The 49,651-nt window shown below is 58.0% G+C and carries 45 protein-coding genes and 1 pseudogene (1 of these 46 cut by a window edge); 28 read left to right on the top strand and 18 right to left on the bottom strand.

What is annotated here, in order from left to right; genetic code table 11:
* Positions 1 to 271 precede the first annotated feature (271 nt).
* Positions 272 to 1,237: an aldo/keto reductase gene (locus tag ACR0K4_RS13545; protein WP_480854390.1), complete on the top strand. Its 966-nt coding sequence runs from the start codon at positions 272 to 274 to the stop codon at positions 1,235 to 1,237.
* Positions 1,238 to 1,348: 111 nt separating this feature from the next.
* A complete protein-coding gene (locus ACR0K4_RS13540; protein WP_480854389.1) occupies positions 1,349 to 1,627 on the top strand; it encodes a hypothetical protein in 279 nt (92 codons plus the stop codon).
* 114 nt (positions 1,628 to 1,741) lie between these two features.
* Here the strand turns inward: ACR0K4_RS13540 and ACR0K4_RS13535 are convergent, their stop codons facing one another.
* From ACR0K4_RS13535 to ACR0K4_RS13515, 5 genes and pseudogenes are all read right to left on the bottom strand, one after another.
* Positions 1,742 to 2,122 carry a hypothetical protein gene (locus tag ACR0K4_RS13535; protein WP_480854388.1) on the bottom strand — a complete coding sequence of 127 codons (381 nt, stop codon included), beginning with the start codon at positions 2,120 to 2,122 and terminating at the stop codon, positions 1,742 to 1,744.
* An 8-nt stretch (positions 2,123 to 2,130) separates the two neighbouring features.
* A complete protein-coding gene (locus ACR0K4_RS13530) occupies positions 2,131 to 3,396 on the bottom strand; it encodes a class II D-tagatose-bisphosphate aldolase non-catalytic subunit (RefSeq protein WP_480854386.1) in 1,266 nt (421 codons plus the stop codon).
* Between the two features lie 15 nt (positions 3,397 to 3,411).
* A pseudogene (locus ACR0K4_RS13525) lies at positions 3,412 to 4,335 on the bottom strand (ROK family protein).
* On the bottom strand, positions 4,328 to 5,326 hold the full coding sequence (locus tag ACR0K4_RS13520; RefSeq protein WP_480854385.1) for an AgaS family sugar isomerase: 999 nt from the start codon (positions 5,324 to 5,326) through the stop codon (positions 4,328 to 4,330). The pseudogene ACR0K4_RS13525 and the gene ACR0K4_RS13520 overlap by 8 nt, the downstream one beginning before the upstream one ends.
* Positions 5,327 to 5,329: 3 nt before the next feature.
* Positions 5,330 to 6,208, bottom strand: coding sequence for a DeoR/GlpR family DNA-binding transcription regulator (locus ACR0K4_RS13515; protein WP_480854384.1), 879 nt, complete (start codon positions 6,206 to 6,208; stop codon positions 5,330 to 5,332).
* A 271-nt stretch (positions 6,209 to 6,479) separates the two neighbouring features.
* Between ACR0K4_RS13515 and ACR0K4_RS13510 the strand changes: the two genes are divergently transcribed.
* The 12 genes from ACR0K4_RS13510 (at position 6,480) to ACR0K4_RS13455 (ending at position 16,365) form a co-directional block, all read left to right on the top strand.
* Complete coding sequence (locus ACR0K4_RS13510) at positions 6,480 to 6,890, top strand: hypothetical protein (protein WP_480854383.1); 411 nt, start codon at positions 6,480 to 6,482, stop codon at positions 6,888 to 6,890.
* A gap of 9 nt (positions 6,891 to 6,899) precedes the next feature.
* Positions 6,900 to 7,448 (top strand): extracellular solute-binding protein, encoded by a 549-nt coding sequence (locus ACR0K4_RS13505; RefSeq protein WP_480854395.1) that lies wholly within the window; start codon positions 6,900 to 6,902, stop codon positions 7,446 to 7,448.
* Positions 7,449 to 7,508: 60 nt separating this feature from the next.
* Positions 7,509 to 8,042 carry a carbohydrate ABC transporter permease gene (locus ACR0K4_RS13500; RefSeq protein WP_480854382.1) on the top strand — a complete coding sequence of 178 codons (534 nt, stop codon included), beginning with the start codon at positions 7,509 to 7,511 and terminating at the stop codon, positions 8,040 to 8,042.
* Between the two features lie 81 nt (positions 8,043 to 8,123).
* A complete protein-coding gene (locus tag ACR0K4_RS13495; protein WP_480854381.1) occupies positions 8,124 to 8,372 on the top strand; it encodes a hypothetical protein in 249 nt (82 codons plus the stop codon).
* Between the two features lie 391 nt (positions 8,373 to 8,763).
* Entirely contained in the window at positions 8,764 to 9,453 is a 690-nt protein-coding gene (locus ACR0K4_RS13490) for a FadR/GntR family transcriptional regulator (protein WP_480854380.1), read from the top strand.
* A complete protein-coding gene (locus ACR0K4_RS13485; RefSeq protein ID WP_480854379.1) occupies positions 9,446 to 10,597 on the top strand; it encodes an aminotransferase class I/II-fold pyridoxal phosphate-dependent enzyme in 1,152 nt (383 codons plus the stop codon). The genes ACR0K4_RS13490 and ACR0K4_RS13485 overlap by 8 nt, the downstream gene beginning before the upstream one ends.
* 41 nt (positions 10,598 to 10,638) lie before the next feature.
* On the top strand, positions 10,639 to 11,898 hold the full coding sequence (locus tag ACR0K4_RS13480; protein WP_480854377.1) for an ABC transporter substrate-binding protein: 1,260 nt from the start codon (positions 10,639 to 10,641) through the stop codon (positions 11,896 to 11,898).
* Positions 11,895 to 12,830 carry a carbohydrate ABC transporter permease gene (locus ACR0K4_RS13475; protein ID WP_480534408.1) on the top strand — a complete coding sequence of 312 codons (936 nt, stop codon included), beginning with the start codon at positions 11,895 to 11,897 and terminating at the stop codon, positions 12,828 to 12,830. The genes ACR0K4_RS13480 and ACR0K4_RS13475 overlap by 4 nt, the downstream gene beginning before the upstream one ends.
* A complete protein-coding gene (locus ACR0K4_RS13470) occupies positions 12,830 to 13,669 on the top strand; it encodes a carbohydrate ABC transporter permease (protein WP_480534405.1) in 840 nt (279 codons plus the stop codon). Before ACR0K4_RS13475 ends, ACR0K4_RS13470 begins: the two co-directional genes overlap by 1 nt.
* Positions 13,670 to 13,678: 9 nt before the next feature.
* Positions 13,679 to 14,761: an ABC transporter ATP-binding protein gene (locus ACR0K4_RS13465; RefSeq protein WP_480519066.1), complete on the top strand. Its 1,083-nt coding sequence runs from the start codon at positions 13,679 to 13,681 to the stop codon at positions 14,759 to 14,761.
* Positions 14,762 to 15,060: 299 nt separating this feature from the next.
* Positions 15,061 to 15,285, top strand: coding sequence for a hypothetical protein (locus tag ACR0K4_RS13460; protein ID WP_480854376.1), 225 nt, complete (start codon positions 15,061 to 15,063; stop codon positions 15,283 to 15,285).
* Between the two features lie 747 nt (positions 15,286 to 16,032).
* A complete protein-coding gene (locus ACR0K4_RS13455) occupies positions 16,033 to 16,365 on the top strand; it encodes a hypothetical protein (RefSeq protein ID WP_480854375.1) in 333 nt (110 codons plus the stop codon).
* Positions 16,366 to 16,843: 478 nt separating this feature from the next.
* Here ACR0K4_RS13455 and pbfA read toward each other — a convergent pair whose 3' ends face one another.
* From pbfA to ACR0K4_RS13435, 4 genes are all read right to left on the bottom strand, one after another.
* Positions 16,844 to 18,199: a (R)-1-hydroxy-2-aminoethylphosphonate ammonia-lyase gene (pbfA, locus tag ACR0K4_RS13450; protein WP_480854374.1), complete on the bottom strand. Its 1,356-nt coding sequence runs from the start codon at positions 18,197 to 18,199 to the stop codon at positions 16,844 to 16,846.
* Positions 18,200 to 18,298: 99 nt separating this feature from the next.
* Positions 18,299 to 19,756, bottom strand: coding sequence for a phosphonoacetaldehyde dehydrogenase (phnY, locus tag ACR0K4_RS13445; RefSeq protein ID WP_480854373.1), 1,458 nt, complete (start codon positions 19,754 to 19,756; stop codon positions 18,299 to 18,301).
* A gap of 3 nt (positions 19,757 to 19,759) precedes the next feature.
* Positions 19,760 to 21,007 (bottom strand): phosphonoacetate hydrolase, encoded by a 1,248-nt coding sequence (gene phnA, locus ACR0K4_RS13440; protein WP_480854371.1) that lies wholly within the window; start codon positions 21,005 to 21,007, stop codon positions 19,760 to 19,762.
* A 15-nt stretch (positions 21,008 to 21,022) separates the two neighbouring features.
* Positions 21,023 to 22,210 (bottom strand): 2-aminoethylphosphonate--pyruvate transaminase, encoded by a 1,188-nt coding sequence (locus ACR0K4_RS13435; protein WP_480854370.1) that lies wholly within the window; start codon positions 22,208 to 22,210, stop codon positions 21,023 to 21,025.
* 117 nt (positions 22,211 to 22,327) lie between these two features.
* Between ACR0K4_RS13435 and ACR0K4_RS13430 the strand changes: the two genes are divergently transcribed.
* Entirely contained in the window at positions 22,328 to 23,218 is an 891-nt protein-coding gene (locus ACR0K4_RS13430; protein WP_480854369.1) for a LysR substrate-binding domain-containing protein, read from the top strand.
* A 24-nt stretch (positions 23,219 to 23,242) separates the two neighbouring features.
* Here ACR0K4_RS13430 and ACR0K4_RS13425 read toward each other — a convergent pair whose 3' ends face one another.
* The 6 genes from ACR0K4_RS13425 to ACR0K4_RS13400 form a co-directional block, all read right to left on the bottom strand.
* Complete coding sequence (locus tag ACR0K4_RS13425) at positions 23,243 to 25,252, bottom strand: putative 2-aminoethylphosphonate ABC transporter permease subunit (protein WP_480519048.1); 2,010 nt, start codon at positions 25,250 to 25,252, stop codon at positions 23,243 to 23,245.
* A complete protein-coding gene (locus ACR0K4_RS13420; RefSeq protein ID WP_480519046.1) occupies positions 25,252 to 26,382 on the bottom strand; it encodes a putative 2-aminoethylphosphonate ABC transporter ATP-binding protein in 1,131 nt (376 codons plus the stop codon). The genes ACR0K4_RS13425 and ACR0K4_RS13420 overlap by 1 nt, the downstream gene beginning before the upstream one ends.
* A gap of 136 nt (positions 26,383 to 26,518) precedes the next feature.
* On the bottom strand, positions 26,519 to 27,541 hold the full coding sequence (locus ACR0K4_RS13415) for a putative 2-aminoethylphosphonate ABC transporter substrate-binding protein (protein WP_480519044.1): 1,023 nt from the start codon (positions 27,539 to 27,541) through the stop codon (positions 26,519 to 26,521).
* Positions 27,542 to 27,903: 362 nt separating this feature from the next.
* On the bottom strand, positions 27,904 to 29,592 hold the full coding sequence (locus tag ACR0K4_RS13410; RefSeq protein ID WP_480519042.1) for a Na/Pi cotransporter family protein: 1,689 nt from the start codon (positions 29,590 to 29,592) through the stop codon (positions 27,904 to 27,906).
* 82 nt (positions 29,593 to 29,674) lie between these two features.
* Positions 29,675 to 30,454, bottom strand: coding sequence for a DeoR/GlpR family DNA-binding transcription regulator (locus ACR0K4_RS13405; protein WP_480519040.1), 780 nt, complete (start codon positions 30,452 to 30,454; stop codon positions 29,675 to 29,677).
* A gap of 353 nt (positions 30,455 to 30,807) precedes the next feature.
* Positions 30,808 to 31,836 (bottom strand): LacI family DNA-binding transcriptional regulator, encoded by a 1,029-nt coding sequence (locus tag ACR0K4_RS13400; RefSeq protein WP_480519038.1) that lies wholly within the window; start codon positions 31,834 to 31,836, stop codon positions 30,808 to 30,810.
* Positions 31,837 to 32,078: 242 nt separating this feature from the next.
* Here ACR0K4_RS13400 and ACR0K4_RS13395 point away from each other — a divergent pair, with 242 nt between their 5' ends.
* The 12 genes from ACR0K4_RS13395 (at position 32,079) to ACR0K4_RS13340 (ending at position 47,110) form a co-directional block, all read left to right on the top strand.
* On the top strand, positions 32,079 to 33,326 hold the full coding sequence (locus tag ACR0K4_RS13395) for an ABC transporter substrate-binding protein (RefSeq protein ID WP_480519036.1): 1,248 nt from the start codon (positions 32,079 to 32,081) through the stop codon (positions 33,324 to 33,326).
* A 77-nt stretch (positions 33,327 to 33,403) separates the two neighbouring features.
* Entirely contained in the window at positions 33,404 to 34,297 is an 894-nt protein-coding gene (locus ACR0K4_RS13390) for a carbohydrate ABC transporter permease (protein ID WP_480519034.1), read from the top strand.
* Positions 34,297 to 35,178: a carbohydrate ABC transporter permease gene (locus ACR0K4_RS13385; protein ID WP_480519032.1), complete on the top strand. Its 882-nt coding sequence runs from the start codon at positions 34,297 to 34,299 to the stop codon at positions 35,176 to 35,178. Before ACR0K4_RS13390 ends, ACR0K4_RS13385 begins: the two co-directional genes overlap by 1 nt.
* Before the next feature lie 4 nt (positions 35,179 to 35,182).
* Entirely contained in the window at positions 35,183 to 36,298 is a 1,116-nt protein-coding gene (locus ACR0K4_RS13380) for an ABC transporter ATP-binding protein (RefSeq protein WP_480854367.1), read from the top strand.
* A 181-nt stretch (positions 36,299 to 36,479) separates the two neighbouring features.
* Entirely contained in the window at positions 36,480 to 37,442 is a 963-nt protein-coding gene (locus ACR0K4_RS13375; protein ID WP_480854366.1) for a sugar kinase, read from the top strand.
* Between the two features lie 145 nt (positions 37,443 to 37,587).
* Positions 37,588 to 39,093: a class I adenylate-forming enzyme family protein gene (locus ACR0K4_RS13370; protein WP_480854365.1), complete on the top strand. Its 1,506-nt coding sequence runs from the start codon at positions 37,588 to 37,590 to the stop codon at positions 39,091 to 39,093.
* Positions 39,086 to 40,276, top strand: a complete 1,191-nt coding sequence (locus ACR0K4_RS13365; RefSeq protein ID WP_480854364.1) for an acetyl-CoA C-acyltransferase — start codon at positions 39,086 to 39,088, stop codon at positions 40,274 to 40,276. Before ACR0K4_RS13370 ends, ACR0K4_RS13365 begins: the two co-directional genes overlap by 8 nt.
* A gap of 17 nt (positions 40,277 to 40,293) precedes the next feature.
* Positions 40,294 to 41,019: an IclR family transcriptional regulator gene (locus ACR0K4_RS13360; RefSeq protein ID WP_480854363.1), complete on the top strand. Its 726-nt coding sequence runs from the start codon at positions 40,294 to 40,296 to the stop codon at positions 41,017 to 41,019.
* A 19-nt stretch (positions 41,020 to 41,038) separates the two neighbouring features.
* A complete protein-coding gene (locus ACR0K4_RS13355; RefSeq protein WP_480854362.1) occupies positions 41,039 to 43,099 on the top strand; it encodes a 3-hydroxyacyl-CoA dehydrogenase NAD-binding domain-containing protein in 2,061 nt (686 codons plus the stop codon).
* 2 nt (positions 43,100 to 43,101) lie between these two features.
* Positions 43,102 to 44,289 (top strand): acyl-CoA dehydrogenase family protein, encoded by a 1,188-nt coding sequence (locus ACR0K4_RS13350; protein ID WP_480519018.1) that lies wholly within the window; start codon positions 43,102 to 43,104, stop codon positions 44,287 to 44,289.
* A 3-nt stretch (positions 44,290 to 44,292) separates the two neighbouring features.
* Entirely contained in the window at positions 44,293 to 45,351 is a 1,059-nt protein-coding gene (locus ACR0K4_RS13345) for an acyl-CoA dehydrogenase family protein (protein ID WP_480519016.1), read from the top strand.
* Positions 45,352 to 45,496: 145 nt separating this feature from the next.
* Positions 45,497 to 47,110, top strand: coding sequence for a GMC family oxidoreductase (locus ACR0K4_RS13340; protein WP_480519014.1), 1,614 nt, complete (start codon positions 45,497 to 45,499; stop codon positions 47,108 to 47,110).
* Positions 47,111 to 47,148: 38 nt separating this feature from the next.
* Here ACR0K4_RS13340 and ACR0K4_RS13335 read toward each other — a convergent pair whose 3' ends face one another.
* The 3 genes from ACR0K4_RS13335 to ACR0K4_RS13325 are packed head-to-tail and all read right to left on the bottom strand — an operon-like array spanning position 47,149 to position 49,201.
* Positions 47,149 to 47,946 (bottom strand): iron chelate uptake ABC transporter family permease subunit, encoded by a 798-nt coding sequence (locus ACR0K4_RS13335; protein WP_480854361.1) that lies wholly within the window; start codon positions 47,944 to 47,946, stop codon positions 47,149 to 47,151.
* Positions 47,946 to 48,686: an ATP-binding cassette domain-containing protein gene (locus ACR0K4_RS13330; protein ID WP_480854360.1), complete on the bottom strand. Its 741-nt coding sequence runs from the start codon at positions 48,684 to 48,686 to the stop codon at positions 47,946 to 47,948. The genes ACR0K4_RS13335 and ACR0K4_RS13330 overlap by 1 nt, the downstream gene beginning before the upstream one ends.
* Positions 48,683 to 49,201, bottom strand: coding sequence for a transcriptional repressor (locus tag ACR0K4_RS13325; protein WP_480519009.1), 519 nt, complete (start codon positions 49,199 to 49,201; stop codon positions 48,683 to 48,685). Before ACR0K4_RS13325 ends, ACR0K4_RS13330 begins: the two co-directional genes overlap by 4 nt.
* Positions 49,202 to 49,257: 56 nt before the next feature.
* On the opposite strand from ACR0K4_RS13325, the gene ACR0K4_RS13320 reads away from it, so the two are divergent.
* Positions 49,258 to 49,651 carry the 5' end (the start) of a zinc ABC transporter substrate-binding protein gene (locus tag ACR0K4_RS13320; RefSeq protein ID WP_480854359.1) on the top strand. It continues 716 nt past the right edge of the window, so the window shows 394 of its 1,110 coding nt (coding positions 1-394); its start codon is at positions 49,258 to 49,260; the stop codon falls past the right edge of the window.

Genomic DNA, 49,651 nt, shown 5'->3' with positions numbered 1-49,651 from the left:
CCGGATTCTCAATCGAGATGAAACCCGAAAGTATCAGAGATTTCCGTTTCCTGTCGAAACTGGCAGCGGAATAAACCCAGCCGCCTGAGCAAAAAAACAGTTGGGTGGTCAAATCACTATCTGGTCGGCGCGGGAGTTGACCTGGCGCATGTCGTTCCAGCGGATGGCCTCGCGCTCCTCATCGAAATCCTGCCTGCTGAGGTCACTTACCCTGCGTTCGCCCAACCTTCCTTACCGGTTTTGACAGCCCACCAACTTTGTGGAGTTCATGATGAAAACCAACCCAGTCGGACAAACTGACCTGCATGTCACCGAGTTGTCATTTGGCTGCGCGAGCATCGGCAATCTGTACCGCGAGGTTGCCGACGCCGAGGCGCAGGATGTTCTGGCCGCCGCATGGGATGCCGGCATTCGCTACTTTGACACCGCCCCTCACTATGGCCGGGGCCTGTCCGAACAGCGGCTGGGTCAGTTTTTGTCCTCCAAACCCCGGTCGAACTATGTGATCTCGACCAAGGTGGGGCGGGTGCTGTCGCCGGGTCTGCCCATGGCCGAGGCGGATGGGTTCATCAATCCGCTACCGAACGCTGTGCGCTATGACTATTCGGGGGATGGAATCGAAGCGTCGCTGGAAGGCAGTCTGGAACGGTTGCAAACAACGTTTTCCGACATTGTTTTTGTCCACGACATCGGCACCTATACCCACAATGAAAACAACGTAGCCCAGATGGAAGCTTTTCTGGGCAGTGGGTATGAGCGGTTGGTGAAGCTGAAAGAACAAGGGCGCATCAGGGCCTTTGGTCTGGGTGTGAACGAGAATGAAATCTGTCTCGATATTATGCGTCACGGCCCGATTGATGTCATTCTGCTTGCCGGTCGTCTGACTCTTCTGGACCGCTCGGCTGAAGCAGAGCTGACGGCACAATGCCGCGCGCAAGGCACAAGCCTCGTGCTGGGCGGAGTCTTGAATTCCGGCATTCTTGCCACTGGTCCGGTCGATGGGGCGACCTATGACTATCTGCCCGCGTCGCCCGAGATATTGGACCGTGTCAGAGTGTTGCAAGACAAAGCGAACGGCATGGGTTTGTCCCTTGCAACCGCAGCGTTAATGTTCGCGAAATCCCACCCACTTGCATCGTCGGTTTTGATCGGAACGGCAAAACCATCCAGCCTGAGGCGGAATCTTCAAGCGATGGCCGAACCGGTTCCCGACGCCTTCCATGGCTCGTTCGGATAACGGCAGACGGGCCTTGCAGCCTCTGTTGGGTACAGGCTAGCACACAGGATGCGCCGGTCTTCGAATGGCAAACGCTGGCACAAAACTCTGGAATTTAATTATTGTAGACACATGCTGAAATATGCCCTGTTATTCTCTGCTTTGAGCGGGGCTGCCGCTTGTGCGGACAATCCCGATCAGGCCACGGAGACTCTGCCGTGGCCCGAAGCTGTCGATCTGATCGATAGCGGTGAGGTGACTGCGGACTTGCAGGCACATAGCCGTCTGGTGACCCTCAGGCTAAAGGACGGGTCAACCCGAACCACGATCGAACCCGAGATCGACGACCTTTTTCGTGTGATCCGGGCATGTGGCAGCCCCTGCGAGACTATTGCGCTGGCATCCGAGTAGCTGATCGAAGCGGGCTCTTTTGCATTGAAGAAGTTTGTGCTGCATGGGAACGAAGCTGTGCCCGCGCTTCCCCATTCTAAAGAAAGTCAATTAAAGCCATTTGATCCCGATGCTTTATCTGGAACGGGCGCAGACAACATGCATGGGAATGTATCCCAAGCTGTTCAAACGGTGGCCCACGATGCCAGGACAGGTCAGGCGCATCATGTCTAATGCGTTTGCCGTGGCCATGCGCGCGGCTTCTGCGATGTCTGTTCCGACGTGATTGATCATCCGAGCAACCGGGTCTGACAGGGTGATATGCGCTCCGGCCGGAGATCCCTGCACGTCGAACAGGCCCGGCGTGACCACCGCATCTATCTGTGCGACCGGCACATCCGAAGGGATCGCACCAAGCGCCAAGATGTCCACCACAACATCGCCCTCGCAGGCCAATGCGGTATTGCTCAGCAGGTTTTGTCCGTCGAACAGAGCTTTTGGAAGGACGTAGCGCATTCGAAGTCTCAGAAGAAATAGGGGCGCAGGGCCTGCTGAATTTGCGCAAGGACCAGCGCGTCGGCCCAGCCCTCTTCCTCGTTTTGCAGCGAGCGTGCCGTGGCAATGACCTGAGGCGAAAAACATTGTTTCAGCGCCGGATCAGGGGGGCAGTCCGGGCCGAGCGCCAAGAACAAAGCGGACACGGCCTTCTGCGCCTTTGGATCGGGCCAGTAATATCGGATGCGGTCAGCATAACCGAAATGCCGCTGCAGGCGCAGATCGGATGCGGTCCCGACATAGTGCTTCTGCCAATGCCCGGGCTGGTCCAGCATGATCTGCTCCATCTGGGTCATCAAGTCCGAGACGTCCTGTCCCAGCAACCCGCGCAGATGATCCAGTGCATAGAGGGCCTGACGATAAGCAAAAGTCAGGGCGGGCCCAACTTTCAGAACGCTGAAATTCCGGTTGGCGAGGTCCGGATAGACCTCGGGATGCTGATAATCCGTTGAATGAGCTTCGAAACAGATATGCGGTGTATCCGAGAGCGCCTGTGACAAGTGATCCGGCGCGTTGCGGTCAAAATGGTCGATATGGGTCGGGGCGAATTCCAGACCCGGCTGCACCACCAGCCCGATGACGCGTGGCCATGCCTGCGCCACGCCCACGGCATCAAATGCTGTCTGATGGATTTGCAGCGTTTTACGGGCGTGCGCCGGATCGGTGGGGGTGATGCTTTGGCCTTCTTCATCCGCCCGGGCCCCGCCGGGCGGCGGCACTTCGGTGCCGATCACATAACTGAGTTGGTCAGGGTCGGGCGCTACGGTCTCACAAATCGCGGCCAAATGGGCGGCACGTTGCGCCGAAGTCTGATCATCAACCTGCGCGGGTTCGCCTGCGCAACCTTCGGAACAATCGAGGTGGATTTTGGTAAACCCGGCTTGCACGTAAGCGCGCATCAGGTCTTTGGCTTTGGCCATGGCACTATCCGCAGGCTCATCGCGCCAGGCTTGCGGACCGAGATGGTCGCCGCCGAAATGGATCAGACCAAGATCTGTGCCGAGCTTGTCGGCGAGCCCGGTCACAAAGGAGATGAAATCGGCGGGTTTCATTCCGGTATAGCCACCGAACTGATTGACCTGATTGCTGGTTGCCTCGATCAGAACCGGGCGTTGCATCTCTTGTGCCATCATCAATGACGCGTGCAGAACGTCCGGTTGGGCCGAGCAGACCGATGGGATAGCGATAGGCTCACCCGCCCGGTTGCGCGCGTTCAAATCGGCAAAGAAACTCATGATTTCAGTCCTGTGTCAGGCTTCGGGGCGGACAAGCAGCGCTGCGCCGCGCGTTCCGCTGCTGTCGCCGAATTTCGGTTTGAGGATATTGGGTGCGCGCAGGCCCGGCAGGGCAGCACTGGACAACGCGTGGGCCAGGTCAAGCTCCAGCCCCTCAACCTTGCTGAGGCCGCCACCCAGCACGATGCAATCCGGGTCGATATGCAGTTGCAGACTGTGCAGAAGCTCTCCGGCGAAGCGGAGCCAAACTTCGAATACATGGCTGGCGCCCGTATCGCCTTGCGCCGTGGCCGCCAGAATTTCGGGTGCGGTCAGGCTTATGCCGGTGAGTTCAGCAGCCAGTCGCGCCAACCCGGTGCCCGACAAGTAGGTCTCATAGCAGCCTTGGCGGCCGCACCCACAGGGCAAAATCGGCAGGTTATACTGCGCCACAAGTGGGGCGGGAAGGGCGATGTGACCGACTTCACCCGCCAGCACATTCGGCCCCGGCAGCAATGCGCCGTCGACAACAACACCGCCGCCAAGACCGGTGCCGATGATCAGGCCGAATACCGTGTGTTGCCCTTCCCCCGCGCCACCAACCGCCTCGGACAAGGCAAAGCACTTGCAATCATTGGCCAGACGGATGATCCCACGACTCCGCGTCTGCAAATCTGCCCCTAACGGTTTTCCGTTAGCTGGCAGGTTGGCAGTGATCGAATGCCCCGTCATCGGATCGATCAGGCGCGGAATCCCGATGCCAACGGGCAGGGCAGGTTACCCGGATTCAGCCCTCAGCCACGTGATTTCGTTGGTCAGCGCCTCCAGCAGATCGACATAGCGTTGCTGCGGCGTGGATATGCGGCGCGAGGCGAGGGGCACAAGGTTGCCGTCGAACAGGGTCGCTTCGATCTTGGTGCCGCCCAGATCAATGCCACCGCAGGCAGCAGCATCAGACATAGAGGCGGACATGGCTGACCACGCGGCTGAGATTGCCGCCTTCGAATGGGTTATCCACGTTTAGACCGAGCGACTTCGACCATGCGACGGCCAACATCTGCGCGACCATCACATAGAGCGCGGTGTTCCAGACATCGGGCAGGCCCGTCGATAGGCTTAGATCGGGCGTTTCGCCGTGAGTGGGATCGCCAATGCTGATGGTGGTGGTGGCGTCATCGGTGATGGCCTTGGGGCCATGGCGAAACCCAAGCGTGCTGTCCCACGTGGTCACCACTTGACCGGCGGCAAGCTCCAACACTTTCAGGGCAGATTCACGGGCCGTGCCCAGATACGGCCCCGAGCCGAGAAAAACCGCACGCTTCGGGCGCGGCAAGTCGGGGGCGTTCTGCAACAGGTCGCGGGCTGCGCAAGACAGTTTGCCAATATTGTCGGAAATGTCCGCCCCCGAGGTCCCGGACAGGCAGGCCAGCGCTGTCAGCAGCATGGTGGTATAGCTGGAGGTCATCGCGAAACCCTGATCGTGGCAGTCATCGGGCAGTACGATTGCCTTTTGCTGTCCAGATCTGGGATGGGTGCGCGTGGCCAGCGCGCTGGTGGCGTTGCAGGTGATGTTCAGCCGGTCCGCCGCCGGGCAAATCCGATCGAGCAAGTCCAGCGTACCCAGCGTCTCGGAACTGTTGCCGGATCGGCCAAATGACATCACCAGCGGACGCAGCCCGGGTTTCAGATAATCCGCCGGGCGCGCGACAAGATCAGTCGACGGGACATTGCGCACTGATATATTGTGCAACAACCCATCAAGTTGAACGGCCAGCGCATCAGCAATAAAGGCCGAGGTCCCGGCTCCGGTCAGCCATATCACATCCGGTCTGCGCGTCGCGATCCAGTCCGAGATCTCCACAGCAATTTCGGGCAAAACGTCGGCCCAGTTCTCCCAGATACTCGGTTGTGCGGCGATTTCCGTTTCCGTCGCCCAGGTCGTGATGGTCATAAATTAGGTCCGTTCGATCAGGGGTGGCCAGGTGGTTTCAGGCAATTCGGCAAGATGGAGTTCGACATTCATGCTTCGCAGTTTCTGTTGCATCTGAACGGGCATCGTCGCGTCTGAGACGATGACATCCACCTTGGACAGGTCGCAAATGCGATGGAGTTGGGTTGTGCCGAACTTGCTGGCGTCGGCCAACACGATAGCCCGGCGGCTGGCACGGATCATGGCGCGGTTCAGGTGCGCTTCTTCCTCGCTGAAGGTGGACAGGCCAAGGGCCGGATCCACCCGGTCCGCGCCCAAAAGAACGGTGTCAAACGACATGGCTTCTAGAGTGGTTTCGACCAGACGGCCGCTTAGCGACATGGCGTTCTGGCGCAACATGCCGCCGGTCAGCATCAACTGATGTTGGGGGCAATTGTGCAGCGCAAGCATCAGATTTACGCCCGTTGTCATCAACACCTTTGGCGCAGCGTGCCGCAGATGTTCGCCGATAAATTGCACTGTCGACCCGGAATCAAGCAATATCGAGTGATCTTTGGAGATCAAATCGGCGGCAAGCGCGGCAACGGCGCGTTTGGCTCGTTTGTTGACAACTTCCTTGTCCTGAATGGTCGGTTCAAGTTCAGCGCTGTTGCTTCGTTCCTGAGTGGCCAGAGCCATCGCAATTGCAATGCGCAGGTCGGGCAGACCCTTGAAGCCGTAGCGGCGGCCGAATCGGATCAGGCTGGGTTCACTGACGCCAATGGTCGCGGACAATTCACGCAGGGGTCGGCGGATGAACTGGGTCGGGTTGGCCAGAAGAAACTCGGCCACGTTTCGCAAGGCTCGCGACAGTTCCGGCAGGTCACTTTCGATCTGCTTCAGGAAGTCTGCATTCTCAGTCAAATGGAAACCCGTTCCTTACGTTGTTATATAAGTAAAGCTACAATAATGGAAGTCACAAGGAAACCATCTTCCTAATTAGTTAAAATATGGATGCGCAAAACTCTAGAAATGATGTAAAACTACATTAGAGATCCTAAAGTCCGATTCGATAACGCCGCCTGTGATGATGCCTTGAGGGGCGAATTCTTGTGTCTCACATCAAACTTTCTGGTTTGTGCCTGCTCGCCAGTCTGACTGCCAGCGCGGCTTTTGCCAAAACCGACATCACCTATTGGTCGGTCTGGTCGCGGCTGAATCCCCCGATGGAGGCACCGTGGGTGCCGCGATCTACCCAGCGTTGCTGGCCAATATCGAACTGAACGGCTCGGTCGGGCAGATGCCTTATGCCTTCTATACGTACCAGATATTCTACACCGCAGCCCAACTGCGTGATGCCGGTGTGGCCGGGACCCCCTCCACCTGGGCGCAATATGTGGACGCGATGAAGGCGGTTCAGGCCAACGGTGTGAACGCGATCGCGGTGGAAAGCGATATCGCATTCTACAACATCAACTGGTTCAACTATCTGCTGGCGCGTATCGCGGCCCCCGATTTCGTGCTGAAAGCGGACGAAGACAAGACCGGCGAGACATGGCGCGACCCCGCCGTGCGTCAGGCGCTGGAGCTTGAGGCCGCCTTGTGAGGCGATGGCCTGATTCCCGAGGAAAGCGAGTGTTATCAGTGGCCTGCCGGTCAGCAGACTCTGGCGTTCGGCGACACCGCGACCGAACTGGTCGGCTCGTGGCTGCCCATCGAACTGGCCGATCAGGTGGAAGAGGGCTTTGAATGGGGTGCGATGAACTTCCCCATGGTCGAAGGCGGCAAGGGTGACGTGAACGACACCATCATCTATGCGGTCAGCTTTGCCATCCCCGAAGGCGCCGAAGATGCCGAGGCTGCGCAGGACTTCATCAAATTCGCACTCAGCAAATCGGCGCAGCAGAAGATGGCGGATGACGCGCTGATCGGTGTGGCCAATGCCTCGGTCGAATGGGCTGACGTGATCGCGGACAGCCGCGAGGCGGTGGCCAATGCGACCAGCCTGCTGTCCGAGAATCTGGGTCTCAAGGTTGCCTATGCGGATTATTCCAGCAACATCTATGAGGCGATGCACAACAAGGTGTTCCTGGGTCAGATCACCGTTGATGAGTTCATTGACGGCATGGTCGAGCAGACCAAAGGCTATTGGGAAAACCGCTGATTTCAGCATCTGACCGGCCCTGACACCGGGGCCGGTCGATCAAAGGACAGGGTGGAGCACATGATCGGCAAGAGACTTATCGGGTTCTTCGTAGCGCCCGCTCTGATCGTTTATCTTTGCTTTTTCCTGATCCCTACCGGCTTTACTTTCTATTTCAGCTTGTTCGAATGGTCGGGTTTCGGGACCGAGGCCAAGTTCATCGGCCTTGGCAACTATCGCCGCCTCTGGAACGATCCGACATTCTGGCTGAGTTTCCGCAACTCGCTGGCCTTGCTGTTTGTCGGCGGGTTCTTCGTCTTCTTTCTTGCGTTCCTCTACACCATCCTGATCAGTTCGGGCATCTGGGGCAAAAAGCTGTTCCGACTGGAGCTCTTCCTGCCCAACGTCGTCTCGGTTGTCGCTCTGTCGGCCATGCGGGCCCATATCGACAACCCGCGCTATGGGCTGCTGAATTCATCGCTCAAGGCCGTTGGTCTGGATGAAATGGGCCGCACGCTCTGCACGTCGCCCGACAATATCTTCTGGGCGATGCTGGCCGCTGGTCTGGGTGTTCACCGGGTTCTTCCTGATCCTGCTGCTGGCGGGCGTCGATAAAATCCCGCCCGATATGTAAGAGGCCGCCGATTTGGAAGACGCAAGTTCTGGTACATCCCCTTGCCGATGATTTGGGGCGTGATGACCATTTCCCTTGTCGTCTGGATCATCAATGGGGTGAAGATGTTCAAGTTTCTCTTGACCTTCCCCTTCGGCTTTCTGCAAGTGCCTGAGCAGCTTTATACTCTGGGGATCTACCTTTGCATCATGGGCTTTGGTCAGCGCGACCCGATCTATCAGCTGGGTTATGCGACAGCGATCTGCAGTGTAATGTTGGTGCTTGCCTTCTCGCTGATCCTTCTTGTGCGCCGCGACCACCTGGAGATCTGAGCCATGACCGTCCTGCGCCGCCTGCCTGCTTACACCGCCATTTGGCTTGGCTCGCCTTCACCGTCGCCGCCGTCCTTTGGGTGGTGATGAGCGCATTCAAATCCAAGCCTGAGGTGCCGCGATCCGGCCTCAAACCCCTGCGGAACTGCGCTGGTCTTCGATGAGGATGGCCTGACTCTCTACGCTTGATACGACGCATGGAGGTCTGGTAATGCGTTGAAAAAAATACTATTTTAAAATGAAAATAATGTCCGACAAAATACTTGTTTTTGTCGGACATTATATGCAACGCTGAACATACCCTCGGAATCGGAGCGTACGATCAGTGTCTCAGGCCCCCGGTCTTTCTCAATCTCGGACATCGAAACCGCTTGGTGCGTGGTTGCAGAAATTGCCCCCAAAAAGCACCAGTAAGGATGTGATTGACGCGCTCTCGCGCATGATCGAGGCGAACGGGCTGACGGTAGGAGACAAACTGCCGACCGAGGTTGAGATTGCACAACAACTTGGCATCAGCCGCGCCAAGGTGCGTGAGGCGCTGACCTCGTGGCAGAATATGGGCATCGTGGTGCGCAACAAGAAGGCAGGCACCCGTCTGGCCGCCGAAGTTGCATCGAACTCAATCCACCTACCCGTTTCAGTCAAACTCGAAGCCGAAAGCCTGCTGCGGACCCATGCTGTGCGCCGCCCTCTTGAAATCGAAACCGTCCGGCTGGCCGCGTGTCTTGCAAGCGAACAGCAAAAACGCATCATCATGGCGCGGGTAATGGAGTTGATGGCCACATACGAGGCCGCGGAAGATTGGCGCGGCGCGGATCGCAGGTTTCATGACACGCTGCACGAAGCATCCGGCAATCCTCTGTTCGGCCAATTGATCCACCAGATTCAGCAGGGGTTTAATGAGGTTTATGAGGCACCGTTTGGGCAGCCTCATCTTGGTCAGGCCAGCATCCCGCTGCACCTGCCGCTGGCCGAAGCCGTCATCGCAGGCAACGCTGAAGGCGCGGGGCAGTTGATGGACGAGATTCTTTCGCTGGTCGAAGCGGAAATACGCCAGGTGATGGAGCATCACGATGTCTGACGCCCGAGATCTCGCCACGCTTTTGGCCGCAGTATCGGATGACGGGCAGGGGGCCGTAACTCCGCCCATCGTTCAGACATCGCTGTTCACTTTCGACAACTACAAAGCCTTCGAGGACAGGATGGCCGGTTTGTCGGACACCGCGCTTTATACCCGCGTACAGAACCCGACCGTTGCTGCCTTTGAACAGCTGATGGCGCAGGCCGAGGGCGGAGAGGCCGCCGTTGGCTTTGCTTCGGGCATGGCCGCGATTTCTTCATCCCTGCTGGCCTTTATCAAACCCGGCGACCGGATCGCCTGTGTCGAACATGTCTACCCGGACACCTATCGGTTCATGGAGCGCATGCTGCGACCCATGGGGGTTCAGATCGACTACTACCCCGTGGATCGGTTCGAGAATGACGCCGACCTGCTGAAGGGTGTCACGCTGGCCTATCTGGAAAGCCCCAGCTCGGTCATCTTTACCCCGATGGATCTACGCCGCGTCAGCGAACATGCCGGGCGGCATGGGGTGCTGACCATGATCGACAATTCCTGGGCCAGCCCGGTGTTTCAAAACCCGATCTCTCTGGGGATCGGTATCGTTATCCACTCAGCCTCGAAATATATCTCGGGGCACTCGGACACGGTTGCGGGCGTTGTTGTGTCCTCCCTGGACAACATCGCCCGCATCCGTGATCTGACCCTGCCGCTGCTCGGGGCCAAGCTGGCCCCGTTCGAGGCGTTTCTGCTGACCCGGGGCTTGCGGACCCTGACCGCCCGGATGCGCCAGCACGAGGCGACCGCGAATACCTTTGTCGACCGGCTGTCAGCCTTGCCGCAGGTCACTGCCATTCACTCACCCGGGGCCAACACCGTACCGGGTCTGAAAGGTCGCTCGGGCCTGATGTCACTGGAGTTTGACGACAGCGTCGACATCCCCGCCTTTTCCGATGCGCTGTCGATCTTCCGGCTTGGTGTCAGTTGGGGCGGCTATGAAAGCCTGATCCTGCCTGCCCGTGTCGGGCTGGCGCAGGCGGGGGAACAAAATTCAATGCAGAAATTCGGGGTTTCACCAAACCTCGTGCGCCTCAGCCTTGGGCTGGAGGACGTTGACGATCTTTGGGCAGATTTCGAGCGGGCGCTCGCAATAAGCACCGTCTAAGCGGGCATTCACAACAGTTCTTTCATGGAGGGAAACAGAAAATGAAACGCATACTGACAGGGCTGACCCTGGCGGCCACTCTGATGGGATCGGCGGCCTTTGCCGAGACCAAGCTGAAGCTGGTCGAGGTGATCACCAGCCCGGAACGGACCGAGGTTCTGCAGGGCCTCGTGGACAATTTCGAAGCCGCAAACGAAGGCGTCACCGTTGAGATAGTGTCTCTGCCATGGGGCAGCGCGTTTGAAAAGCTGGCCACGATGGTTGCCGGTGGCGACATTCCGGACGTGGTCGAAATGCCCGACACATGGCAGGCGCTTTATGCCGGGTCGGACCAGTTGGTCAGCCTCAAGGACTATGTGGCCGATTGGGAACATGGCGGCACGCTGACCGACAAGACCGTGGCGATGGGGTCGCAGGCCGGGGACCTCTATATGATCCCTTACGGCTTCTACCTGCGGGCCATGTTCTACAACAAGAAACTGTTGGCTGAGGCTGGTGTCGACAGCCCTCCGGGCACGATGGAAGAGTTCATGGCGGCTTCAGCTGCGGTGTCCGAGCTTGATGGCAAATATGGTTACTGCCTGCGCGGTGGTCCCGGCGGCACGAACGGCTGGATCATGTTCAGCGCGGTCATGAACGGAACCAACGAGTTCTTCACCGAAGACGGCAAAAGCCGCATCAATGAACCGGGCTCGGTCGAAGGTCTTCAATTCATGATCGACCTGTACCAAAAGGGCTATGCCCCCAAGGACAGCGTCAGCTGGGGCTTTAACGAGATCGTGGCCGGTTTCTATTCGGGCACTTGCGCCTTCCTCGATCAGGACCCGGACGCGTTGATCGCCATCGCCGAACGGATGCCAGCCGAGGATTTTGCGGTGATCCCGATGCCCGTCGGCCCATCGGGCAAGGCCTTCCCGACCATCGGGTTCGCAGGCTGGTCTGTGTTCAAGGCCACCGAGCATGAGAAAGAAGCGTTTGATCTGGTCGCGGCCCTGTCCTCACCCGATGCCAACGCCACATGGGCAAAGCGCGTCGGTGTGATTCCGATCCACAAAGGCGCGGATCAGGATCCCCACTTCAAAACCGAGCAGTTCAAAGGCTGGTTCGAGGAATTGAACGGCGCGCAGTACGAGCCCACCACCATGCCCACCTATCTGGAGCAATGGGGTTACTTCGCCAGCACCGTTCTGCTGGAATCCTCTCAGGAAGCCTTGCTGGGTCAACGCGCCGCACAGGACGTCGCGGATGAGTGGGCCGAGATGCTGACCGACGAGTATGCGAAGTGGAAAGCCGGTCAATGACCGCGCGTCTGCAAAAAACTGTTGTGCCCGGGAAAGCCCGGGCGCGACGCTCGCTCTACCTGCAATATCTGGTCGAGCCGTTTTTCTACCTATCCCCGGCGCTGATCCTGATCGGAGCCGTTATGATGGTGCCGCTGATCATCGGCATTTCCTATTCGTTTCAATCCATCGAACTGTTGAACCCCTTCAAGACCGGCTGGGTCGGGTTCGAGAACTATCTTGACCTCTGGGGGGATCGTAAGTTCTGGATTGCCCTCGAAAACACGTTTTTCTGGACGTTCTGGTCCATCACCTTTCAGTTCCTTCTGGGCCTGGGTCTGGCCCTGCTGCTGAACACAGACTTCTTCGGCAAACGCCTGTTTCAGGCTTTGGTCTTTCTGCCCTGGGCTGTACCTACCTTCCTGTCGGCGCTGACATGGGCCTGGTTGTTCAACCCGGTGATCGGCCCGTTGCCGCACTGGCTGGCCGCATTGGGTGTATTGTCAGAGCCGTTCAACATCCTCGGCGATCCGAACCTCGCCATGTGGGGCCCGATTACCGCGAATATCTGGTTCGGAGTGCCCTTCTTCGCCATCACCCTGCTGGCCGCGCTGCAATCTATCCCCTCCGAACTCTATGAGGCGGCCGAGATCGACGGCGCGTCGCCATGGCAGATTTTCACCAAAATCACCCTTCCATTTCTGGCCCCGATGATCGCCATCACCGTGATGCTGCGCACGATCTGGATCGCCAACTTTGCCGATCTCATCTTTGTCATGACCGGCGGAGGCCCCGCCAATTCGACGCAAATCCTGTCGACCTACATCTTCACCACCGCCTTCCGAAAGCTGGATTTCGGTTACGCCTCGACCATCGCCGTGGCACTGTTGTTCATCCTGCTGATCTATGCCGTGATCCTGCTCTGGCTGCGCAAAAAGCTGGTTAAGATCTGATGTCCGCCATACGTCGCAACCCGGCCCTGATCGTCGGAAAATACGCTGCCCTTGCGTTCTACCTGCTCTTTGCATTGTTCCCGCTCTATTGGCTGGTCAAGATCGCGATCACACCGGATGCGCTGATCTTCTCCGAAGGCACACGCATGTTCCCAAGTGCGGCGACCTTCGAGAACTTTACGACCGTTCTGTTCCAGACCGATTTCTTGGCCTATTTCCGCAATTCTCTGATCGTCTCGCTGGGTACGGCCTTTGTCACTACACTGATCGCCGCAGGCGCAGGCTACGCGTTCTCGCGCTTTGTGTTTGCGGGCAAACGGATCATCATCGCGGTGATGCTGATCACCCAGATGTTCCCGCTGCTGATGATCATCGCACCGATCTACAAGATCGTCGCTGATCTGGGCCTGCTCAATTCGCTGACCAGCCTGATCATCGTCTACACCGCCTTCAACATCCCCTTCGCAACCTTCCTGATGCAATCCTTTTTTGACGGCATCCCGACCGATCTTGAGGATGCCGCGATGATGGACGGTTGTTCGCGGTTTCAGGCACTGCGGCTGGTAGTGTTTCCCCTGACCCTCCCCGGGCTGGGCGCGACATTGGGCTTTGTCTTCACCGCGGCATGGTCAGAACTGCTGTTCGCGCTCATGCTGATCTCGAAGAACGACGCAATGACCTTCCCAGTGGGGCTGCTGACCTTCGTGTCCAAGTTCTCGGTCGATTGGGGGCAGATGATGGCGGCGGGCGTTCTCGCGCTGATCCCTAGCTGTTTGTTCTTCATCTTCATTCAACGCTATCTCGTGCAGGGGCTCACCTCTGGCGCGGTAAAAGGATAGGAGGCCGCAATGGCACGGATCGAACTGCGCGACGTCAGCAAGAGTTACGGCTCGGTCCAGGTTCTGCGCGACGTCAATCTCGACATTCAAGATGGAGAGTTCGTGGTACTGGTTGGCCCATCGGGCTGCGGCAAGTCCACACTGTTGCGAATGATTGCGGGGCTGGAGCCGATCACACGTGGCGATTTCCTGATCGACGGGGAACGCATGAACGACCGGCGCCCACGCGAGCGGGATATCGCGATGGTGTTCCAGTCCTATGCGCTTTACCCGCATATGGATGTGGAACGGAACATGGGGTTTTCGATGGAAATCCGCCGAGATCCGAAAGAGGAACGAAGGTCCAAAGTGGCGCAGGCTGCCGAGACCCTCGGTTTGAAACATCTGACCGATCGTTTGCCCAAAGCCTTGTCCGGCGGACAGCGGCAGCGCGTCGCCATGGGCCGGGCCATCGTGCGCCAGCCGCGTGCGTTCCTGTTCGACGAACCGCTTTCAAATCTTGACGCGGCGCTCAGGGTTGAGATGCGGCTGGAAATCGCCCGTCTGCATCAACGCCTTGGGGCGACGATGATCTATGTCACCCATGATCAGGTCGAGGCACTGACACTGGCGGATCGGATTGTCGTGTTGAACGCCGGTCTGGTCCAACAGGTCGGCAGTCCGCTGGAGCTGTATGAACGCCCCGCAAACAAATTCGTCGCGCAATTCATCGGCTCGCCGACGATGAATGTGATCCCGATTTCCGGATCAGAGGCAGGTGTTGTCATGGCCGACGGTACCGAGCTGGACATCGTCTTTCGGGCTGATGTGCCAGATGTGGCAGAGCTCGGTATTCGCCCAGAACATCTGGATGTGGTGGCACCGGGCGCTGGCGATGTGGATGCGGTGGCTGACGTGGTCGAGCACTTGGGTTCTGACACGAACATCTACGTAAAAACGGAGGCGCTTGGCCCGTTGATGGTGCGAAAACATGGGAATATTCCGGCGAAATCAGGCGATGCGCTGGGGTTACGTCTTATGCGAGAGAATATTCACGTGTTTGACGCCGGCGGGATGTCGCTAGAATTCAGGGGTGGGACACGTTCTGTATGAGGCGGATCAGTCGCGCCGTGCAGAATGCATTATCTGGAGAGCAGTGTTCCGACCTGCCGGGTGGTGTTAGTGTTAAGATATCAATGAACGGTTTGAGCGCTTGGCCACGAGCGCGCTACACCTGTGATGAATAGCGTAAGGCAATAAGAACCTGGCAGCTGTCGGTCTGTCTGACCCTGCTGGGTGGATCGCCTTGCGTCTTTTTGTGGATGATCCTCGACACGGTCCGGGCACCACAACAGCGCAGGTCGGGGTGGGGTGTGCGCGATATAGTCATGCAGCCCGAACGATGAATCAGAATGCCGCCTGATCTTGATGGCACGACTTTCGAACATGATGGCGTGCGCTATGAGTTCTCGACAGATGAAGGCCGATATCACGTGCGCCTACACGAAGCGGATGGATCTATTAATGATTACACGGTGCATTCAGCGGTAGGGGTCGCGCCGCTTCAACAATGTCTGATCGAAACCGAACCGGGTCGGCTGCAGAGCTTTGACGTTGTCTGGGATGTCGCCGAGTAACGATGGTGCTACCTGTATCCAGATCAAACCCTTCCGCCAGAGGACGGGCTGCATTGGACCGGCCCGTACAAGAACTGGAACGGGCTCTGCGCCGAACGCCATGCAACGGGGTACGAAAAGCGAATTTATGCCACCCGCCAGGCGTATTCATCCACGCAGGCGGAATCGGCGTCGGATGCGAGGCGCGTCACGGCCCCGGTTTGCGCCACGTGCAATGGGCGGAGACATCTGGTGCATCGCCCCAGAACGCGTCCAAAGATTATGGGTTTTCTTTTGATCTGTCGCGCGCCGGAACCGAAGCCGCGATTCAGCAATGCGCAATTTGTCATGCCCGCCGGGAACCATTGGGCGGTGGAAACTCTGTCCCGGGCACCGGTTTTCATGACGCTTACAGACTGTCTCTTCTCCGTCCCGGTCTGTACCACGCTGACGGCCAATTTCCGGACGAAGTCTATGTGTACGGTTCGTTTCTGCAGTCGAAGATGTATAACAAATGCGTCGGCTGCCTGACCTGACAACACTTGCCCTTGACCCGGGCCAACCCGACCTCATTCGGGCAACCGCTTTGTGGTTGCTATCGCAGGGCGCTGACGAGCATGCCGCCGATCAGGCGGCCCCTCTGCTTGAGGATGCCAACCCGGTGGTGCGGGCAGCCGCAATCACGGTTCAACGTGCGGCGCTGGCGCAGACTCAGGTTGAACGGCTTATCGGGTTCTCACGGATCCTAGCAAAATGGTTTAGATCGAGATGGCAAAAGCCCTTTTGGGCACTCCGATCGCCCATCCCCCGGCCCAGCTCGGGATGCAGATGCGCGTGGCGATGTCCGCGTGGCAACAGTCCTTGCAAGCGCGGATCGAATTTCCGGAAACGCATATGGTTCTGGGTGGAATGGCGTTGACCTTGCGCAATTTTCCAGCCGCCAAAAGCGCGTTCCGCCAAGTGGTAACAAAGGACCCGCAGCGCGAAGAAGCATGGGTTATCCTGATCCGCATAACGGCAGCAAGGGACGGGCGCGACAGCCACCCTGAGGGTACTGGACGAGGCATTGCAGCGCCTGCCCGGCAGCCCTGCCTTGAATGAATTGCGGACGTCGGTTGCGGCACAATGAACAGAAAGGAGGCAGGTTCGGTGGTCTTATGAATTCCGGGTCTGAACCTTTGACACGCGTAAAAGACTAAGAAATGTGACCAGTATATTTGGCTATTGGATGACTCATGTTGACGGCGTTGTGCACCATACCGCTGGCGGCGCAAGCACAGGAATAACTGCGCTTAGGTCTTTAGATTATCGTGGGCCATCTGCCTGCGGATTTGGCTCTGCGGCCATTCGGTCAGTTCGGTGCAGGCGGGTTGAGGGATCTGATGGAGAACCGCGTTCACTACAAAAACGCCACCACACGCATGCGAAGACCGCAACCACCTTCTGTCACCCGACATTGACCACTGGCGCCAACCTGACGACGCATCGATGGTGGGGCGCTTCTTGGTATGTTTCAAGATTAGCCTCGGCTCGCGGAACAGATGACCGTGAAACGAAAGTTTGACCGAGAGCGTTCGCGTCAACTCTGATCCCGGATCGCCGCGATGACCATATCAAGCGCGCGATCCAGATCGTCCCGGCTGATGGTCAGCGGAGGAGACAGCGTCAGCACGCAACCCTGGCTGATCTTGAAGCTCAGCCCGCCATTCAGGCAGTCATAGTAGATACGCTCGGCACAGGCATTGTCGGCCTCGCGTGTGCTGCGGCTTTTGACGATTTCAACGCCGAACATCAGGCCGCGCCCGCGGATATCTCCCGCGATATCGACATGAGCCAGTTCCGTTTGCAGGCGCGCTATCGCGTGCGCCCCCAATTCGGCGGATCGGTAGACCAGACCTTCATCTTCGATGATCTGGATCGTGGTCAGCGCTGCGCGCGCGGTCACAGGGTTCTTTTCGTGCGTATAGTGCCCGATTGCAAAATCTCCGCAGACGTCCAGATCGCGACGGGCGACGCAAGCCGCGATGGGCAAGATGCCCCCGCCCAAGGCTTTGCCCAATGTCACGATGTCGGGCACGATCTCATCATGCTCAAAAGCGAACATCTTGCCGGTCTTGCCCAGACCGGTGGGAATCTCATCCATGATCAGCAGCGCGCCATGGCGGTTACAGGCCTCACGCACCGATTTCCAGAACCCAGCCGGCGGCACATAAGGCACGGCTCGCATGGGTTCCGCGATCACGGCGGCCACATCCCCCTCGCGCTCCAAAGCGAATTCAACCATCTTGGCGCAGGCCAGACCACAGGTTTCAGGCCCGGCGTGGTTGTAGGGGCAGCGATAGCAGGCGAAGGGCGCGACATGTTCGGCCCCTGGCATCAGAGGGCCTGCGATATGGCTGCGGAACGTCGCCTCGCCACCGACCGAGGCCGCTCCGAAGCCTGCCCCGTGGAACGCGTCCCAGAAACTGACGGTCTTGAACCGGCCCGTCGCGGCGCGCGCGATTTTTAGCGCTACCTCATTGGCGTCTGACCCGCCGGTGGTGAACAGCGTCTTGCCCAGATCACCGGGCGCAATCTCGGCCAGCTTCTCGGCCAGCTCCACCGCCGGGTCATTGGTGAACCGGCGCGGTGCAAAGGGCAGATCATCCAACTGGGCCTTGATCGCCTCGACCAGACGCGGATGGCCATAGCCGATGTGGTGGACCGAATTGCCATGGAAATCCATGTAGCGGCGGCCATCCATATCCTCGATCCAGATGCCATCAGCCTTGGCGATCGTGCTGACGCAGGGGCTGGACAGGCTTTGATGCAAAAACGCGTCTGAATCCCGTTTCAGCAGCGGCGCAGAACGTGGGCCAATCGACGACTTCAACCACGATTTGCGCGCATCCGAGGTGTTGGACTCGCCTTCGGTGTGGGTGATGCTGACTGACATATGATCCTCGATTCTGGCTTGCATCCGCTGAAATCAAAAGCGCGAGGCCCCTTTGTGGGCCCCGCGAGTTGGGGAGAAATTCAAGTTTCTCTTATGTCCTCACCTTGGCCATGGTAGGGAGTATGTTTTGACGTTGGTGAAGAACTTGATGGCTTCGATGACGCCTTCTTTGACGCCGTTTCCAGAGTCCTTGATACCGCCGAAGGGGGACATCTCGATGCGGTAGCCGGGTTGTTCCCAGATGTTGCAGGTGCCCACGTTGAGCCCGTTGATATAGGCGATGGCGCGGTTCAGGTCGTTGGTGCAGACGCCCGACGACAGGCCGAACTCGGTGGAGTTCGAGATCGCCATGACCTCTTCATCATTGTCCGGCACACGGACGATGGGGATGATGGGGCCGAAGGTTTCTTCCATCACCAGCTCGCTGTCATGAGGGACCTTGTCCACCACGATGGGGGGCAGCAGCGCACCCTGGCGGCCGGGGTGGTAAAGGATCTCGGCCCCTTCCTTCTCGGCCTGATAGACGCGGTTCTCGAACACTTCCGCCGCCTTGTCGTGGATCACGCAGCCCAGTTCGGTCTCGGGGTCCTGCGGGTCGCCGAACTTGATCTTCTTGGCCTTCTCCAGCACCAGCGGCACGAAGGTGTCGGCCACGCTGTCCTGCACCAGAATGCGCTTGATCGCGGTGCAGCGCTGGCCCGAGTTGCCGGTGGCTCCGGCCACGGCGATGGTCGCGGCCTTGTCCAGATCGGCATCGGAAAGGTCGTTCAGAACGATCAGCGGGTCATTGCCCCCCAGTTCCAGCGCCTGACGTTTATAGACCGCCTTGGCCGCAATCATCTTGCCCACCGGAACACCGCCGGTGAAGGTGATGATGTCGATCTTGTCATTGACGATCATCTCTTCGCCAATATCCTGCGGCCAGCCGGTGACCACCTGGAACATCTCGGGCGGCAGGCCCGCTTCGTACAGGATATCCGCCAGCGTCAGGGCCGTCAGCGGCGTCAGCTCGGTCGGTTTGCACACCATGCAATTGTTCGATGCAATCGAAGGCGCGATCTTGTGGCTGACCATGTTCAGCGGGTGGTTGAAGGGGGTGATCGCGCTGATCGCGCCCACCGGTTCGCGGGTGGTGAAGATCTTGCGATCCTTGCCGTTGTGGGTCAGGTCGCAGGAAAAGATCTCGCCATCATCGTTCAGCGCCTCGGCGGCAGCGAATTGATAGACATCCTGCGCGCGCTTGGTTTCGTAGATCGCGTGCTGGTGGCAGATGCCCAGCTCCAGCACCAGCCATTTGGCCAGATATTCGCGGCGCTCGCCGATCAGTTCTCCGGCGCGTTGCAGGATCTGGCTGCGCTCGTAGCGCGTCAGCTTGGGCTTATACGCCGCTGCAATCTCGAACGCCTTGCGGGCGTGCTCGGCCTTGCCCGCGGGGACATGGCCAATCACTTCGTTGGTGTAGGGGTAGAGAACCGGCACCGTCTCGTCGGTAAAGACGATCTCGCCGCCAATGCGCATCCCTTCGTTTCTGATCTCAGACACGGTCTGGTCCTTCATGGCTTACTGCGCCGCCGCTGTTGTGGCGTAGAAAAACGCATCAAAGTTGCGCAGATCGGGCGCGTTGCCCAGATCGATCACGCGGTTGACGATGAAGGGCACCTCCTGCTCGGTCAAGCCGCCATGGCTGCGCAGCGGCTCACCCAAGGCGGCCAGATCATGGCGATCCTCAGAGGTGCCGATGGTCAGCTCACCGATACAGACCATGGTCAGGTCACCGATGCGGTCGGCGGGCAGTTCGTATTTGGCAACCGCCTCTTCCTTGGTCAGCACTTCCAGCATCTCGGGCAGGGCTGCAACCTTGGCCTTGACCTCATCGCGGTCGGCGCCTTCGGGCAGGTAAACCGTGGCGAACGACCCCAGCGCGCCGTGGTGAACCACGTACGGGTCGGTGATCGGCAGGATCACGCGGGCCTTGCCCTCACCCAGCCACTCGTCGAACACGTCCTGCATGTAGATGACTGACGGCTCTTTCGAGACCAGCTCGTGCTTGGCTTTCATGCCATGGTCGGCGGTGACGACGATGGCGGCACCCATTTCATCCAGCTGTGCCAAGTACTTGTCGAACATGGCGTAGAAATCCAGCGCGCCCTGCTCTTCGGGGGCGAACTTGTGCTGCACATAGTCGGTGGTCGACAGGTACATCACATCCGGGCGCATCTCTTTCAGCAGCTTCACACCAGCGGCAAAGACAAATTCCGACAGTTCGGCGGAATACACTTCAGGAACCGGCATGCCCAGCCAGGCGCTGGCATTGTCGATGCCGTGCTCGGCCTTGGTGGTCTCGCCCGAGCGCTCTGCCGAGAAGGCAACAGCGCGGTCGTCGTCGAACTTCAGCCCAGCACCCAGCAGGGCCCGCAGCTTGTCCTTGGCGGTGACCATGGCGACGCGATAGCCGGCCTCGTAGAATTGCGAGAAGATGGTCGGCGCGCGCAGGAACCGCACATCGTTCATCATCACCTCTTCACCGGTTTCCGGGTCATAGAGGAAGTTGCCGCAAATCCCATGCACGATCGGCGGGCGACCGGTGGCGATGGACAGGTTATTGGGGTTGGTAAAGCTGGGGATCACCGAATGCGCCAGTCGGTCGGTGCCGGTCTCGCGGATGCGCTTGAGCGTCGGCATCAGGCCCTTGGCGATGGCGACCTCAAGGTATTCCGGCTCGCAGCCGTCCAGACAGATGGCAATGGCAGGCACTTTGGGGGCCGGATAGACACGCTCATTCGCGGTCACGGGGGTGTGGATGGTCATTTGAGAGTGTCCTTCTTATGCGGCCAGTTTGGCGCGTTCTTCCAGCGCAAGAGCCGGAGGCGCCGCGCTGGCGACCCCCATCTCGGCCAGGGTTTCCTTGGCGGCAGATACAACCTGCCGCATCACATGCTCATCCATCTGCCCGATGCAGCCGACGCGGAAACTGTCCACAACCGTCAGCTTGCCCGGATAGATGATAAAGCCTTTGTCCTTCATCAGATCGTAAAAGCGGTCGAACACGAACTTCTCGTCCGCAGGGCAGAAAAACGTCACGATGATCGGGCTCAGCCAGCGGTTCTGCAGCAGCGTCTCGAAGCCCAGCTCGCGCATGCCTGCGACCATCACGTCGCGATTGCGGGTATAGCGCGCGCCGCGCCCCGCCACACCGCCCTCGGCCTCATGCGCGCGCAGCGCTTCCAAAAAGGCTGCAACCACATGGGTCGGCGGCGTGAACCGCCACTGGCCGGTCTTTTCCATATGCGCCCATTGCGCATGCACATCGAGGCTCAGCGAGTGGCTGTTGCCCTTCGCCGCCTCAAGCTCATCCTTGCGGGCGATGATAAAGCCAAAGCCCGGCACGCCCTCGATGCATTTATTGGCCGAGGACACCATCGCCTCATACCGGATGTCCGAGGGTTTGAGTTCAATCGCACCAAAAGCCGACATCGAGTCGATCAGCAGCTTGCGGCCCGCCGCATAAACCGCCTCGGAAATCTCCTCGACCGGGTTCAGAATGCCCGAGGACGTCTCGCAATGGATCGCAACCACATGGGTGATCGCAGGGTCCTTGGCCAGGATCTCGGCCACTTCCGAACCGCGCGGCGGCAGGTAATCGCCCTTGTCCAGCACCAGATGATCGCGGCCCAGATACTGCAACGTCTGCGCCGAGCGTTGCCCATAGGCCCCGTTCGCCAGCACCAGCGCCTTGCCGTCCTCCGGGATGAACGAGGCCAGCATCGCCTCAACCGCAAAACTGCCCGAACCCTGCATCGGAACACAGTCAAACGCTTCGGCCCCTTCACCCAGCAGCGCCAGCAGCCGCGACCGCATATCCCGCGTCATCGCCCGGAAATCATCATCCCAGCTGCCCCAGTCCCGCAACATCGCCTGCTTCACCGCATAAGACGTCGTTAAAGGTCCAGGCGTCAGAAGGTAAGGTTCACCCAGGCGAGGGGCATCGATTGCGGGATCAGGTTGTGTCATCTCGAGGCTCCGATTACGCATTTCGAAAACAGATGTGCATTACCCAGACCCATATGTAAAATTGCAAAAATCAATCTTATTATAAGATCACCCTATGATTCATAAACAGGATGAGAAATGCGCCACAGCCAGTTGAAGGCCTTCCACCACGTTGCACTGCATGGCGGGTTTTCCCGTGCGGCCGAAGCGCTGTTTCTGACCCAGCCTGCGGTTTCTGAACAGGTGCGAAAACTTGAGCAAGATCATGATCTTCTGCTATTTCAACGTGAACGCAAGCGTGTCTTTCTGACCCCTCAGGGCGAGCAATTGTTCCGCTTTACCAAGCAGTATTTCGAGCTTGAAAGCCAGATCGAGGACTTTCTGTCCGAATCCAAAGCCGCGATTGAGGGCGAGTTACGCATCATCGCGGACTCAGCGCATCATCTGACCGACTTCCTGGGCCCGTTCCGGGCGGCTTTTCCCAGCATCACCGTGGTTGTCAGATCGGGAAATACAAACGAAATTCTTGAAGAGCTACGGGCCTATAATGCCGAGATCGGTATTGTGGGCAGCCCGTCCCCGGGCAAGGATATGACCATGCTGAATTTGGGCGAAACCAGTATCGTGGCCTTTGCCGGCCGTGAATTGCTGCCCAAAACGATGACTTCGCTGACGGTTCATGATCTGAAAGACCTGCCCTTGATTTTTCGCGAGCGCGGGTCAAAAACCCGGCAGAAACTTGAAGAAGAGGCCAGTCGCAGGGGGGTCGTTCTCAAGCCAGCGATCGTTGCCGAGGGGCGCGAGGCCGTCCGCGAGCTGGTTGCGTCAGGGGCAGGGATCGGATTTGTGTCGCGCGCAGAATTTGGTCGCGATGATCGGTTACGTGAGATCGAATTGAAGGATGCCGACCTGCGCATGGGCGAAAGCATGATCTACATGACCCAACGGCGTGATGTGAAAGTGATCCGCGCTTTCATGGATTTTGTAAATGAGATTCAAGCCAAGAAAGGCGCCCCCGCAGATGGATAGCTGCAGGGACGTCCATCGCAATCGTTACTGGCTGCGCCAGGCTTGTGTGCGTCGCAGGATGCCCTTCGACGCGATCAGGTGCAGGATGCGGGCCCCGGCATTGGTATAGAAGATCATCATACCCATCGCGGCAGCTGGCGCGATATCACCTGCATCATCCATGTTCAGCACCGCAATCGAGGCCAGTGTTGTCTTGGGTGAATACAGGAACACGACCGCAGAGACAGTCGTCATCGCGTTGACGAACAGGTAGATCGAGATATCAAGCACCGCAGGCAAACAGACCGGCACCGTCACCCGGGCGAACAGCTTCATCGTCGGCTGTTTGAGTGAGGCAGAGACAGATTCAAACTCTCGGTCCATCTGCTTGAGCGCGGTTACTGCGGTCAGGTGTGACACGGTATAGAAATGTGTCACCGAGCAGATCACAAGAATGGCCATTGTGCCATAGATCGCGTTCAACGGGTTGGCCGGGTTGTTGAAGAAAAAGATATAGGCCAAGCCCAAAACCATTCCCGGGATCGCCATGGGCAGCATAGCAAACATCTGGAACAACGCGCGTCCGGTTTTGAACCCGTTTGATTTTTCAACAAGATAGGCGCCGAAAAACACGACCGAAGTGCCGATCACTGCAGTCAGCAATGCCATCCTGATCGAGTTGAAATACGATGCCCAACCACCGCCATCCATGCGGTTGAAGTCATAGTTGCGCAGGCTCAGGCTCAGATCGTAAGGCCAGAATTTGATCAATGCAGCGAACTGACAGACCGCCAGAATGCCCACAATGAACAGGGCGACAAGGCTGCAATAGGCCAGCATGATACGATCAGTTTTTGGGTTCGGGTTCGGCTGATATGGCACGGAACGCGCCGACAGCAGTGCCACCTGTTTCGACTGCACCAACCGGTCTATCGCAAAGGCCAGGATCGCCGGCACCACCAGAACAACGGACACAACAGCGCCCATTTCAAAGTTCTGCTGACCGATCACCTGCTTGAAGATATCGACTGCCAGAACGTTGAACTGTCCACCAATAACCTTAGGAAGACCAAAATCCGTGATCACCAGGTTGAACACCACAAAAGCAGCTGAGATCAAACCATAGCGCACGCCGGGGATGGTCACGGTCCAGAAGGTCCGCCATGGCGTCGAGCGCAGACTGGCGGCCGCCTCGTACAGCCGGGCGTCGGAAATGGCCAAAGCTGTCGAAATGATGATGAACGCATGCGGAAAGGTAAAAAAGACCGAACCTATGATGATCCCGATAGGCCCATAGATACTGGCGCCAAACAGCAGTTCCTTGATCATACCCTGATTGCCGAAGAGATACACCAAGGCGATCCCCGGCAAGAGGGACGGCACAAGAATTGGGGCCATCGCAACCAGACGGAACAGACCTTTGAAGCGCATACAGCTGCGGTTCAGCGCATAGGCAAACCAGAAGGCCAGCGTTACGGTTATGATCGTAACGACGACAGATATCCAAAGTGAGTTCTTGATCGAGTTGAACAGTGCCGGGGTCGAGAAGTAGCTGACGAAGTTGTCCACGCCCGTCGATTTGACCGGCCGCAACTGAACCCTGCGGAACGTGTTCGAATCCAGTTCGACCCAATCGGTGCCAGTTTGCAGATTGGACCCGATCAGGAACCGCCCATCTGGTACGGTATTGCGGATCTGGTACATCACCGGGCTGCGGAAACTGAAATCCGGGAAAAACGGAGTGACAGACAGCCGTCCGTCCGAGCCGGTCGACAAGTCTTGTTCGCTATATGCTCCGGTTTCGGCATTCAGCTGAGCTCCATTCAGTACGGTGCCGCTGAATACGCCATTGTCGTCGCTGACCTGAAACTCGTATTGCGACAATTCCATGCGAAAGGTCGAAAACGATTTGGACAGCATCGCCCAAAGCGGAAACGCCAGTGTCACGACCAGATACAGGGCGATGATGATCATGCCGCCGCGCATAATGATATCGTCGCGGCTCAGCTTGCCCTTGATGATCGGACCAGCCGGTAGAGAGGTGGTGTCGGTCATCAACCTTCCTCCGCCGGGGTGAAGGCCATCAGGCGGTTTCGGGGCAATTCGATCGTCATCCGGGCACCGTCTTCAAGGCGAAGGCGGCGGACCGCGTTGATCGAAAAATCCGCTATCAGTTCTTCGTCACCAAAAATCTGATGAGACAGGCGGCACCGCCAGAATGAGCCGAGGAACTCCATCTCAGCAATCGTGACTTCAAAGGCGTTTTCCGGCGTCGTAATAATGTCCGGCGCACCCGGTGAACGTGCGCCTTCACCATGCGGGATGATATCCTCGGGGCGGACGGCAGCGACGATGCGGTTGCCTTTCTGAAGGTCATGCGGCTCGCATTTCAGGGTCGAACCGCCCAATTCCAATGTCTCGGCATCGCCAGCTACGGCGGGCAGTTGGTTCATTTCTCCGATGAAGTCTGCCACGAACAGGTTGGCCGGATGGCGATAGATTTGGGTCGGGGTGCCGACCTGTTCGATCACGCCATGGTTCATGACCACGATCCGGTCAGCCATGGCCAGCGCTTCTTCCTGATCGTGGGTCACCATGACAGTGGTCACGCCAAGCTTGCGCTGCAGCTCTTTGATTTCATGACGCAAATGCACACGAACCTTGGCGTCCAGCGCTGAAAGCGGTTCGTCCAGCAGCAAGAGACCTGGATTGGTGGCGATGGCACGCGCCAGCGCGATGCGCTGTTGCTGCCCCCCAGAGAGTTGGGCGGGGTATTTGCGCCCCTGATCTGGCAGGCCCACCAATTTTAACAACTCGGCCACACGTACAGCGATCTCGGATTTGCTCCGGCCCGTGTTTTCCAGGCCAAAGGCGATGTTCTTTTCAATCGTCAGATTCGGGAACAGCGCATAAGATTGGAATACGATTCCGAAATCACGTTCGGAGGGGGGCAAGTTCGACACATCCTTGCCATCCTGCATAACCGTGCCTTTGGTTTGCAAATCCAGCCCCGCAATGGCGCGCAGCAAGGTGGTCTTCCCGCAGCCCGAGGGTCCCAGAAAACAGATGAATTCGCCCTCGTTAATGTCCAGAGAAATATCCCGGAGAGCCAGAAAATCGCCAAAAGCCTTCCAGAGGTCTTGGATACTCAGATAGAGATCACCGGGAGAGGTTTTCTTAAGCACGGGGAGTGGTCCTTGAGCTTTGCACAGCGGCCATGACGAGAGAGTGGCCAGAAATTCGCTGTGCCGTTCATTTGAGTTGTAGGGGGGAGTTTATCCAAAGGCCGGAGGGGCGTTAAGCCCCTCCGACGTGAGTGGTTTATTCTTTGGGTTCGGACTTGCCGTCGTAACGCCCTTGCCATTCCTTCAGGATGGCGGCGCGGTTGTTGGCGGCGAATTCGAAATCATTGTCGATCATCGCGTCCAGCAGACCTTCGGGGAAGTGCTCAACCGGCTTTGCGATACCGGGGTAAGCAACAACCGCGTAGCCAACGTTATACATCTCGTTGGCCTCAGGCGTCACCGAGAAGTCCACCAGTTTCTGAGCGGCTTCCAGCTTGTCGGTGCCCGCGACAATCGCGGTTGCTTCCATGTCCCAGCCAACACCTTCGCTGGGAACGATGATGTCCAGCGGGGCACCGTCGGCCTTGGATTTTGCGCCGCGGAATGCAAATGAAATACCGATCGGAATCTCACCAGCGGCAGCCAGCTTACAAGGCTTGGAACCAGAGTGGGTATAGCGTGCGATGTTTTCATGCAGCGCGTCCATGTATTCCCAGCCGCCTTCTTCACCGAACATCTGCAGCCAGCTGGACACGTCCAGGAAGCCGGTGCCCGACGAATTCGGGTTCGGCATGATCACGTGACCCTGATACTGTTCGTCCGTGAGGTCCTTCCATGAGGTTGGCGGCGTCAGCCCGGCTTTTTCGGCTTCGACGGTGTTGTAGCAAACCGAAGCAACCCAAGCGTCCATGCCGACCCAGCTTGGTACATCGCCGCTGTCGACGAATTTCGCATCCAGCTTTTCGACACCAACCGGCGCATAGGGCTCAAGCATATCTTCGGACTTCAGCAGCAGCAGCGAGGTTGCCGCCAGACCCCAGATCACATCGGCCTGCGGGTTGTCGCGCTCGGCTAGCAGTTTGGCGGTGATGATGCCGGTGGAATCACGAACCCAGTTGATCTTGATATCTGGATGCACCGCGTTGAACTGTTCAGCGTAACGCGCCAGATCTTCTGCTTCGACAGCCGTGTAAACGGTCAGCTCGGTTTCCGCGGCGGCGGCCGTGGCCATGATGGCACCGGCTACGATCGCGGCGAACTTGGATGTTGTTTTTTTCATGTGTTCCTCTGTTGTGTTGATTATGACAGATGCGCCATTCTTGTGCGGCACTTCGATTAATTTGCTTCCATGACAGTAATTTGACAAAAACTGAAAACTAAAATCGATAATACCTACTATATGATAAGTTTTTTTTATATATTTCAGACTGACAAAAAATGTTGCATCCAGCAGGTGATACGCCGAATTTTCGTGCGGTTCCCGGGTCATGGCCTCTGCGGCCTGGACGCACCCTCGGTTGTGCTATTGAATTTTCGGGCGAACGGTAGGGCTTGTCGGGTGCCAGGCAACACTGATTTTACGGGAACCGCGTCGATTCCCGCAGGGTCTGAATGCAACAAACGGAACGAATCGACCTGTGTTCAGGTCTCGTTCGCGTGTTCACGATGGGGCATGTCTTCGATTAGGCGCGTTTCCAGAAGTTGACCATTGGAATATAGGATCGGTGTCGAAATGGCTGCGATATGGCTGTTGAATTCACGCAGCGCGCGTAAGGTTTCCAAATGCACATCGCTTGTTTCAAAGCTGTCGATCCTGCCCTTCTGCAGCCGGCGAAAGTGACGTTTGCGACTGTCGCGCTCGGCGCGTTTGATTTCCGTCTTTTCAAGGTTCAAAAGTCGCGCACTTTCGAGATCTTCCGAGATGATGACATTTGTTGCCAGCTTCAGGTTGGCGAGGATCTTCTCGTGCATTTCCTGAACCTCGGACCAGCCCTCCCGAGAGAATTGTTTTCCGCTTTTACCGAGCTCAGAGGCCAGTACCGTCAGTCGTTTGGCGACAACGTCGCCTGCTGTTTCAAGGCGTACGGCGTATTCCAGAACATCCCGGGCAATCTCGGCGTGTCTGGTATCCATCGTATCGTCGGGCAGGGACGCAACAAAAGCGCGAATATCGGTCAGGCACTGGTTCACATCCAAATCCATGGTCTGAACTGCTTCGATCTGTTTGGCGTCTGCGGTCTGGTACAGTTCAAGCAAAGGGCTGAACATTGTCTGTACCAGCTCCGCCATGCGCAATAGCTCGCGTTTAAGGGCCGAGACGGCAAGCGCGGGTGTTGCCGCGGATTCTGGGTCCAAAGCACTGACCGGACGGGCCAACGGGTCGGCCTCGGCCATAGGTTTGCCTATCGGGAACATACGTTCGATCCCCGACCCAAGCTTGCCGCAAAATGGCAGTGATAACAGCAACAAAGAGGCGTTGAAGGCGAGATGGACGTTGACCAGCATCTGACCGTTGTAGTCTCCGCTGATGACGCCCGCACGCAGGGTCAGATTGGCAGCAAACAGGCAAAACACTGCCCATGCGCCACGCAGCGCCAGATTGGCAAACGGAATATGTCGTGCCCGGATTTCCATTCCGCGCGTCAGCCAGACCGGTATCAGGGCGCTGCCCAGATTGGCGCCCAAAACCAGTGACAGCCCGGCCGAGAACGGCAGCGCACCGATCTGAACCAGCGTGACACACATCAGGATCGCGGCCACGGAGCTGTGCATGACAAAGGCCAGAGCAGCACCAACCAGAAAGGCGGTCACATAATCGCGGACCAGATAATCTGCAATTGCCGGCAGAAAAGCACTGTCGCGGATCGGGTCCATGGCTTCGCGCAAAAAGCGCAAAGAAATCAGGATGAACGCCACACCCATCAAAATGCGCCCGATCTGGCGTGGTTTCTTTCGATCAGACTTGACGAACAGCCAGCCTCCGATCGCCAGAAGCAAGGGAACCAGCCAGTCCAGCTCGAACGACAGAATCTGAATCACCAGGGCCGATCCAAGGTCGCCGCCCAAAACAATCGCAAGCCCCGCGGGAAAGGCAAGATAGCCGCCAGCGGCAAAGCCCGAAGCCAGCAAGGCAACTGCGGCCGAACTTTGCAGGACGACAGCCATCAACAGCCCCGTCACGCTGGAGCGAACCACGCCGCTGTTGCGTGTGAGCAGTCGCTGGAAAGAAGAACCATAGCTGCGTTCGATCCCGGTGCGCACCATGCGGACCGCAAACAGCAACAGCATTGTCGCACCTGCCAGTTGCGTTAAAAAAACCAATATTGCCATTATCCGTTGCCTTCAGATTCCGGCCGGTCTTCTGCCTGCCTGGGGATGCGGGAAAGGTGCGTTTGGATCAAGGAATGTTCTTTCATTCTTCGGGCGTCCAAGTTTTGATCTGCCATCGCGCCAGCTTTGCAGTCGTTTTCTTGCCAGGGGATGTGTCCGTAATCAGGTGATCCACCACATGTGGCTCAAAGCCTTGATGTGGCCCGGTCAAGTCGAATTTTTGGTGGACCATTGCGACGGTAACCTGGCTGGTCCGCTCGACAACGACGGATGCAAGATCGGCCTCGTTCGGGCTTTGGAACAGGAAGCCGAATTTCACATCCAGCGCGTCGGGGCTCAGGATGGCCATGTCATATGTGTAACGCCGGGCCTGGGTCTCGGCCATCAGGCCAAAAGCGCCCAATTCCTCTTTGCGCAGTTCGCCGCCCAGCAAGAATACGCGGTTTTCGTTATGCTCCAGTAACTTATGCGCCACATTCGTCGAATTGGTGACAACTGTCAGAGAATTTCTGGCCCGCAGTGCCTCAGCCACGAAAGCGGTTGTGCTTCCCACATCCAGAAACAGCGTCGCGCCGTCCGGAACGATTTCGGCTGTTAACTTTGCGATTTGTCTTTTTTCGTCCGTATGTTCGCCCAGCCGTTGGAAGAAACTGAATTCGTGCTGGGCTTCCAGCGATCGTACGCCGCCATGCGCACGTTCGACGATGCCCAGCTTGGACAGCGACTTTATCGTACGCCTTATTGTCTCGTCAGATACGCTCAACAACTCGGCCATATCTGCGTTACGGGCGTGACCGCCGAATTGACGCAAACCTTCAAGGAACTGCATCTCTCGCGGCGAAAGCGAATTCTTGCCCTTCATGAGGGTCTACCTTTTTAAGTTGTACAATTCTTGCACCGCTCAACAAGATAGTCCACAGTTTTGTTGTTTTTGGCTATAAAAACCACAAAAATGGGGTTGCTTGGGTGACTTGTGGGCGCGAGTTGTTTTGCTCATCCAGTCCAGATTCTGCGCAAGGGCGCGGAGTTATGCAGATTTGTGCGCATAGCGGTACCTTTGTTGTCGCGACCTGGTTCCGGCGCTTGGGCGGTGCGAAATCTTATGTTTTCCGAAGCCTTGCGGAGGTGCTGCTAGAAGAGGTCGCAGGCAATCGCACCCCCTTGGGGCGTGCGTCGGCTTGTTTAAACCGTTGTCCGTCACGTACGAGACGTGACCTAAAGTCTGAATTGTCCGTCAGGCTGCAACAAGACCTGCAAGTCGCTGACCTGTTTACCCTCGATTCGACCAAGCAGCACCCGCGCCATGGCGCGACCGGTCTCCGAAAGATCTTCGGTCACCGTTTCGATTCTGGGTCTCAGGTAATTGGCGATGGGCGAGGCGCGTTTGGCCACCACATCCGCCTCGACGCCCGGTGTCCACCCTGCATCTGTCAACGCTGCAAGCGTCATCAGCGCCATCGCTTCTCCAACGCAAATATGTCCGTCCGGCGGATCGTCGCTGCGGGTCAGTTTCAGCAGTGTGTCTGATATTTGATCCGGAGGGCTGTCGAGGCTCACATTTTCGGGAATGGTGAATCGCACACCCAGCGAGCGAATGGCCTGCATCGCGCCGTATTGTAGATGTTGGCGGAAAGTGAAGCGCTCTTCCGGCATTACCATGCAGATGTGCTGACGTCCTTTTGCCACCAGCCGTTCGACCCCCAGTCGCGCGAACATGGCGTTATCGAAATCCACATAAGGGTGCTGCCGCGTGAAGTCGGTGCGCCCATGGCTGACAAACGGAAAATCGTGTTCCAGAAGATACCTGGCACGTACATCAAAGGACTCCGTGCGGGTGAAGACCACCGCATCGGCCAGTGCATTCCGCCGGATGTTGCGCACAACTTCAAGTCGGTCCGCCGCAATATGATCGGGCATAATGTTGATCGCGTATCCAGTGCCGGTCAGCCCCTGGGTAAAGCCGCGAATGAACTCGGATGTGAAGCCCAGAAACTCGTGATCAGGGTTCAGCAGTAGGCTGATGACCTTGGTGCGCCCCGTGCGCAGACGCTGCGCTGCGCGATTGGGAACATAGCCAACCTGATCTGCAATCCGATGCACTTTTTCCCGCGTTGCCTTGGCGATACGCGGGTCATCCGCCAAGGCCCGCGAGACCGTCGTTATCGCAAAGCCTGCCAGATCAGCGACCGTGCGCAGGGTCGGGCGCGCGGCTTCTTCCGGTTGATCTGCGGTGTGTTCCTGCATGGGGCCTGCGAACGGTTGAGTCGTGTTTTGACACTGTAACAACAACATTTAAAACGTTGCAACACCGAAATTTAAAATCGTACATTCCGATAAATATCCTCGAATAGCTAATGAAAACAATTTACTAAATGATTTGCGTTCGACGAAAACAAACTATTGACAGATACCGTATTTGCAACGTTACATTAGCGAGTATATTCGACTCGGGAAAACCCGGTCTTCATCCACAGGGAGGTTATCGGATGAACATCACCAAGAAACTCAAGTTGAGCGCCGCCGCGCTGGCATTGACAGCGGGCGTGGCATCAGCTGGCGAGGTTGAGGTCCTGCATTGGTGGACGTCGGGCGGCGAAGCGGCAGCTCTGAACGTTCTGAAAGGCGATCTCGAAGGGCAGGGCATCGGTTGGCAGGACATGCCGGTTGCAGGTGGCGGCGGTGAAAGCGCCATGACCGTACTGCGTGCCCGGGTCACGGCAGGCAATGCGCCGACCGCCGTGCAGATGCTGGGTTTTGACATTCAGGACTGGGCCGCCGAGGGCGCGCTGGCAAATCTGAACGACGTTGCCGCTCAGGAAGGCTGGGACGAGGTTGTGCCCGATGCGCTGAAGGCGTTTGCCAAGCATGACGGCAAGTGGATTTCGGCACCAGTGAACGTGCACTCGACCAACTGGGTGTGGGCGAACAAGGCCGTTTTGGATGCGAACGGTATTGCGCCTCCGACCAACTGGGACGAGTTCGTTGCCGCTGTAAACACTCTGAAAGAGGCTGGCATCACCCCGATCGCGCATGGGGGTCAGGCCTGGCAGGACGCGACTGTATTTGATGCGGTTGTTATGTCGACCATGGGCCCGGATGGCTACAAGGCTGCATTCATCGATCTGGATGAGGAAGCACTGGGTTCCGATGGGATGAAAGAGTCGTTCGAACGTATGGCTTTCATCCGCGACAACGTGGACGAGAACTTCTCGGGACGTGACTGGAACCTGGCAACAGCCATGGTCATCAACGGCGAGGCCGGTTTCCAGATGATGGGCGATTGGGCCAAAGGCGAATTCCTGAATGCGGGCAAAGTCCCGGGCGAGGATTTCCTGTGCTTCCGTTTCCCCGGCACCGCCGATCAGGTGACATTCAACGCCGACCAGTTTGCGATGTTCGATCAGGGCGGCACGGTGTCGTCCGAGCAGGCCGCTCTGGCCAGCGCGATTCTGTCGCCAAACTTCCAGTCAGCCTTCAACGTGGTCAAAGGCTCGGTGCCGGCGCGGACAGATGTGTCCGATGCGGATTTTGACGCCTGCGGCAAGCAGGGCATGAAGGATCTGGCAGCGGCAGCTTCTTCGGGTAACCTTTACGGTTCGATGGCGCATGGCCACTCGGCTCCGGCCTCGGTCAAGAATGCGATCTATGACGTTGTGACCGCTCATTTCAACGGCGAGTATGACAGCGAAACCGCTGTCGGCGAACTGGTCGACGCTGTGTCGATCGCCAAGTAACGCCTCCCGGACGGGGCGGCCGGTTCGCCGGTGGCCCTGTCCATACGTTCCCCCAACTCACATCCAAGAGGCAGCCCATGTCGAACATGGCCGAGGCGGATTTCAAAACCCGTCTGCAAAACTGGATACCCAAACTGGTCCTGTCTCCGTCGCTGGCGATGGTGCTGCTGTTTGTCTATGGGTTCATCCTGTTCACCGTCTATCTTTCCTTTACCGACAGCCGGATTTTGCCCAGTTACGGTATGGTTGGGTTCGAGAACTATGACAAACTGTTCCGCCTGAGCCATTGGAACATCGCGATCACCAATCTGGGCATCTTTGCATCGCTCTATATCGTGATCTGCTGTGCCATCGGTCTGGGTCTTGCGATTTTTCTGGACCAGAAAATTCGTGTCGAAGGCGGTTTGCGCACAATTTACCTGTACCCGATGGCGCTTAGCTTCATCGTGACAGGGACTGCTTGGAAATGGATGCTGGACCCTGGTATCGGCATCGAGAACACCATGCATTTGTGGGGTTTTGAGAACTTTGAGTTTGACTGGATCAAAGACCGGGATTTCGCCATCTACACAGTAGTCCTGGCCGCCGTCTGGCAGACCAGCGGCTTTGTCATGGCAATGTTTCTGGCCGGGTTGCGCGGCATTGATAACGAAATTCTGAAAGCTGCCCAAATGGATGGCGCGTCGAATTGGAATCTGTATCGCCGTATCATCATCCCGCAGTTGCGACCCGCTTTTTTGTCGGCCTTCGTGATCCTCAGCCACCTTGCAATCAAAAGCTATGACCTTGTTATCGCGCTGACCGGCGGTGGCCCGGGTCGGGCGACTGAACTGCCTGCAACATTCATGTATTCCTACACATTTACGCGGAATCAGATGGGGATTGGTGCAGCCTCGGCGGTGATCATGCTGATGACCATTGCCGCGATCATGATCCCATATCTTTACGCCGAATTGCGGGAGAAGAAATAATGTCTGTCGCAACACAAGATACCGCAATCCGCACCGGTCGCGTCACGCGAACCCTGATTTACGTCACCTTGCTGGTCTTTGCGCTGTTCTACCTTCTGCCGCTCTTTGTTATGGTGATCAACTCGCTCAAGCCGCTTGAGGAAATCACCGGAGGCAACATCATTGCCTTGCCCGAGGTCTGGACGCTCGATGCCTGGAAAAAGGCGTGGTCCGAGGCGCAGGTGGGCGTGAACCAGACCGGGTTGAAGCCGTATTTCTGGAACTCGATCAAGATGGTGGTGCCGGCGGTGATCGTCTCGACCATGCTTGGCGCGCTCAATGGATATGTGTTGACCAAATGGCGGTTCCGGGGCGATACGATCCTGTTTGGCCTGATGCTGTTTGCCTGCTTCATCCCCTTTCAAATCGTTCTGATCCCGATGGCCCGCGTGCTGGGCCTGTTGGGTCTGGCCGGGTCAACCTGGGGTCTGGTGCTGGTGCATCTGGTTTACGGTGTCGGCTTTACCACACTGTATTTCCGCAATTACTATGCCGCATTCCCGACCGAGCTGGTGCGGGCAGCGCAGATCGACGGCGCCGGGTTCTTTCAGATTTTCTGGCGCATCCTTCTGCCGTCGTCGGGTCCGATCATCGTGGTCAGCGTCATATGGCAGTTCACCAATATCTGGAACGACTTCCTGTTCGGGGCGTCCTTTGCAGATTTCGACAGCCAGCCGATGACTGTCGCGCTGAACAACCTCGTGCAATCTTCAACGGGTGTTAAGGAGTACAATGTGCACTTTGCAGGTGCCATCCTTGCTGCCCTTCCCACTCTTCTCGTCTATGTCGTCGCCGGTCGCTATTTTGTGCGCGGTCTGATGGCAGGCTCTGTCAAAGGCTGATCCAATGGGTTTTCTTGATATCGACAACGCAACCAAATCCTACGGCTCGGTCGAGGTCCTGCACAAAGTGGACATCGCCGTGGAAGAGGGCGAGTTTCTTGTCCTTGTTGGTCCGTCCGGCTGTGGCAAATCCACCTTGCTTAACATGATCGCGGGGCTGGAAGAGATCACCAGCGGCGAGATCCGGATCAAGGATCAGGTGATGAACGGGGTGCACCCGTCGAACCGCAATATCGCGATGGTGTTCCAGTCCTACGCTCTCTATCCAAACATGACCGTGGGGCAGAACATCACCTTTGGCCTTGAGATGCACGGTGTGCCCAAGGAGGATCGTGAAAAGGCCATGGCGGACGTTGCCAAATTGCTGCAGATCGAACAGTTGCTGGATCGCAAGCCGGGCCAGCTGTCCGGCGGGCAGCGTCAGCGGGTGGCCATGGGCCGGGCGCTGGTGCGCGACCCGGACGTGTTCCTGTTTGACGAGCCGCTGTCGAACCTTGATGCCAAGTTGCGCGTCGATATGCGGACCGAGATCAAGAAGCTGCACCAGAAGCTGGGCACCACCATCGTCTACGTGACCCATGACCAGATCGAGGCTTTGACCCTGTCGACCCGCATCGCGGTGATGAATGGAGGCTATGTTCAGCAGTTGGGCACGCCCAAGGAAATCTATGACACACCGGCCAACCTGTTCGTGGCGACCTTTATGGGTTCGCCGTCGATGAACCTTATCGCGGTTGCCTTGCGGTCTGAAAGCAACGCGCTTTATGCGGATACGGTAAATTCGGACGGTGACAAGATCAGCCTGGCTATTTCTGACCCAACGCCAAACCAGATGGGATATGCGGGCCAGTCTGTTCTGCTGGGCGTGCGCCCTGAGGCGTTGACCGATATCGAAGGCGCTGATCAGACGTCGCGCCATGTTGAACAGGTTCAGTCCAATGTTGATGTGATCGAACCCGCCGGGTCTGACACTTTTGTCGCGACCACGATCGGGGGTGCTGAATGCGTCGCCCGCATGCGCGCCGACACAAGCGTCTCGGTCGGACAGAGCACGACATTTGCTGTCAACATGGAGAAAGTTGTCCTGTTCGACAAGAAAACCGAAAACAGGATCGCTTGATCGGCGTGGAGTGGTGTTTCGAGATTAATCTCGGGGCCTTGTAGCAATTTGTGTTTCGGGGTCCGCTCATCGTTCTGGACAGATCGGGTTGGATCGGCATGATGCAATTCATGCCCTTACAGATCTTTGAAATTTCGGATGCCTCCCACCATGTTCCGCTCTGGTTGACGTCTGGGGATCGATGCCGGTCCACTTCCGAACAAGCTGTGTGCGCATGCTGAGTTTCCGGTCACAGAGGGTCATCGCGATTGGCGAAGCGATGATTGAATTGGCTGATATCGGTGATGGGACCTATCGCCGAGGGTTTGCCGGTGACACGTTCAATACGGTCTGGCACATGGCGCAGATACCCGAGCATGCGGGTCAGGTTGGCTTTGTGACCAAGGTTGGAACGGACACTGTATCGAATGCGTTCGTGGCACAGGTGCGCGAGGATGGGCTGGACGCCGGGTGCATCGGACACGAGACTGCGCGCACCATGGGGCTTTACATGATCGAGCTGAACGGGGTGGAGCGCAGCTTTCAGTATTGGCGCGACTCATCGGCAGCGCGTCATGTGGCGGATGACCCGGACTGGCTGACCCGCGCGATCAATGGAGCTGGGCTTGTGCATCTGTCTGGCATTACGTTGGCTATACTCTCGCCCGCCGCGCGGCACACCTTGTTGACGGTCCTGGCCGAAGCACGCTCCCAGGGGGTTGTGGTGTCCTTTGACCCGAACGTGCGGCCTCGCCTCTGGTCGTCCAGTGATGAGACACGCGAGGTTTTGGCGATGTTCAATGCAATTACCGACATCGCGCTACCCAGTTTTGACGATGAAAACGCGCTTTGGGGGGATGCCACGCCTGTCGATACGCTGGACCGCCTGCGGCAGGCAGGGGTTGCCGAAATCGTCGTCAAGAACGGAAAAGATGCGGTCGCGGCCTGGACTGATGGAAATGCAACCCGGGTCGAAACCCCATCGGTCGAGGGCATTCGCGATACTTCCGGTGCCGGAGATGCCTTTAACGCAGGCTATCTGTCAGCCCGTTTGCAGGGCCATGCGCAGGGCACGGCCGTACAGTGGGGTCAAACCGTCTCGGGCGAAGTGATCCGACATTTTGGCGCACGGATCCCTAAAGATCACATGCCCCAACTGGGTTAGTGACTCAGATCTGGCCGAAAACCTCTCTCGCTGAAACGACGTGAGTGATAACTGGAATTGTGCCGCATTGCGGTACACTATACCGCATATTTACATCTTTCCCCATAGACGATAAACCGACGATGCAGCCTGCAAGGAGAGTACATTGCATCGAATCCACCAGCTGATCGAAGACAAGGACCCGGCGGGGCTGGCCATTATCGATCATGATGGTGCGGTTTCTTCTTATGGAGATCTCAGGGACGCGGTGGAGGTCGCGGCAACGATGCTTCAATCCTGCGGCGTTCGGCCGGGGGATCGAGTTGTTGTGCTGGCAGAGAATTGCGGGACTTATGCGGCCGTCATTCTGGCGCTAAGCCAGCTCAGTGCCTGGATCGTTCCCCTCAATGCGCGCGCGACTGAACGTGAGGTTGATACTGTTCTTGCCCATTCCGGCGCGCGCTGCGTGGTCTGCACAGTGGGCGTTTCAGAGGCAGCAAGGGCGCATGCGGAACGGCTTGGTGCCGTGACCAGAGGCCAGATACTGTGTGGGCCACTGGCTATTTCCGCGCCGAGGGAAACGCAGGTGGAACCAATTGAGGACGGAGCCGGGCAAGTTGCCACGATCCTTTACACGTCGGGAACAAGCGGCGCGCCTAAAGGTGTGATGCTGACCCATGACAATCTGCTGTTTGCAGCGCAGTCCTCGATGCGCCGTCGGCAGGCAACTGCTGCGGATCAATCTCTGGCTGTCTTGCCCGGCACTCATATATTTGGATTTACATCGATTATCCTGACCATGTTCCTGGCGGGAGGCAGTCTACGGTTCCAACCCCGGTTCGACCCGGCGCTCGTGATCGAGGGATTGCAAAGCGGTGCCACGATGCTGTCGGGCGTGCCGCAGATGTTCGCGTTGCTACTCAGGCACTGCAAGGATAACGGTATCGATAGGGTCGAAACCGGGTTGCGTTATTTGTCATCCGGGGGCTCGCCGCTTGATCCCAGTTGGAAACGCCGGGTCGAGCGGATTTTCGGTCAGCCCATCCACAACGGCTATGGCCTGACCGAAGGATCACCGGGTATTGCTACCACGCAGATCGAGACTCCGCCGCAGGACGATTGCGTTGGTCCAGCATTGCCGGGGGTCGAGGTTCGGCTGGACAATCCCGGTGCTGACGGGGTCGGCGAGTTGCTGGCGCGCGGGCGCAACATCATGTTGGGTTATTACCGCAATCCTGAGGATACGGCCAAAGCTTTCACCGCTGATGGGTTCTTGCGCACCGGCGATCTGGCGCGGATCGAACCGGACGGACGTATATACATCGTTGGTCGTTGCAAAGAGGTCATCATTCACTCGGGCTTCAACGTTTACCCGCCCGAGATCGAAGCGGCGCTGAACGCGCATCCATCGGTTATACAAGCCGCAGTGGCAGGTCGTTCGCGGGACGGGAACGAGGATGTCCTGGCTTTTGTGACCTTGCGCGCAGCGGTCACCGCGTCCGAGTTAAAGGCATATCTCCGAGAAGATTTGGTTCGATACAAAATCCCGCATCACATCGTAATCGCAGACACGTTGCCCGAGGCGGCGACGGGGAAGATACTGAAACACAAGCTGGTTGAGACCTTTGCGTCCGAACTGGCACAACTGGATGAAGAGGCCCAACATGCTTGACGCTTATATCTACGACGGGCTGCGCAGCCCATTTGGTCGCCACGGTGGCGCGCTCGCCTCGGTCCGGCCCGATGATCTGGCGGCGCAGGTCCTTGAGGCACTGGTAAAGCGAAGTGCGTTCGATGCCGCCGAAATTGAAGACGTGATTCTGGGAAATGTGTGTCAGTCCGGCGAGGACAGCCGCAACGTCGCCCGCTATTGCACGCTGTTGGCCGGGTTGCCGATCGGGGTCGGCGGTCTCACCGTCAACCGCCTCTGTGGATCCGGCATGTCGGCGGCGCTGGACGCCGCGCGCTCGGTCACTGTGGGTGAGGCGGACCTGTATGTTGCAGGCGGGGTCGAAAGCATGACCCGAGCGCCTTTTGTCATCGCCAAGTCGGAAACGGCCTTTGCCCGCCAGTCGCAGATTTTTGACAGCGCCATTGGGGCGCGGTTCTCGAACCCCAAAATGACCGAAAGCCACGGCGAATTTCCGATGCCAAAAACCGCTGACAATCTGGCCGAAGACTACCAGATTACCCGCGAGGCGTCGGATCAGTTCGCCCATGCCTCGCAGGTGCGGTTCGAAGCGGCCCGGGCACGCGGTTTCTTTGAAGCCGAAATCACCCCGGTCACCGTGACGGGCCGTAAGGGGGCAACGCACGAGGTGGTACAAGACGAACATCCCCGCCCGGATGTGCAGTTGGAGAAAATGGCTGCGCTGCGGACGATTTTCCCGGGTGGCGTGACGACGGCGGCGAATGCGTCGGGCGTGAATGATGGCGCGGCGATGTTGATGATCGGCGCCAGAAGCGACCGTGCGGCCCCGCGCGCCCGTATCGTGGCGGGTGCCATTGCTGGTGTGCCGCCCCGGATTATGGGTATCGGCCCTGCTTTTGCAGTGCCCAAGGCGTTGGAACGCGCGGGACTGACACTGGACAATATGGACCTGATTGAGGTCAATGAAGCCTTTGCCGCGCAAGTCCTGGCCTGTTGCAAGCATCTTGATCTGGACCCTGCCGACAGTCGCCTGAACCCCAATGGCGGTGCGATTGCGGTCGGACATCCACTGGGAGCGTCCGGCGCACGGATCATCCTGTCCGCGATGCGCCATCTTGAAGAGACCGGTGGGCGGTACGCGTGCCTGTCCATGTGTATCGGAGTAGGGCAGGGGATTGCTCTGGTCCTTGAGCGTGTTGAATAGGGCGTCCGGGGTCCCGCATGTCCGACGCTGACAGAGACCGCCGGTTTGCTTCTACTCTCGCCAAGGGGTTGCGCATCATGCAGGCCTTCAAGCCGGATGACGCGTCGCTGGGCAACCGTGAACTGGCCCGGCGGACGGGTATGCCACCGTCAACGGTGACGCGAATGACGTTTACGCTGGCTTCGATGGGATTTCTGGAACAGCTTCACCCTTCGGAAACCTATCGGCTTGGCCCGTCGGTTATGGCCTTGGGGTATACTGCGCGCGCCGGTTTGTCGTTCCTGCCGATGGCCGAGAATGTGATGCAACAACTGGCCGACGACACTGGTGTTTTGGTCGCTCTGACGATGCGTCATGGTGATGCGGCGATGCTGACGCGCTGTTGGCGACCGCGCGATGCATCTTCGCTTTGGCTTAGTGAAGGGCACCGTATACCGATGGAACAAAGCGCGGCCGGCCGGGTCATGCTGGCGGCAGATGCAACACACAATGGCATGACCGACCAGCTTTGCGCAGACCGGGCGCAATTGGAAAGCCGGGGATATGTAACCTCATTCGGGGGCTGGAATAACGGCGTCAATGCCTGCGCGGTGCCGTTTTGCAGCACCCCGGGCGCGCAACCTCTGGCGTTTTTATGCGGGGCCAATGCGACAGATCTGGACGCTGACCGGCTGGAGCAGAGCGTAGCCCCCAAACTGCGCGACACGGTACAAACACTCAGGCTGAGCCTCGGGCTCGCATGACAGAAAACAGGAGATAACCATGGCTGCAGTCGACATTCGCAAGGACGGTGAAATTGCCCTCGTCAAGATCGACAACCCGCCGGTAAACGCGGCCGGTTACGACGTACGTGCCGGGCTGGTGCAAGCTGTGCAACAACTGGCTACGGATGATGCTATAAAGGTCATCGCACTCTATGCCGCAGGCCGGACCTTTGTTGCAGGGGCTGATATCCGAGAGTTCGGCCAGCCGCCAAAACCACCACTTCTGCCCGAAGTCTGTGAAATACTCGAAGCAAGCGCCAAGCCGATTGTCTGTGTTCTTCACGGCACCACGCTGGGGGGCGGTCTGGAGATTGCGCTAAGTTGTCAGGCACGTGTAGGGATCAAGGGTCTCAAACTCGGCTTGCCAGAGGTCAATCTTGGTCTGTTACCCGGGGCGGGGGGTACCCAGCGTCTGCCGCGTCTGGTTGATGGGCAAACCGCGCTGACAATGATCACGTCCGGCAAGCCGATCTCGGCAGAAGCCGCCCTGAAGGCCGGGTTGCTGGATGATCTGCAAGAAGGTGACCCCGAAACCGTGGCAACGAACAGCGCGCGTCAGGTGCTGGACGGCACGCTGCAAACCCGTGTGACTGCGGAACAGGTCAACCGCATTACAGTTGAACAACTTGATACGTTCCGTGCGCAAGCCAGGGGTGAAGTCACCTTGCGCGCCTTGAAAGCGGCGGAAGCCAGCAGTTTGCCCCTCGAGGACGGGCTACAGGCTGAACGCGCGCTGTTTGTCGAAGCTTTGGGAAGCGACGCGCATAAAGGTCTGAAACACGCCTTCTTTGCCGAACGCGCCGTGGCGCATATCCCTGAAGCCGACGCCGAAGCACGCGATGTCAAATCCGGCGGCGTCGTCGGCGGCGGTACGATGGGTTCCGGTATCGCGACAGCGATGCTGTTGGCGGGGCTTCCCGTGTGCCTGATCGAAATGGAAGAAGATCGTGTCGCTTTCGCGCGTACAACCATCGGTAAGAATCTTGAGGGGGCAGTCAAACGCGGGAAGTTGACCGAGGCCCAACGCGATGCGGCGCTTTCCGCTCTGACTTGTACCACAGATATGAATGCGTTGGCGGACGCGGATGTGGTGATCGAGGCCGTATTCGAATCCATGGACATCAAGCGGGAGGTGTTCGGAAAGCTGGACAGGATTTGCAAGTCGGACGCTATCCTGGCAACCAACACCTCATATCTGGATGTGAACGAAATCGCAGCCACGACCGGGCGGCCTCAGAATGTGATCGGGCTACATTTCTTTTCACCGGCGCATGTGATGCGTCTGCTTGAAGTGGTGGTGGGCCGCGAAACCGCGCCCGAAATTGTTGCGACCAGTTTCAAACTGGCAAAGGCGCTGCGCAAGATCGCCGTGCGGTCCGAAGTGTGCGACGGGTTTATCGGCAACCGCGTTCTGGCGCATTACCGCAAATCCACAGCCTATATGCAGCTTGATGGCGCGCCATTTGACCAGATCGACAGGGCTTTGGAAGATTTCGGGTTTGCCATGGGGCCCTTCGCGGTCTCAGATCTGGCAGGGCAGGATATCGGTTGGGCCACGCGCAAACGGCAAGCCGAGTTCCGCCCGACCGAAGAGCGGTATGTCGAGATCGCGGATCGTATCTGTGAGCAGGGTTGGTTCGGGCGCAAGACCGGCAAAGGATTTTATATCTATGACGGCCAGACCCGCAGCGTGAACCCCGCCGTGGGTGAATTTGCCGAGGCAGAGCGGGCCGCCAAGGGCATCACGGCCAGAACGTTTACGGATCAAGAAATTGTGGATCGCTACATGACTGCAATGGTGTCCGAGGCCGCGCGGGTGGTCGAAGACAAGATCGCTTTGCGTCCCATCGACGTGGATGCGGTTTTTCTGTTTGGCTATGGTTTTCCGCGCCATTGGGGTGGTCCGTTGCAATATGCCGATATCACCGGCTTGGACGTTTTGGTCTCGCGCATCGAGCAATATGCTCGTGAAGACTCCCATTACTGGCAGGTGCCCGCGCTTCTGCGCGACCTGGCGGGTTCCGGGCGGAGCTTTGATGATCTGAACAAGGCGTCCTGAACATGGATATGCGTTTCACCCCAAAGGAAGACGCGTTTCGCACCGAGGTCCAAGCGTTTCTTGACCAGAACCTGTCCGAAGATCTGATCCGCAAAGGCCGGAACGCCGAGCCGCTGACCAAAGAGGATATGGAGGGCTGGCATGCGAAATTGAACGCGCGCGGGTGGCTAGCCGCGACCTGGCCCGTTGAATACGGCGGGACGGGTTGGACCGCGGTTGAGCGGCATATCTTCGAAGAAGAGTGCGCTCTTGCCAACGCGCCCCGAACGGTTCCGTTTGGATTGAATATGCTGGGTCCGGTGCTGATCAAATTTGGCACCGAACAGCAGAAGGCCGAGATTTTGCCGCGCATATTGGATGGTTCGGACTGGTGGTGTCAGGGCTATTCCGAACCGGGCGCGGGGTCTGATCTGGCCAGTCTGAAAACCCGGGCCATTCGCGACGGGGACGCATATGTGATCAACGGCCAGAAAACCTGGACCACGCTCGGACAATACGCAAACAGGATTTTCTGCCTTGTGCGCACCTCGACCGAGGGCAAGCCGCAGGAAGGCATAAGTTTTGTGCTTGTGGATATCAGCACCCCGGGGATCGAAACGCGCCCGATCAAACTGCTGGATGGCGGGCACGAAGTGAACGAAGTGTTCTTTACAGACGTGCGCGTGCCCATTTCCAATCTGGTGGGTGTGGAAAACAAAGGCTGGACCATCGCCAAATATCTGCTGACCCACGAGCGGACGAACATTGCCGGGGTCGGGTTTTCGACTCGCGATCTGGAAAAGCTCAAGAATTTGTCCAACCGGATCGTCAGAGCGGGAAAGCCACTGGCACAAGACCCACTTTTTGCAGCCGAGATGGCCGAGGTCGAAATTGATCTAGAGGCGCTGCGGGTCATGAACCTGCGCATGTTGTCAGCCGCGAAAGAAGGCGCTGCGTCGGGCCCTCAAAGCTCGATGCTCAAGATCAAGGGAACGGTGATCCGACAGAGAATCCTGGCGCTGACCCGTATCGCACTTGGGTCGGCCGCCTGTCCGTTTCCAGCCAGCGCGCTACCCGAAAACGCGATGTCGGTGCCGGAAGAAGCCGCAGGGGCCGCCGCCACCTATTTCAACAACAGAAAGCTCTCGATCTTCGGGGGATCGAACGAAATTCAGCGCAACATCATTGCCAAAGACCTGTTTGGAGGCTGACCGATGGATTTTACCCTGACCGAAGACCGCCAGATGTTGTCGGACAGCCTGCGGCGATATCTGACACAGCAATATGATTTCGATACGCGCGCAACTGTCGTCGAAACAGCTCCGTATCATTCACCTGCCAAATGGGCGGAACTGTCCGCGTTAGGTGTGGTTGGGGCATTTGTTTCTGAAGAGTGTGGCGGCTTTGGCGGTGAGGGGTTTGACATCACCACTGTGTTCGAAGAATTGGGGCGCGGGCTTTGCCCTGAGCCCATGTTGGCCGCTTTGATGAGTGTTCGCGCCTGTGCCAACTGCGGGTCCCTCGATCTCGTTCAGCAGATGATTGCCGGCGAAAAGCGCCTGTGTCTGGCGGTGTTCGAACCGGACGCGGATTCACTGCCCTTGATACGCGCCAGCGCGGACCGTTCGGGCGATGGCTGGGTCCTTAATGGGCGCAAAACAGTGGTGTATGGTCTGCCGGGTGCTGATGGCGCTCTGGTTGCCGCGCGTATGGGGGCAAGTGTTGGCCTGTTTCTGGTCGAAGCGTCTGAGACAATCGACTATGCGATGATCGATGGCGGCGGCGCAGGAGAACTGATCCTCGATACGACCCCAGCCATCTGCCTGCACGAAACGGCCGGTGACATGATCGAGGCCACGTTGGATGCCGGGCGTCTGGCCCTGTGCGCCGAGGCGGTCGGAGTCATGGGGGTACTGTTCGACATGACGGTGGACTATCTCAAACAGCGCAATCAGTTTGGACGCCCGATTGCACGTTTCCAGGCTTTGCAACATCGCGCCGTCGATATGGCGATTGAAATCGAGCAATGCCGGTCGATCACCATTCTGGCGGCGAGCAAGCTGGACAGTGCCGAGGCCGGAAAATTCATCGCAATGGCCAAACAACTGATCGGGCGCGCTGGGGCGATGATCTCGGAAGAATGCATTCAGTTGCATGGTGGGATTGGCATGACATGGGAATATCCCGGATCGCACTATGCCAAGCGGCTCGCGATGATTGATCATCAACTTGGCGACCGCTACGCGCAGTTGAACCGCGTAATGGCGGGTTGAGACCCCGAGATCAAAGACAGGCGGATTGCCAATAAGTCAACGCCCCTGTTGCCGCGACGGCATGGTTGCGCCAACCTATTGAACCCTCATTTTATGGCCATCACTGCACACCGCCGGTTCATGGTGCCAGGAAGGGGAAAGTCGCTTGGTCTTTGATTATGTAATTGTCGGGGGCGGGTCGGCGGGCTGCGTGCTGGCGAGCCGGTTGACCGAAGATCCTGAAGTTACTGTCTGCCTGCTTGAGGCGGGCGGGGCTGGAAACAGCCTGCTGGTCCGCATGATGCTGGGCGGTGCCATTATGATCCAAAACAAGCCTGTTCAGATCAACAACTGGTGCATGGAGTCGGTTCCGCAGCCCGGTCTGAACGGGCGAACAACTTACCAACCACGCGGCAAAGCGCTTGGCGGCTCGAGCGCAATCAATGCGGCGCTGTATGTGCGCGGGCAGAGGCAGGATTATGACGACTGGGCCAATCTTGGCAATGACGGCTGGGATTGGGACAGTATGCTTCCCTACTTTAAGAGAGCAGAAAACAATCAACGGGGCGCCGACGCTGAACACGGTGCGGATGGTCCCTTGCAGGTGTCGAACCAGCAGGCTCCGCGCGACATCTCTTATGCCTTTGTCGAGTCCGCCGCTCGGCTGCAGCATCGTCGGGTGGACGACTTCAATCGGGGAGATCAGGAAGGGGTCGGCCTCTATCAGGTGACTCAATTCCACAACGCGGACAAGAATGGCGAACGTTGCTCGGCAGCTGCGGGTTATCTGTTTCCGATCATGAATCGTCCGAACCTGACGGTCGTTACTCAAGCCTCGGTCCAGCGAGTGATACTGGATGGCAAACGTGCAACCGGAGTCTTGTACCGCCACAAAGGAAAGGATGTTGAGGTCACGTCCCGCCGCGAGGTTCTGGTCTGCGCCGGAGCCCTGAAATCACCTCAGATTCTACAACTTTCCGGCATCGGAAATGGGGATGACCTGGCAGGTCTTGGCATCAATGTTGCGAATGATTTACCGGGCGTGGGTCAGAACCTTCAGGATCATCTTGATTTTTCTTTATCCTTCCGAAGTACGTATAAGGACAATCTGGGCATCAGTCCAAAAGGCGGGCTGAACCTTCTGCGCCATGTCCTGCAATGGAAAAAGGACGGCAAGTCCATGGCTGCGTCACCGGTGGCCGAAGGCGGTGCCTTCCTGAAAACCTCACCCGATCTGGATCGCCCGGATATTCAGCTGCATTTCATGATGACCATCGTGGATGATCACCTGCGCAAACTGTATTGGGGGCATGGTTACAGTTGCCATATGTGCAAGCTGCGCCCTGAAAGCCGTGGCCGCGTGTTTTTGCAAAGCACTGATCCTTTCGCGATGCCCGGGATTGATCCGGCATTCCTGAGCGACCCGCGTGACCTTGAAACCATGATCAAAGGAGTACGGATCGCCCGTGAAATCATGAAATCGCCCCCACTGGCCGAATACGAGCTTTCCGAGATGCACGGAACAGACACAGCCAGCACGGGCGCTGATTGGGAACGTCATATTCGCGCCCGCGCAGATACGATCTATCACCCGGTCGGGACGTGCAAGATGGGTGTAGACGAAATGGCCGTGGTTGACCCTTCGTTGCGGGTGCGTGGAGTTGATGGGTTGCGGGTTGTCGATGCGTCGATCATGCCAAACCTGATTTCGGGCAATACCAACGCGCCGACCATTGCCATCGCAGAAAAAGCAGCCGATCTGATCCGCAAAACTGCCTGATATCCGGAACCAGGTGTCCCGCCGATCGATCTGCTAAACTAGGTCTTGCGATGAGAATGCCAGCCGATCAGGCTCAGGCAAGCAAACAACAGTGCCGCAACACAGACGATAGACGGGCCTGCCGGGGTGTCGAAGATATATGCGGCCCGCAAACCCGCCACGGCGGAAAAGGCACCAATGGCCGCAGCGACCACGGCCATGGCTTCGGGTGAGCGCGCCAGACTGCGCGCGGCGGCGGCAGGGATGATCAGCATCGCCGCAATCAGCAGAACCCCCACCACCTTGATGGCCACAGCGACAGTGACCGCCAGGCACACGGTCAGTATCAATTGCTCGCGTTTGGGATCAAAGCCGCTCGCATAGGCCAGTTCCTCGTTCAGGGTTGCCGTCAACAGGCGTGACCATCGCCATGCAATCAGCGCAACGACAAGCGCCGCGCCGCCCCATATCACCAACAGATCGGTGCGGGATACGGCAAGAATGTCACCAAACAGATATGCCATCAGATCGATGCGCACCCCGGACAGGAACGAGACAGCGACAAGCCCGAAAGCAAGCGCCGAATGCGCCAGAACACCCAGCAGCGTGTCCATCGCATAGCCGCGTCCGGACAGCAGCGTAACGGTCAGTGCCATGGCCAGCGCGACAGCCAGCGCTCCGGCAAAGATCGACATCTGAAAGGTCAGTGAAAGTGCGACGCCGAGGATCGCGGCATGGGCGGTGGCGTCTCCGAAATACGCCATGCGCCGCCAGACCACGAAACAGCCCAACGGTGCAGCAGCGCAGGCGACGCCAATGCCCGCCAGCGCGGCGCGCGTCATAAAATCATCAAGCATTACTCTGCCGCTTCCTGAGAGTGCTCACATTGGTCGTGATTATGGTCATGATCATGGCGGTATAGGGCCAGAGCGCCGCCTGTTCCGGTCCCGAACATGGCGCGATACTCCGGTGCCGAGGCCACCACGGCCGGAGAGCCTTCGCAACACACATGGCCATTCAGGCAGATCACCCGGTCAGATGCGCTCATGACCACATGCAACTCGTGACTGATCATCAGAATTGCGCAGCCGGTGTCACGGCGCACGTCCTCAATCTGGCGGTAAAACGCCGCTGATCCCGGCTGGTCAAGCCCCTGGGTCGCCTCATCCAGCAACAAAACGTCCGGTTGGTTGATCAGGGCACGGGCCAGCAGAACGCGCTGAAACTGACCGCCGGACAGCTGCGACATCTGCCGGTTCAGCAGGTCAGGCACGCCGGCGGTTTCAAGCGCCCGGGCGCAGGTCGCGCGCGACACCGGATCGGTCAGACGCATGAACCGCTCGACCGAAATTGGCAGTGTCGGATCAATATGCAGCTTTTGCGGCACATATCCGATTTTCAATCCCGGTTTCCGATGCACTTTCCCGGCGGATGGTTTGGCAGCTCCGATAATGGCGCGTAAAAGGCTTGTCTTGCCGGACCCGTTGGGGCCAACAATCGTCACGATCTCTCCGGGTTCGATCACCATGTCGACATGGCGCAGCACAGTATTGGCCCCATAACGCACGCTTAGGTTTTCGACGGTAATGGCACTCATTTTCCGGCTTTCTCTGAGCAATCGGGGCAAAGCCCTTCGGCTTCGACAACGGTCCGTTCGATCTCGAAACCTGCTGCGCGTGCAGCAGCGCCCAGCATGCCTTTGGAAGGGCCTGCCTGCGCTTCGGCGACGCCATCGCATTTTCTGCAAATCATAAACGCCGGGGAATGTGCCGCGCCGGGGTGCGAACAGGCAACGAACGCATTCAGACGTTCGATCTTATGGACAAACCCGTTCTGAACCAAGAAATCCAGCGCCCGGTATGCCACCGGAGGTTGCGAGCCGAACCCATCCTCGCGCAACCGGTCGAGAAGTGCATATGCACCCAGCGCGCGATGTTCCTGCAGCAGGATCTCCAGAACTTTTCGCCGAACAGGTGTCAGGCGCAGGCTTTGCTCTTTGCACCGGGCCTCGGCCGTAGCCAATGCCATTGCCACGCACGAGGCATGGTCGTGCTTCTGAAAGCCGACCGGTGTGGTTTCACCAACCGGGTTCGGGCGCGTCTCACTTGTCATGTTATTCCATATCATATAATCAGTCGGCAATGTTATAAAATCACACAGAGGGTTCGATGTCCAGAAAGCTTCTTTCATTGTCTTTTATGGCAACACTATTAGGTGGAACAGCCATCGCTGATGTCCCGAATGTTGCGGTAGACATCGCGCCGGTCCACTCGCTGGTGGCGCGGGTCATGGATGGGGTCGGGGCCCCCGACCTGATTGTTCCGGCTGGCGCATCGCCGCATGAATACAATCTGCGCCCGTCAGAGGCTGCGGCACTGCAGAATGCTGATCTGGTCTTTTGGATCGGAGAAGATCTGACGCCCTGGATGGAAGGGGCAATTGAAACGCTGAGCGATGGTGCGACCATCACGACCCTGTTGGAGACTGACGAAACCGTTTTGCTCGATTTTCGGGAAGGCGCGTTGTTTGAAGAGCATGACCACGGTGACGAAGACGATCACG

It is taken from the genome of Ruegeria sp. K11, assembly GCF_056531905.1.
Note: the sequence above shows the minus strand (reverse complement) of the source record. Positions and strands in the feature narration are given on the sequence as shown.

Excerpts from the sequence above, each read along its gene's own strand:
- ACR0K4_RS13545 (WP_480854390.1), top strand. The coding sequence starts at position 272 with ATGAAAACCAACCCAGTCGGACAAACTGACCTGCATGTCACCGAGTTG.
- ACR0K4_RS13540 (WP_480854389.1), top strand. The coding sequence starts at position 1,349 with ATGCTGAAATATGCCCTGTTATTCTCTGCTTTGAGCGGGGCTGCCGCT.
- ACR0K4_RS13535 (WP_480854388.1), bottom strand. The coding sequence starts at position 2,122 with ATGCGCTACGTCCTTCCAAAAGCTCTGTTCGACGGACAAAACCTGCTG.
- ACR0K4_RS13530 (WP_480854386.1), bottom strand. The coding sequence starts at position 3,396 with ATGAGTTTCTTTGCCGATTTGAACGCGCGCAACCGGGCGGGTGAGCCT.
- ACR0K4_RS13520 (WP_480854385.1), bottom strand. The coding sequence starts at position 5,326 with ATGACCATCACGACCTGGGCGACGGAAACGGAAATCGCCGCACAACCG.
- ACR0K4_RS13500 (WP_480854382.1), top strand. The coding sequence starts at position 7,509 with ATGATCGGCAAGAGACTTATCGGGTTCTTCGTAGCGCCCGCTCTGATC.
- ACR0K4_RS13495 (WP_480854381.1), top strand. The coding sequence starts at position 8,124 with ATGACCATTTCCCTTGTCGTCTGGATCATCAATGGGGTGAAGATGTTC.
- ACR0K4_RS13485 (WP_480854379.1), top strand. The coding sequence starts at position 9,446 with ATGTCTGACGCCCGAGATCTCGCCACGCTTTTGGCCGCAGTATCGGAT.
- ACR0K4_RS13480 (WP_480854377.1), top strand. The coding sequence starts at position 10,639 with ATGAAACGCATACTGACAGGGCTGACCCTGGCGGCCACTCTGATGGGA.
- ACR0K4_RS13475 (WP_480534408.1), top strand. The coding sequence starts at position 11,895 with ATGACCGCGCGTCTGCAAAAAACTGTTGTGCCCGGGAAAGCCCGGGCG.
- ACR0K4_RS13470 (WP_480534405.1), top strand. The coding sequence starts at position 12,830 with ATGTCCGCCATACGTCGCAACCCGGCCCTGATCGTCGGAAAATACGCT.
- ACR0K4_RS13465 (WP_480519066.1), top strand. The coding sequence starts at position 13,679 with ATGGCACGGATCGAACTGCGCGACGTCAGCAAGAGTTACGGCTCGGTC.
- ACR0K4_RS13460 (WP_480854376.1), top strand. The coding sequence starts at position 15,061 with ATGCCGCCTGATCTTGATGGCACGACTTTCGAACATGATGGCGTGCGC.
- ACR0K4_RS13455 (WP_480854375.1), top strand. The coding sequence starts at position 16,033 with ATGGCAAAAGCCCTTTTGGGCACTCCGATCGCCCATCCCCCGGCCCAG.
- pbfA (WP_480854374.1), bottom strand. The coding sequence starts at position 18,199 with ATGTCAGTCAGCATCACCCACACCGAAGGCGAGTCCAACACCTCGGAT.
- phnY (WP_480854373.1), bottom strand. The coding sequence starts at position 19,756 with ATGAAGGACCAGACCGTGTCTGAGATCAGAAACGAAGGGATGCGCATT.
- phnA (WP_480854371.1), bottom strand. The coding sequence starts at position 21,007 with ATGACCATCCACACCCCCGTGACCGCGAATGAGCGTGTCTATCCGGCC.
- ACR0K4_RS13435 (WP_480854370.1), bottom strand. The coding sequence starts at position 22,210 with ATGACACAACCTGATCCCGCAATCGATGCCCCTCGCCTGGGTGAACCT.
- ACR0K4_RS13430 (WP_480854369.1), top strand. The coding sequence starts at position 22,328 with ATGCGCCACAGCCAGTTGAAGGCCTTCCACCACGTTGCACTGCATGGC.
- ACR0K4_RS13425 (WP_480519048.1), bottom strand. The coding sequence starts at position 25,252 with ATGACCGACACCACCTCTCTACCGGCTGGTCCGATCATCAAGGGCAAG.
- ACR0K4_RS13415 (WP_480519044.1), bottom strand. The coding sequence starts at position 27,541 with ATGAAAAAAACAACATCCAAGTTCGCCGCGATCGTAGCCGGTGCCATC.
- ACR0K4_RS13410 (WP_480519042.1), bottom strand. The coding sequence starts at position 29,592 with ATGGCAATATTGGTTTTTTTAACGCAACTGGCAGGTGCGACAATGCTG.
- ACR0K4_RS13405 (WP_480519040.1), bottom strand. The coding sequence starts at position 30,454 with ATGAAGGGCAAGAATTCGCTTTCGCCGCGAGAGATGCAGTTCCTTGAA.
- ACR0K4_RS13400 (WP_480519038.1), bottom strand. The coding sequence starts at position 31,836 with ATGCAGGAACACACCGCAGATCAACCGGAAGAAGCCGCGCGCCCGACC.
- ACR0K4_RS13395 (WP_480519036.1), top strand. The coding sequence starts at position 32,079 with ATGAACATCACCAAGAAACTCAAGTTGAGCGCCGCCGCGCTGGCATTG.
- ACR0K4_RS13390 (WP_480519034.1), top strand. The coding sequence starts at position 33,404 with ATGTCGAACATGGCCGAGGCGGATTTCAAAACCCGTCTGCAAAACTGG.
- ACR0K4_RS13385 (WP_480519032.1), top strand. The coding sequence starts at position 34,297 with ATGTCTGTCGCAACACAAGATACCGCAATCCGCACCGGTCGCGTCACG.
- ACR0K4_RS13380 (WP_480854367.1), top strand. The coding sequence starts at position 35,183 with ATGGGTTTTCTTGATATCGACAACGCAACCAAATCCTACGGCTCGGTC.
- ACR0K4_RS13375 (WP_480854366.1), top strand. The coding sequence starts at position 36,480 with ATGCCGGTCCACTTCCGAACAAGCTGTGTGCGCATGCTGAGTTTCCGG.
- ACR0K4_RS13365 (WP_480854364.1), top strand. The coding sequence starts at position 39,086 with ATGCTTGACGCTTATATCTACGACGGGCTGCGCAGCCCATTTGGTCGC.
- ACR0K4_RS13360 (WP_480854363.1), top strand. The coding sequence starts at position 40,294 with ATGTCCGACGCTGACAGAGACCGCCGGTTTGCTTCTACTCTCGCCAAG.
- ACR0K4_RS13355 (WP_480854362.1), top strand. The coding sequence starts at position 41,039 with ATGGCTGCAGTCGACATTCGCAAGGACGGTGAAATTGCCCTCGTCAAG.
- ACR0K4_RS13350 (WP_480519018.1), top strand. The coding sequence starts at position 43,102 with ATGGATATGCGTTTCACCCCAAAGGAAGACGCGTTTCGCACCGAGGTC.
- ACR0K4_RS13345 (WP_480519016.1), top strand. The coding sequence starts at position 44,293 with ATGGATTTTACCCTGACCGAAGACCGCCAGATGTTGTCGGACAGCCTG.
- ACR0K4_RS13335 (WP_480854361.1), bottom strand. The coding sequence starts at position 47,946 with ATGCTTGATGATTTTATGACGCGCGCCGCGCTGGCGGGCATTGGCGTC.
- ACR0K4_RS13330 (WP_480854360.1), bottom strand. The coding sequence starts at position 48,686 with ATGAGTGCCATTACCGTCGAAAACCTAAGCGTGCGTTATGGGGCCAAT.
- ACR0K4_RS13325 (WP_480519009.1), bottom strand. The coding sequence starts at position 49,201 with ATGACAAGTGAGACGCGCCCGAACCCGGTTGGTGAAACCACACCGGTC.